At 46.5% G+C, this 50,701-nt stretch carries 47 protein-coding genes and 2 pseudogenes; 4 read left to right on the plus strand and 45 right to left on the minus strand.

The genetic code is table 11. The annotated features are described in order from the left end of the window. A partial coding sequence (locus tag ACZLMD_RS06655; RefSeq protein WP_489495392.1) for a hypothetical protein occupies positions 1–181 on the plus strand: 181 nt, incomplete at its 5' end. A gap of 108 nt (positions 182–289) precedes the next feature. On the opposite strand, the gene ACZLMD_RS06660 is transcribed toward ACZLMD_RS06655, so the two are convergent. The 26 genes from ACZLMD_RS06660 to ACZLMD_RS06785 form a co-directional block, all read right to left on the minus strand. Then, entirely contained in the window at positions 290–1,825 is a 1,536-nt protein-coding gene (locus ACZLMD_RS06660) for a leucine-rich repeat domain-containing protein (protein WP_022305898.1), read from the minus strand. A gap of 182 nt (positions 1,826–2,007) precedes the next feature. Then, entirely contained in the window at positions 2,008–3,018 is a 1,011-nt protein-coding gene (locus ACZLMD_RS06665) for a GGGtGRT protein (RefSeq protein ID WP_022305899.1), read from the minus strand. A gap of 21 nt (positions 3,019–3,039) precedes the next feature. Next, entirely contained in the window at positions 3,040–3,747 is a 708-nt protein-coding gene (locus ACZLMD_RS06670) for an iron-sulfur cluster assembly scaffold protein (protein WP_022305900.1), read from the minus strand. A gap of 185 nt (positions 3,748–3,932) precedes the next feature. Further along, the gene (locus ACZLMD_RS06675) at positions 3,933–4,604 is read right to left on the minus strand and encodes an acyltransferase (protein ID WP_022305901.1); all 672 of its coding nucleotides are present in this window, start codon (positions 4,602–4,604) and stop codon (positions 3,933–3,935) included. Positions 4,605–4,623: 19 nt separating this feature from the next. Further along, positions 4,624–6,702, minus strand: a complete 2,079-nt coding sequence (locus ACZLMD_RS06680; RefSeq protein ID WP_484107578.1) for a DNA topoisomerase — start codon at positions 6,700–6,702, stop codon at positions 4,624–4,626. 6 nt (positions 6,703–6,708) lie between these two features. Continuing rightward, positions 6,709–6,882, minus strand: a complete 174-nt coding sequence (locus ACZLMD_RS06685; protein ID WP_022305904.1) for a hypothetical protein — start codon at positions 6,880–6,882, stop codon at positions 6,709–6,711. Positions 6,883–6,980: 98 nt separating this feature from the next. Continuing rightward, positions 6,981–7,616 (minus strand): lactate utilization protein, encoded by a 636-nt coding sequence (locus ACZLMD_RS06690; RefSeq protein WP_482522230.1) that lies wholly within the window; start codon positions 7,614–7,616, stop codon positions 6,981–6,983. A 108-nt stretch (positions 7,617–7,724) separates the two neighbouring features. Beyond that, positions 7,725–8,966: a serine hydroxymethyltransferase gene (gene glyA / locus ACZLMD_RS06695; RefSeq protein WP_022305906.1), complete on the minus strand. Its 1,242-nt coding sequence runs from the start codon at positions 8,964–8,966 to the stop codon at positions 7,725–7,727. A gap of 62 nt (positions 8,967–9,028) precedes the next feature. Further along, a complete protein-coding gene (gene purD / locus ACZLMD_RS06700) occupies positions 9,029–10,303 on the minus strand; it encodes a phosphoribosylamine--glycine ligase (RefSeq protein WP_022305907.1) in 1,275 nt (424 codons plus the stop codon). A gap of 5 nt (positions 10,304–10,308) precedes the next feature. Further along, on the minus strand, positions 10,309–10,944 hold the full coding sequence (gene purN / locus ACZLMD_RS06705; RefSeq protein WP_022305908.1) for a phosphoribosylglycinamide formyltransferase: 636 nt from the start codon (positions 10,942–10,944) through the stop codon (positions 10,309–10,311). A 34-nt stretch (positions 10,945–10,978) separates the two neighbouring features. Next, entirely contained in the window at positions 10,979–12,007 is a 1,029-nt protein-coding gene (gene purM, locus ACZLMD_RS06710) for a phosphoribosylformylglycinamidine cyclo-ligase (RefSeq protein WP_022305909.1), read from the minus strand. Positions 12,008–12,095: 88 nt separating this feature from the next. Beyond that, positions 12,096–14,522, minus strand: coding sequence for a DNA internalization-related competence protein ComEC/Rec2 (locus ACZLMD_RS06715; RefSeq protein WP_489495398.1), 2,427 nt, complete (start codon positions 14,520–14,522; stop codon positions 12,096–12,098). Positions 14,523–14,530: 8 nt separating this feature from the next. Continuing rightward, complete coding sequence (locus tag ACZLMD_RS06720) at positions 14,531–15,511, minus strand: GerMN domain-containing protein (RefSeq protein ID WP_482522521.1); 981 nt, start codon at positions 15,509–15,511, stop codon at positions 14,531–14,533. A 33-nt stretch (positions 15,512–15,544) separates the two neighbouring features. Next, complete coding sequence (locus ACZLMD_RS06725; protein WP_486818824.1) at positions 15,545–16,978, minus strand: sensor histidine kinase; 1,434 nt, start codon at positions 16,976–16,978, stop codon at positions 15,545–15,547. A gap of 58 nt (positions 16,979–17,036) precedes the next feature. Continuing rightward, positions 17,037–17,726 carry a response regulator transcription factor gene (locus ACZLMD_RS06730; RefSeq protein WP_482522789.1) on the minus strand — a complete coding sequence of 230 codons (690 nt, stop codon included), beginning with the start codon at positions 17,724–17,726 and terminating at the stop codon, positions 17,037–17,039. A gap of 26 nt (positions 17,727–17,752) precedes the next feature. Next, the gene (locus tag ACZLMD_RS06735; RefSeq protein WP_482522790.1) at positions 17,753–18,364 is read right to left on the minus strand and encodes a helix-hairpin-helix domain-containing protein; all 612 of its coding nucleotides are present in this window, start codon (positions 18,362–18,364) and stop codon (positions 17,753–17,755) included. Positions 18,365–18,475: 111 nt separating this feature from the next. After that, entirely contained in the window at positions 18,476–18,910 is a 435-nt protein-coding gene (locus ACZLMD_RS06740; RefSeq protein ID WP_118560318.1) for a DMT family transporter, read from the minus strand. Between the two features lie 144 nt (positions 18,911–19,054). Further along, entirely contained in the window at positions 19,055–20,236 is a 1,182-nt protein-coding gene (locus ACZLMD_RS06745; protein ID WP_482522685.1) for an aspartate aminotransferase family protein, read from the minus strand. Between the two features lie 67 nt (positions 20,237–20,303). After that, entirely contained in the window at positions 20,304–21,221 is a 918-nt protein-coding gene (gene argB, locus ACZLMD_RS06750) for an acetylglutamate kinase (protein WP_022305918.1), read from the minus strand. 27 nt (positions 21,222–21,248) lie between these two features. Next, a complete protein-coding gene (gene argC / locus ACZLMD_RS06755) occupies positions 21,249–22,289 on the minus strand; it encodes an N-acetyl-gamma-glutamyl-phosphate reductase (RefSeq protein WP_489495393.1) in 1,041 nt (346 codons plus the stop codon). A gap of 284 nt (positions 22,290–22,573) precedes the next feature. Continuing rightward, on the minus strand, positions 22,574–23,158 hold the full coding sequence (locus tag ACZLMD_RS06760) for a Maf family protein (protein WP_022305920.1): 585 nt from the start codon (positions 23,156–23,158) through the stop codon (positions 22,574–22,576). A gap of 32 nt (positions 23,159–23,190) precedes the next feature. Further along, positions 23,191–23,904, minus strand: a complete 714-nt coding sequence (locus ACZLMD_RS06765) for a histidine phosphatase family protein (RefSeq protein WP_118560314.1) — start codon at positions 23,902–23,904, stop codon at positions 23,191–23,193. After that, positions 23,901–24,851: a DUF1266 domain-containing protein gene (locus ACZLMD_RS06770; RefSeq protein ID WP_489495394.1), complete on the minus strand. Its 951-nt coding sequence runs from the start codon at positions 24,849–24,851 to the stop codon at positions 23,901–23,903. Before ACZLMD_RS06770 ends, ACZLMD_RS06765 begins: the two co-directional genes overlap by 4 nt. A 69-nt stretch (positions 24,852–24,920) precedes the next feature. Next, positions 24,921–25,838: an SseB family protein gene (locus ACZLMD_RS06775; protein WP_022305923.1), complete on the minus strand. Its 918-nt coding sequence runs from the start codon at positions 25,836–25,838 to the stop codon at positions 24,921–24,923. 19 nt (positions 25,839–25,857) lie between these two features. Continuing rightward, on the minus strand, positions 25,858–28,491 hold the full coding sequence (locus ACZLMD_RS06780) for an LTA synthase family protein (RefSeq protein ID WP_484109175.1): 2,634 nt from the start codon (positions 28,489–28,491) through the stop codon (positions 25,858–25,860). A gap of 89 nt (positions 28,492–28,580) precedes the next feature. Beyond that, a complete protein-coding gene (locus ACZLMD_RS06785; protein ID WP_022305925.1) occupies positions 28,581–29,483 on the minus strand; it encodes a YhfC family intramembrane metalloprotease in 903 nt (300 codons plus the stop codon). A gap of 150 nt (positions 29,484–29,633) precedes the next feature. Here ACZLMD_RS06785 and ACZLMD_RS06790 point away from each other — a divergent pair, with 150 nt between their 5' ends. Next, positions 29,634–31,334 carry an ABC-ATPase domain-containing protein gene (locus ACZLMD_RS06790; protein ID WP_489495395.1) on the plus strand — a complete coding sequence of 567 codons (1,701 nt, stop codon included), beginning with the start codon at positions 29,634–29,636 and terminating at the stop codon, positions 31,332–31,334. On the opposite strand, the gene ACZLMD_RS06795 is transcribed toward ACZLMD_RS06790, so the two are convergent. From ACZLMD_RS06795 to ACZLMD_RS06830, 8 genes and pseudogenes are all read right to left on the minus strand, one after another. Continuing rightward, complete coding sequence (locus tag ACZLMD_RS06795) at positions 31,327–31,950, minus strand: HD domain-containing protein (protein ID WP_118560308.1); 624 nt, start codon at positions 31,948–31,950, stop codon at positions 31,327–31,329. The two genes, ACZLMD_RS06790 and ACZLMD_RS06795, sit on opposite strands and share 8 nt — an antisense overlap. Before the next feature lie 113 nt (positions 31,951–32,063). Continuing rightward, a complete protein-coding gene (gene cysK / locus ACZLMD_RS06800; RefSeq protein WP_022305928.1) occupies positions 32,064–32,969 on the minus strand; it encodes a cysteine synthase A in 906 nt (301 codons plus the stop codon). Between the two features lie 61 nt (positions 32,970–33,030). After that, positions 33,031–33,903, minus strand: coding sequence for a methylenetetrahydrofolate reductase [NAD(P)H] (metF, locus tag ACZLMD_RS06805; RefSeq protein WP_484107582.1), 873 nt, complete (start codon positions 33,901–33,903; stop codon positions 33,031–33,033). A 214-nt stretch (positions 33,904–34,117) separates the two neighbouring features. Then, the gene (locus ACZLMD_RS06810; RefSeq protein WP_484107583.1) at positions 34,118–35,065 is read right to left on the minus strand and encodes a DegV family protein; all 948 of its coding nucleotides are present in this window, start codon (positions 35,063–35,065) and stop codon (positions 34,118–34,120) included. A gap of 167 nt (positions 35,066–35,232) precedes the next feature. Beyond that, positions 35,233–35,889 carry an HD domain-containing protein gene (locus tag ACZLMD_RS06815; protein ID WP_484107584.1) on the minus strand — a complete coding sequence of 219 codons (657 nt, stop codon included), beginning with the start codon at positions 35,887–35,889 and terminating at the stop codon, positions 35,233–35,235. Positions 35,890–35,917: 28 nt separating this feature from the next. Next, entirely contained in the window at positions 35,918–37,297 is a 1,380-nt protein-coding gene (locus ACZLMD_RS06820; RefSeq protein ID WP_484107585.1) for a PhoH family protein, read from the minus strand. A 94-nt stretch (positions 37,298–37,391) separates the two neighbouring features. Beyond that, a complete protein-coding gene (locus ACZLMD_RS06825; protein WP_484107586.1) occupies positions 37,392–39,992 on the minus strand; it encodes a cation-translocating P-type ATPase in 2,601 nt (866 codons plus the stop codon). A gap of 226 nt (positions 39,993–40,218) precedes the next feature. Then, positions 40,219–40,498: pseudogene (locus tag ACZLMD_RS06830) on the minus strand (MATE family efflux transporter); the annotation flags it as partial. Between the two features lie 281 nt (positions 40,499–40,779). Here ACZLMD_RS06830 and ACZLMD_RS06835 point away from each other — a divergent pair. Continuing rightward, complete coding sequence (locus tag ACZLMD_RS06835) at positions 40,780–42,027, plus strand: AGE family epimerase/isomerase (RefSeq protein WP_489495396.1); 1,248 nt, start codon at positions 40,780–40,782, stop codon at positions 42,025–42,027. Between the two features lie 133 nt (positions 42,028–42,160). Here ACZLMD_RS06835 and ACZLMD_RS06840 read toward each other — a convergent pair whose 3' ends face one another. From ACZLMD_RS06840 to ACZLMD_RS06875, 8 genes are all read right to left on the minus strand, one after another. Beyond that, positions 42,161–42,427 (minus strand): hypothetical protein, encoded by a 267-nt coding sequence (locus ACZLMD_RS06840; RefSeq protein ID WP_484107588.1) that lies wholly within the window; start codon positions 42,425–42,427, stop codon positions 42,161–42,163. 14 nt (positions 42,428–42,441) lie between these two features. Then, positions 42,442–43,431 (minus strand): aldo/keto reductase, encoded by a 990-nt coding sequence (locus ACZLMD_RS06845; RefSeq protein WP_484107589.1) that lies wholly within the window; start codon positions 43,429–43,431, stop codon positions 42,442–42,444. 31 nt (positions 43,432–43,462) lie between these two features. Then, the gene (locus ACZLMD_RS06850) at positions 43,463–44,167 is read right to left on the minus strand and encodes a 5'-methylthioadenosine/adenosylhomocysteine nucleosidase (protein ID WP_482522804.1); all 705 of its coding nucleotides are present in this window, start codon (positions 44,165–44,167) and stop codon (positions 43,463–43,465) included. 27 nt (positions 44,168–44,194) lie between these two features. After that, positions 44,195–44,674: an S-ribosylhomocysteine lyase gene (locus tag ACZLMD_RS06855; protein WP_484107591.1), complete on the minus strand. Its 480-nt coding sequence runs from the start codon at positions 44,672–44,674 to the stop codon at positions 44,195–44,197. A 19-nt stretch (positions 44,675–44,693) separates the two neighbouring features. Next, the gene (locus ACZLMD_RS06860) at positions 44,694–44,996 is read right to left on the minus strand and encodes a Dabb family protein (protein ID WP_022306809.1); all 303 of its coding nucleotides are present in this window, start codon (positions 44,994–44,996) and stop codon (positions 44,694–44,696) included. Between the two features lie 137 nt (positions 44,997–45,133). Continuing rightward, entirely contained in the window at positions 45,134–45,688 is a 555-nt protein-coding gene (locus ACZLMD_RS06865; protein WP_022306808.1) for a GNAT family N-acetyltransferase, read from the minus strand. 106 nt (positions 45,689–45,794) lie between these two features. Then, positions 45,795–47,177 (minus strand): aldo/keto reductase, encoded by a 1,383-nt coding sequence (locus ACZLMD_RS06870; RefSeq protein ID WP_484107592.1) that lies wholly within the window; start codon positions 47,175–47,177, stop codon positions 45,795–45,797. Between the two features lie 148 nt (positions 47,178–47,325). Next, on the minus strand, positions 47,326–47,829 hold the full coding sequence (locus ACZLMD_RS06875; protein WP_022306806.1) for a DUF2798 domain-containing protein: 504 nt from the start codon (positions 47,827–47,829) through the stop codon (positions 47,326–47,328). 233 nt (positions 47,830–48,062) lie between these two features. Here ACZLMD_RS06875 and ACZLMD_RS06880 point away from each other — a divergent pair, with 233 nt between their 5' ends. Beyond that, positions 48,063–49,430, plus strand: coding sequence for an MATE family efflux transporter (locus ACZLMD_RS06880; protein ID WP_489495397.1), 1,368 nt, complete (start codon positions 48,063–48,065; stop codon positions 49,428–49,430). 11 nt (positions 49,431–49,441) lie between these two features. On the opposite strand, the gene ACZLMD_RS06885 is transcribed toward ACZLMD_RS06880, so the two are convergent. The 3 genes and pseudogenes from ACZLMD_RS06885 to ACZLMD_RS06895 all read right to left on the minus strand — a co-directional run. Beyond that, positions 49,442–49,666 carry a Lar family restriction alleviation protein gene (locus ACZLMD_RS06885; RefSeq protein WP_022306804.1) on the minus strand — a complete coding sequence of 75 codons (225 nt, stop codon included), beginning with the start codon at positions 49,664–49,666 and terminating at the stop codon, positions 49,442–49,444. Positions 49,667–49,784: 118 nt separating this feature from the next. Further along, positions 49,785–50,315, minus strand: a complete 531-nt coding sequence (locus tag ACZLMD_RS06890) for a hypothetical protein (RefSeq protein ID WP_482522679.1) — start codon at positions 50,313–50,315, stop codon at positions 49,785–49,787. A gap of 25 nt (positions 50,316–50,340) precedes the next feature. Further along, a pseudogene (locus ACZLMD_RS06895) lies at positions 50,341–50,701 on the minus strand (Abi family protein); the annotation flags it as partial.

A 50,701-nucleotide genomic window follows, 5' to 3' on the forward strand; every position in this document is an offset into this window, starting at 1 on the left:
GTCCGAAATAGCTGAGCTCACCTACGGAGCTCAGTCGTACGGATGCGTATTTATCAAAGCATTGCAAAGCAAAGACTTTTCAGAAATCCTACTGATCTGCGTCAATTTTAATACCACCAGCTCACGGTTATTCAAAAAATCAAGGCAAAAAACCAAATTAGGCTTCGGACATAAGAAATAGTATGGGCGCAGTGATATATTTTATGTGCGAAGTTTGAGTATGTAAGAAAAGAAGGAGGCTGAACAATTCATGTCCGGTCTCCTTTTTGATGATTTCGTTTTAAAATTTCTATTTCTTTCTGAATACTTCAAACATCCGATCATGCTTTTTTGCAAATTTTGCAGCTTCGGAATGCTTTGGTGCATGGATCACCACATGTCGACAAAAGAGAAATGCCGATCTGCCAATTTTCGTTTGTTTTCCGGGAATGGTAGCATTTTTAAGTTTTTTACAGCCATTAAATGCTCCTTCTCCAATGTGTTTTAGCTTCTTCGGGAAAAACACATTCTCAATATGTTCATTGGCTCGAAATGCTGATTCCTGAATGTGGCGGACAGATTTTGGAACTACAAATGTTTGATCTGTCTTATATTCCGGGTAATTCAGGAGTGTTTTCTTGTGCCTGTCATATAAAACGCCGTCTTTGGAAGAAAATTTCTTGTTATGGGGTGAAACCTGTATGGCAGAGACTCCGGCAATCTGTGATTTTCTAAAGTTGGTAAATTGGGAACCAAGATACAGCGTAAGGGATTTGCATCCGCTAAAGGTATCCCAGTCAATTGCTTTTAACGAATTTGGCAAATGAAGCTCTTTAAGCTTCTTACAGTGTAAAAAGCTCCCGCTATACCAGAGATCATCCGGATACATGCCCATTTCTCCGTAGGGGCTGTCGATTTTGTAAAGCTTTGAGTGATTGCTCAAATGTACATATTCCAGATTACGGCAGTAACAGAAAGCTCCACCTTTGATCCGGCGGACAGAGTCGGGAATCGTCACTTCTTTTAATGGTGTATTGTAGGTAAATGCAAAGGTCCCGATACATTTTGTGTCAGGAGCTATTTCTGCCGTTTTGGTATGTTGATATTGAAAATAGAGACACTTCTGTTTCTTCTGGTACAGACCTCCGTATTTTGTTTCCAAATATTTATTTTCAGAGGAAAGCTCAATGCTTTGTAAGTTTTTACATCCGGCAAAGCTGCCATTTCCGATGGTACGCAGATTTTTTCCGATATGGATCGATCTTAACTGTCTGCAGTAAAAAAAGCATTCTTTTCCCACGGATACTACTTTGTCCGGAATGGTGAGTTCCTGCAGCGACTGGCAATTATAAAATGCATAGTCGTTAATTTTTTTGATGGTATTTGGCAGGGTGATTTTTTTGACATTGCGAAAAGCTGCAAATGCGCCTTTATTGATGACGGTAATTCCCGGTTTTACTACAATTTCTTTTACTTTTCGCTCATTAAAATTTAACTGGATACCATTATGTTCGTCGAATTTTCGTTCATTATCGATCCAGTCTTCTGTTTGTTCAGCATACATTTCCTCGGTTCCTTTAATAGTCAGAACGTGTGTTTTGCGATTATAGATCCATTTTGCATTCTTTGGTTTTGGTGAGGCAGATGGAGTTTTCTGTACCCTAGGAGTTGGAGAAATCGAAGGAGATAATTCATTGGCTGCCGGCGCTGTGCTGGAAGCTGTCTCTTGCAGTGAAGTGTCCGGAGATGTTATTGCCTGCTTTGTAGATGAATTTTGGGCGGATTTACAGCCGGAAATTAACAGCATGACTATCGAAAAAACAAGAAAAGATTTTAAAAACCGCATTATGATCCACTCCTTCCATTCATAATGGATTGTTTCATTTATTATATATCAGGGAGCAGGAAACTTCAAGAATGATCACGGAGATTTTGTTTTGTTGATTAAAAAAAGGAGTGCCCTTCCAATGAAGAGCACTCCCTGTATATAAAAGATTCATTCTAAATATGTCCGACTTCTGCGGTTTCTTAGAACTTGCCAGCGTCAGCAGCTTCCTGTACAGCTACTGCTACAGCAACTGTCATACCAACCATAGGGTTGTTACCTGCACCGATCAGACCCATCATCTCAACGTGAGCCGGTACAGAAGAAGAACCTGCGAACTGTGCATCACTATGCATACGGCCAAGTGTATCAGTCATACCATAGGAAGCAGGACCTGCTGCCATGTTATCCGGGTGAAGGGTACGTCCTGTACCACCACCGGAAGCAACTGAGAAGTACTTCTTACCCTGCTCCAGGCACTCCTTCTTGTAAGTACCTGCAACCGGATGCTGGAAACGTGTAGGGTTTGTAGAGTTACCTGTGATAGATACGTCTACGCCCTCTTTGTGCATGATAGCAACACCCTCTGGTACAGAGTTTGCACCGTAGCAGTTAACCTTTGCACGAAGTCCCTCAGAATAAGACTTACGGAATACTTCCTTAACCTCGTTTGTATATGGATCATACTCTGTCTCAACGAATGTGAATCCATTGATACGGGAGATGATCTGAGCAGCATCCTTACCAAGACCGTTTAAGATGACACGAAGTGGCTCTTTACGAACCTTGTTAGCCTTCTCTGCGATACCGATAGCACCCTCAGCGGCTGCGAATGACTCATGACCTGCAAGGAATGCGAAGCACTTGGTATCTTCCTCAAGGAGCATTTTACCAAGGTTACCATGTCCTAAACCTACCTTACGTGTATCTGCAACAGAACCAGGGATACAGAAAGACTGAAGTCCCTCTCCGATTGCTGCTGCTGCTTCTGATGCCTTACGGCAGTTTTTCTTGATTGCGATTGCTGCACCTACGATGTATGCCCAGCAAGCGTTCTCGAAACAAATTGGCTGGATTCCCTTTACCTGATTGTAAACATCAAGTCCAGCATCCTTTGTAATTTTCTCTGCTTCTTCAATGGAAGAAATGCCATAGCTGTTCAACACTTTGTTGATCTGGTCGATTCTTCTCTCATATGATTCAAATAATGCCATGATTCGTTTGCCTCCTTTTCTTTATTTTGCGATCTCTTCATCAGTTCTCGGATCAATGAGCTTCACTGCGTCAGCAACACGTCCGTACTGTCCGGATGCCTTGTCCCATGCAGTATTAGGATCATCACCCTTCTTGATGAAATCTGTCATCTTACCAAGGTTTACAAACTTATAACCAATGATCATATCCTCATCATCCAATGCGATTGCAGTAACATAACCCTCTGCCATCTCTAAGTAACGAGGTCCCTTCTTCAGAGTACCATACATAGTACCAACCTGAGAACGAAGACCCTTTCCAAGATCCTCAAGACCGGCACCGATAGCAAGTCCATCCTCAGAGAATGCACTCTGGGAACGACCATAAACGATCTGAAGGAATAACTCTCTCATTGCTGTATTGATCGCATCACAAACCAAGTCAGTATTGAGTGCCTCCATAACAGTCAGACCCGGGAGAATCTCAGCAGCCATAGCTGCGGAATGTGTCATACCTGAACATCCAACAGTCTCAACGAGAGCCTCCTGAATGATACCTTCCTTTACATTAAGGCTCAGCTTGCAGCAGCCCTGCTGAGGTGCGCACCAGCCAATACCATGTGTAAAACCGGAAATATCCTTAACTTCCTTTGCCTGAACCCATTTTGCTTCCTCAGGGATTGGTGCAGCTCCATGATGCACACCCTGGGCAACAGGGCACATGTTTTCTACTTCCTGTGAATAAACCATGATTTTGCTCCTTTCAATATGCTTTTTATCTGCGGCATCACCGCAGTCCTAATTACATTTTCGCACAAAATTCCTATTTAGTCTACACTTTTTGACAAAAAAACTCACCAAAAATTTTAATAGGTGAGTTTTCATTAATGTGAAAAGGCATCTCCGGGTGGAAATGACTGCTGTAATCGGTGTGATTAAATGGACTTTTCGACAATCTCGCCCTGACGCTTGTAGATACTTCCTTTCGGAATATATCCTCTGACCATGGATAACGGATAAACATTGGTGTTGCTTCCGATGATGGTGCCCGGGTTTAATACGCTGTTGCAGCCGACCTCAACAAAGTTGCCAAGGATCGCCCCCATCTTTTTGAGTCCGGTCGCAATCACGTCATCGTTGTAGCGGATCGTTACCTTTGTCTTGTCGGACTTGACATTGGAGGTGATCGAGCCAGCTCCCATGTGTGATTTGTAGCCGAGAATGGAGTCGCCAACATAGTTATAATGCGGCACCTGTACATTATTGAACAGGATCACGTTCTTTAATTCGGTGGAGTTGCCGACAACGCAGTTCTCTCCTACAATGGCGTTACCGCGGATAAAGGCGCACTGACGGATCTCGGCATTCTTTCCGATGATACATGGTCCGTTGATGGATGCGGTCGGTGCCACGGTAGCGGATTTCGCGATCCAGATATTCTCCTCTTTCTGCTCGTATTCCTCCGGAGACAGCGTAGCTCCAAGTGTCAGAATGAACGCTCCGATGTGAGGAAGTACCTCCCATGGAAACTCGCGGTCCGTAAAAATATCACTTGCGATCGTCTCATCAAAGTTAAAAAGATTCTTGTTTTTTAATGCATCGTACATGATAATCCTCCCTATTGATTTACTTCTTGTAATAAACAGCGGCTTCGTCGAACTTTTTGCGCAGATAGCTCTGGTTATTCAGTCCCTTGACGCCGTTGACCCATTTGGCAATGTAATTTTCGAGCTTCTGCATATATTCCTCTTCCGTGATGGTTCCCTCTGCCATGTAGGTAAGACCCTTCTCCCAACTTGCGGTAAGCTCAGGGTTAAGCAGGGAACGGATGGAGGAATCAACGACATCGTAGACCATTTCTCCGAGAAATTCCGGCGTGATGATCTGTGTCTTTTTGTTGAGCTTTAAGTATTTCTTGGTGACAAGCTTGCTTAAGATCTCTGCACGGGTGGCACTGGTGCCGATACCGCTTCCTTTGATCTGGGAGCGAAGCTCCTCATCCTCGATCAGCTGACCGGCATTTTCCATGGCAAGGATCAGCGAACCGGAGTTGTAACGTTTCGGCGGAGAGGTCTCCCCCTCCTTGATCTCGAGTCGGTTCAGATCGATCACGGTTCCTTTGCGGATCTGCTTCATCAGCGCGATCAGTGCCTCATCGAAGGTATCCTTTTCTTCCTCGGCGGATGCGTTGTCCGCATTTGCTGCGTCTGCGTCTCGGTTTGCCTGCTTCTTTTTGGAAAAGGAGGCGTCTGCGATCTCCAGATAACCCTGCTGCAGCATGATACGGATGCCGGAGAAGAAGCGTTCGTTTCCGCAAACGGCAGTCAGACTGATCTTCTGATATTCTGCCGGTGGATAGAAAATACAGAGGAAACGCCGCACGATCACCTCATAAACGCGCTGCGTTGTCAGGCTTGTGCTTTTCAGGGCACCAAAGCCCTGTCCGGTCGGAATGATCGCATAATGGTCGGTGATCTTTTTGTCATCACAGTATCTGGTGGAGGCAATCTTCTGGTAGCTTGTGCCGGATAAGATCTTCTCTGCAATCTCACGCACGATCGGATAATTGCGCAGTCCGCCGATATTTTTGTGGATCTCCTTGGAGACGGCAGTCGAGAGCACACGGGCGTCTGTTCTTGGATATGTAACCAGCTTTTTCTCGTAAAGCTCCTGAACGATCTTTAAGGTTTCGTCCGGGCTGATCTTGAAAAGCTTGGAGCAGACGTTCTGCAGCTCTGCCAAGTTAAATAATAACGGCGGGTTCTTTTTTTCTTTCTTGCGCTCGATCTTTTCGACAACAGCGGTGCCGGCTTCGGCAGGCGGCTCCGGAAGAAAGCAGCCATCTCCGTCTTCCTTCGGATAGCCTAAGTTCTGACAAAGGATGGCGGCATCAGTCCGTTCCTTGAAGCCGTTTTCTTTGTAAAGCTTCGGAGACTGGTAGTAATCGGAGCCATCAACGCTTCGCCACTCGCCGTCAAATTCCTTTCCCTCGTAGGAGCAGTGACCGATTACACGGTAAAACGGTGTCTTGACAAAGCTTCTGATCTCCCGCTCCCGCCGCACGACCATACCGAGAACGCAGGTCATGACACGACCGACCGCGATGGCGGCGTACTTGGCGCCTTTCCGGTAATTCATAATGGTCTGGCTGTATTTCAGTGAAAGCACGCGGGAGAAATTGATTCCCATCAGATAGTCTTCCTTGGCGCGCAGATAAGCGGAGGCTGCGAGATTATCATATTCTGACAACGGCTTTGCCTCGCGGATCCCGCGGCGGATCTCCTCCTCTGTCTGGGAATCGATCCAGACACGGCGCTTATCCTTGGTGTCCGGCACCTCTGCCATCTGATCGACAAGGCGGTAGATATATTCTCCTTCGCGTCCGGAGTCAGTACAGACATAAATTCGTTCCACATCGGGACGGTTTAGCAGACCCTTGACGATATTAAACTGCTTTCGGACATCCGGGATCAGCTCGTAGAGAAACTCATCCGGCATAAAAGGAATGGTGTTTAGTGACCACTTCTTCAGTGCCGGATCATAGACCTCCGGATAACTCATCGTCACAAGATGTCCCACACACCATGTGACTACATAATCATTGGATTCCAGATAACCGTTGCCTGCGTTGCCGTTGACGCCGAGCGTTTTGGCAAATTCTCTCGCAACACTTGGTTTTTCTGCGATAAATAACTCTTTTCCCATAAGTAACTATTCAGCGTGAATGCTGCTGTTTCCCTTCTGAACCTCTGCCCATGCATTGCAGCCGAAAATGATCCCGACGATCGCGATTCCGGTCAGGCAGACATATTTTACAATCTTGGTGACATTAACTTCAACGTGGACGGATGATCCACTTGTCTGTTCTGTTTTATTCTTGCACATAATATCCACTCCTTTTTAAAACTGCAGGCTCCGGGCAATCAGCATAAAACGCATCATTTTCCTTTGTTATGCGTATACCCGGTTGCAGCGCCTGTTAATTAAAATCCTAATTCCTCACCGACCAGGATAACTTTGATCCGGTCCGGAATGCGTGAAAATCTGGTGACAACCGTCTGGGCGCAGATGCAGTCGCTGCTCAGACAGTCTGCACAGCGTCCGTACTGGGCGCATGGTGTCTTCAGACCAAGACGCAGAGAGTTTGGCGGGGCTGCCATGTTATGGACTCTGGCAATGCCGCTTCGCACATCGGGAACGATCTTATTCATGCCTGCGATCACGATAACCTGCTGTGGTCCGTGGCAGAGACAGGCAACACGGTTGCCGACGCCGTCAATATTAACAAGCTCTCCATCCAATGTGATGGCATTGGAACTCATAAAATAGACATCGGAGGTCACGATCTTGCCATACATCTCCCTTTTCTCTTCGGGAGTGACTGCGCTGGCACGGTCATACAGGGTGTAGTCGGATTCCATCAGATCGTCGATCAGACCGATTTCAAGCAGCGTTTCGGAGCCGCCCCAGGAAATGGTGCAGCCGGGTGTCAGAAAACGTTTTGCCTTGGCATTAGCCTCCTCGCGGTCTGTACAATAGTATCCCTCGATTCCTCTTGTGTTAAACTTGCCGATGATATTTTCTGCGATATTTTCATAGTATTCCTGTTTGTATATCATAAAGATCTCCCTTTCTATCTGCATCCGGTGACATACGCTGTACCGGATTAGAAAAGCATAGGCACCTTTTGATAAAGGTGCCCCGCTCATGTATTGCTATGGAAGAAATTACTCGTATAATGGGTATTTGTCGGTCAGTCCCTTTACGATTGCTGTTGCTTTCTCCTTATTGCCCTCCGGATCATTTACCATCAGTGCAATTGCCTCTGCAACCTGATCCATATCGTCAGTATTGAAGCCTCTTGTTGTTACGGCTGCTGTACCAAGACGGATACCGCTTGTAACAAATGGAGACTGTGGATCGTTCGGAATGGTGTTCTTGTTGCAGGTGATATGAGCTTCATCAAGCCACTTCTCTACTTCTTTACCGGTCAGCCCCTTATCGGCAAGATCAACTAACATCAGATGGTTGTCTGTACCGCCGGATACGATCTTAAGTCCACGGCTCTGAAGACCTTTTGCCAGTGCCTGTGCATTGTCAATGATGTTCTTGCCGTACTCTTTAAAGCTTGGATCAAGTGCTTCCTTGAAGCAGACAGCCTTTGCGGCGATCACATGCATCAGAGGTCCGCCCTGGATTCCCGGGAAAAGAGCCTTGTTAAGCTTATGCTCCTCTGCAAATTCCTTGCTGGAAAGGATCATACCACCTCTAGGTCCGCGCAGTGTCTTATGTGTTGTGGTTGTTGTAACATGTGCATATGGAATCGGGCTCTCATGATAGCCTGCAGCGACAAGTCCCGCAATATGAGCCATATCAACCATCAGAAAAGCACCAACTTCATCGGCGATCTCGCGGAAACGCTTGAAGTCGATCTTTCTGGCATATGCACTTGCACCAGCTACGATCAGCTTTGGCTGACATTCCTTTGCGATGCGCTCTACCTCATCATAGTCGATGAAGCCTTCGTCGTTGACACCATAAGGAACACAGTGGAAGTATTTACCGGAAAGGTTAACAGGGCTTCCGTGTGTCAGATGTCCGCCGTGATCCAGGTTCATTCCCATGAAAGTATCACCCGGATTCATGAGTGCAAAAAATACAGTCATATTTGCCTGAGCACCGGAATGTGGCTGTACATTTGCGTAAGTGCAGCCGAACAGCTTCATGGCTCTGTCTCTGGCAAGATCCTCTACTACATCAACGTGCTGGCATCCGCCGTAATAACGCTTGCCCGGATAACCCTCTGCATACTTATTGGTGAGAGTGCTTCCCATAGCAGACATTACTGCCTTGCTGACAAGGTTCTCAGATGCGATCAGCTCGATGTTCTCGCGCTGTCTGTTGGTCTCAGCAGTGATCGCTGCTGCAATTTCAGGATCAAAGTTTTCTACGTCAGAAAATGGATACATGTTTTCTCCTCCTTATGATTTGAGTATGTAAATAATATGAGTACTGTTTCATTCAGAAAGAATTATTCTGCATCGTCAATCGCCTTACCGATGTCGTGACGCATATATTTGTTTTCGAAAGAAATCCATTCGGTTGCTTCATAGGCGTTCTTTCTGGCTTCCTTTAAGTCTTTGCCTTTGGCGGTCACACCGAGAACACGTCCGCCGTTCGTAACGATTCCCTCGTCTGTAAGCTTGGTGCCTGCATGGAATACATAGTAACCGTCCTTGTCGTCAAACTTCTCCAAACCGGAGATCAGCTTGCCCTTCTCGTAGTGCTCCGGATATCCGTCAGATGCAAGCACAACACAGACTGCCGCATTATCCTCGAACTGCAGATCGATCTGATCCAGCTTGCCGTCGATGCAGGCGTCGATCACATCAATGATATCGTTCTTCATACGCGGAAGAACAACCTGTGCCTCCGGATCGCCGAAACGTGCGTTGTACTCGAGTACCTTTGGACCGTCTGCGGTCATCATGAGCCCGACGAAAAGAATACCGACGAAATCTCTGCCCTCTGCTTTCATGGCATCCATGGTTGGCTGATATATCTTCTCTTCACAGAACTTCTGAATCTCCTCTGTATAGAACGGGCTTGGGGAGAAAGTTCCCATTCCACCAGTATTTAAGCCCTGATCGCCGTCCTTTGCTCTCTTGTGATCCTGCGCACTTGTCATTGGCTTGATATGTGTGCCATCGCAGAAACAGAGAACGGAAGCCTCGCGACCAACCATAAAGTCCTCGATGACAACGGTATCACCGGCATCACCGAACTGCTTGTCTAACATCAGTGTAGCAATTCCTGCCTCGGCCTCTTCAAGATTCTGACAGATCAAAACACCCTTTCCGAGTGCAAGACCGTCAGCCTTTAATACGATCGGGAAATTACATCCGCCAAGATACAGAAGCGCCTCTTCCGGGGAGTGGAATGTCTCGTAGTGACAGGTTGGGATGTTGTATTTCTTCATCAGATCTTTGGAAAAGCTCTTGGAGCCTTCGATGATCGCTGCATTCTTGCGTGGTCCGAAGACACGAAGTCCTCTCTCCTCAAATACATCAACAATACCGCCAACCAGAGGATCGTCCATACCGATAATGGTCAGGTCGATCTCATTTTCCTGAGCGAAATCTGCAAGCTTGTCAAATTCCATCGCTGTGATATTAACACACTCTGCAATCTGGGCGATTCCACCGTTGCCCGGAGCACAGTAGATCTTGTCTACTCTCTTACTCTGGGACACACTCCATGCAATGGCATGCTCGCGTCCGCCGCTGCCTACGATTAATACTTTCATAATGTCTATGCCTCCTGTTCCTTGATGTGTGCAATGCCGTCTTCTACAGTTACTTTTCCGGCACCGATCAGATCAATTGCCTTTGGAAGAATCTTCCACTCTGCCTGTTCCATAACACGGCGCTGGAGGATCTCAGGGGTATCTCCCTCATGAACCTCAACAGCCTTCTGCAAAATGATCGGACCATGGTCTGCCTTTTCATCCACGAAATGAACGGTTGCTCCGGTTACCTTGTTGCCCATGGAAAGGACGCTCTCATGAACTTTAAGACCGTAATATCCCATACCGCAGTGTGCCGGGATCAGGGATGGATGAATGTTAATGATACGGTTATGATATGTCTCGATCATTTTGGCAGGTACGATCACCAGATAACCGGCAAGTACCACCAGATCGATATGATATTCGTCTAATGTATGTAACATTGCGTCTGCAAAGTCGTCCCTGGAATCAAAGGACTTTGGATTGATGCATTTTGCCGGAATGCCTGCGGCTGCAGCGCGCTCCAGAGCATATGCGTTTTCTTTGTTGCTGATGACAACAGCAATCTCTGTATTATGAATGGTGCCGTCTGAAACAGCATCGATGATCGCCTGAAGGTTTGTTCCTCCACCGGATACACATACTGCAATCTTCTGCATAAGTCTCCTCCATATTGTGCTGTCTGCGGGAATTTTATACCAGATCGATTCCCTTTTCGCCCTCTGCAATCTCACCAACGATAAATGCCTTCTGACCGGACTTGTTAACAAGCTCAACTGTTTTATCAGCGTCTGCTGCGTCTACAGCGAGAAGCATACCGATACCCATGTTGTAGGTGTTGTACATCATCTCTTTGGCGATGTTACCATCTTTGGAAAGCATATCAAAGATCGGAGGGATCGGATAGCTGTCTGCCTTTACCCTGGCACGAACGCCCTCATGAAGCATTCTAGGGATATTCTCATAGAATCCGCCGCCTGTGATGTGGCTGCAGCCCTTGATCGTTACACCGCCCTCTTTGACGCTCTTTAATGCCTTAACATAGATAATGGTTGGTGTGAGGATCGTCTCACCCAGTGTCTTGCCGCCGAGACATTCATAAGAACGGTTCAGATTGTCTTTCTTGATATCGAAAACCTTACGAACCAGAGAATAACCGTTGCTGTGAATTCCGGAGGAAGCGATTCCTACCAGTACGTCTCCCTTTGCGATAGTCTTTCCTGTGATCATCTTGTCTCTGTCTACGATACCAACGGCAAAACCGGCAAGATCATACTCGTCAACCGGATAAAAGCCCGGCATCTCTGCTGTCTCACCACCGATCAGCGCAGCGTCAGATTGACGACACCCTTCTGCAACACCGCTCACGATTTGTGCAATCTTCTCGGGCTCGTTCTTGCCGCATGCGATATAATCTAAGAAAAATAATGGCTCTCCACCGGCACATGCAATGTCGTTTACACACATTGCCACGCAGTCGATGCCAATCGTGTCGTGCTTGTCCAACTCAAAGGCAATTTTTAACTTGGTTCCTACTCCGTCTGTACCGGAAACCAGAGTCGGATGCTCCATCCCCTTAAAACTGTCCAGGGAAAATGCCCCCGAAAATCCACCAATATCTGTCAGCACCTCACTTCTCATTGTGCTGGCAACATGCTTTTTCATAAGCTCTACTGCCTTATAGCCCGCCTCAATGTCAACGCCTGCATTCTTGTAGTCCATGATAAGCCTCCTCTGTTTGTATTTATATCTTCACTTAATCAAAGATATTATTATTGTAGCACAAAGAAAATTGTTTGTCATTTATTTTTTAAGGAAACAATATACGCGCAAGCTTTGATGGCGTTTTATCGAGATATCCGCGAATTGTCACCCGGCGCTTGACAGTGACAGTCAGTGCACCCGACTGATCGGTACGAAAAATCCCGGCATGGCAATTTTTCAGACGCTGCAAAAGCTCCTTGTGGGGATGTCCGTACCGGTTATGTCTGCCACAGGAGATCAGGGCGTATTCCGGACGGATCAGGGACAACAGTTCTTCATCGGAGGAGTTTTTGGAGCCGTGATGCGCAATCTTTAGTAACGTATAATGCTCCGGGATGTTGTAGGCTTTTCGGAGGGAGGCAGACGCAAGGATACGGCGTACCTCCTCTTCTCCTTCTCCGGCCAGGTCTCCGGTCAAAAGACAGGAAAAGTCATTATAGCGAAGACTCAGAACAATGGATTCGTCATTGGCGGAGGAAAAGCCGGAGCCGGAGGGGGGATTCAGGCAGAGCAGGGAAAGTGCTCCGTATGTAAGATTTGCACCGGAGGAAAGATAAGCAACAGTAATATTTTTGGTCTGCGCCGTCTGTATCAGAAGCTGATATCCCTCCTGTGCTTTGTCTGCTACATCCGGCAGAAGAAGTGTGCCGATCCGGTAGCTGTCCCCGCTCATCTGCATAAGCTCGGCAAGACCGTTGATATGATCCTCGTCCGCATGTGTGGCGATCATATAATTGATATAGCGGATTCCGCGGGTCTTGAGAAACGGAAGGATCCGGTACTTCCCTACCTGGTTTTCGCTGGTACTTCCGCCGTCCACAAGAATGTTCTGCCCGGATGGCGTATGAAGATAGATCCCGTCTCCCTGCCCGACGTCAAGAACCACAAGCTCAAGAGAGCCTGACGGAACCGGCAGCAGGACAAGAATAAGAACGAATGGAATAACCTGTCCGGCGAGGCGGCGGTATCTTCGCACGGAGGTCGCAAGGGCAGCGCTGTGCTGATACTCGAGCTCATCAATCTGCTTTGACCGCCGCCGCATCCACAGCAAAAGACCGCATAACAGAATATAATACAAAATAATCTGCCAGACGGCAGGACGACCGAGAATCAGGACGTGACCGGGCAGTCTCTTAAAAAGCTGGCAGAGCTTTTCGTATAGTGAGAGCAGCCAGTAAACTGTCGATAAAAGAAATGTCCCAAATATCGGACAGATGCATCCGGTAAGACCTCCGAGAAAGGAAAGAATTACCAGTAAGGCGGCAAGTGGAATCACAAGCAGATTGATGAGGATTCCATACAGGGGAACCTCTGAAAAAAAGTAAAGAATCACCGGTAGTGTCGTAAGCTGGATGGCGCTGCTGATCAGAAGCATCCCGGCGGCGGACGACGCTCTCTGTCTGATAAAAAGTATTCCTGCACCGATCCGGGGATGGTTGGCGCAAAGCTCGCGGTCGGAAAAATGTCTTTGACGTCTTTTGCGGTGCTTTTGCCAGGAATCGCCGGACCAGATCTGTACCAAAAACGGGACAATGAAATAGATCCCTGCCATGGCTCCGAAGGATAAAAGAAAACTGCAGGAAAACAGAGCAAAGGGCTTTTGGAGCAAAATGATCACGGCGGCAATCGCCAGAGAATTTTTGCCATCGTAAGTCCGCTCGAACAGATCTGCCGCAAGAAGCAGGATCATCATGATCACGGCACGGCTTGTGGAAATGCTGAAGTCGGTCATCTGTCCGTATGCAAGAACCAGTCCGATACCGGCAGGAATAAAGATGCGTTCGGAAATGCCGGTATGTTTGAAAAAACGGATCAGTGCCATGCACAGAATCGAGACATGAAGACCGCTGATCGCGAGCAGATGACCGATCCCGCTCTCCTGATAGAGCTGTCGGATGTCAATATCAAGTAACGACTTGTCGCCGAGGATCATTGCTGAAACAATGCCGCTTTCCTTGGCGGGCAGCGAAGTCGTGTAAACCTCTCCCATCCGGTTTCTGAGCCGGTACAAAAGGTCTTTGACCGGATTAGTCCGGGAAGAGGTGATCTGCAGCGTTGTGGCACGAAGCTCATAGTAAACACCCTTTTCTTTGTAATATTCACGGCGGTCAAACATGCCGGGATTTGTCGCTGTCATAATCTCCTGCAGTGAACCGGTCAGTGAAGCGGTATTGCCCGGATGAAGTACCGTTTTATCGTTTAACACGACATAGAGTTTTGACTGGTAATAGATTGTATTCTGACCGTCCAGCCGGATCCGGCAGTCCTTCAGATAACAGCATGTCCGGTCCTGTCTGCCCTGCTCCGGACAGATCTGGTCGATACATCCGGTGACGTGTGCCCGGGCTTTTTCTTCAAATATGCCCTGAAAACAATAATACCGGGCATCATCCCTCTCGGAAGCAATGGCCCGGTATAAAAGAAATAATAATATCGTTCCGGATAAAATCCAGATAAATGGTCGTTTGATAATCTCCCCTCCTAGTTCTGGATCACAATGTCCAGATTACGTTCAAAGGCGGAACCGAAATCAATCGTATCGTTGTATAAGAGTACCTGTTCACCGTTGATGCTGAACTGCACCTTGTTGATGTTGGATAACCCAACAAGGGTGTCCACCACCGAGTAGATCGTGGCTTCGGCTGAAATATTCGTACGTTTATTCAGAAATTCCTCGGAAAAGTCGACATAGCAGGTGTTTTCCTTGACGGAAATCTTATTGAGCTGTGTCTTCTCAGGAATTGTTGCCTTGATCTGATCCGAATCAACGCCGTCAATGGAATATGGTCCTCGGATGAGCTGCTCCACAGCAAGCTGCTCTAACGGAATCGTGGCATCATAGGTGATATCTACAGGAACCTTGACAAGATGGTCGCCCGCCTTGTTGCCAAAATACATATTCAGTGTTGCTTTTTGTTTGTAGGTGGTCTCGCCACCGGTGTTATCAATGAAGCTGTCTGCGGTCATATAACCCACGGCTTCAAGATTGGAGTCGGTGAGTGGCTGACCGGATACATAGAACTGAACGCTGCTCACACCACGGATCTGACATAGGGTCTTAACGATGGCGGCACGCCGCAGTATCTCGGAAACACCCTTTAGCTTGCCATAGCCGGAGCTTAGATACAACGTGAGCTGACCGGAATCTTCGAACATGAACTCGTCCACCTTGACATCGTCCGGCAGAGCCTTTCGCAGACCGATATCTTTAGGTTCAGACTGCAGCCGTTTCAGAAATTCGCTGACGAGATCATCCCGCTTGCGCGATGTCGGTGTGTACTTTTCATATCCCACCTTTGTCTCGTTGGCATCCGGACAGAACACATAGTAGCCGGTATATTCTTCCTCCTTGTGGAAAGAACAACCGCCACAGAAAAGGAGTACTAAAAGAAGGACTGCGGCAGTCGTGCCGAGTCGAAGTATGGATTTATATTTTGCCGGCATACACATGTTGCATGACATATCTTCTACTCCTTTGTGGGTGGTTATTGATTATTATGGAACATAGGTCAGAGGAATACGAACAGTAAACGTAGTTCCTTCCTTCTCTTTGCTGTAAAGTTTGATCGAACCACGGTGCAAAAGTACGGCACTTCTGGTCAGGGAAAGACCAAGACCGGTACCTCCGGTGTCTCTGGAGCGTGCCTTGTCAACACGGTAGAAACGTTCAAAGACATTATCCTGAACATCCTCAGGAATACCGACTCCGGAATCCTGAACCGTCACATAGAAAAATTTGTGATCGGCATTTAATGTTACACGCACCCAGCCATCGTCGTAGTTGTACTTGATGGCGTTTTCAATCAGGTTATTGAGGGCGATGGACATTTTCGTCTCATCGATATCTGCCATTACAGGTCGATAGCTTTCGTAGATCAATTCGATATTGCGCTTGGCAGCAATCGGACGAAGACGTTTTAAAAGCTGCTCTAACAGATCGTTGATGCTGGTGTTGACGACCTCCATCTGCGAGGTATTCTTGTCCATCTTGACCATGGAAAGAAGGTCGTTGATAATCTTGGTCATACGCTCGATCTCGTTGGTGATGTCTCCCAGAAACTCACGGTAAATTTCCTCCGGCATGCCTTCCTGGGAAAGCAGGGAATCAGCAAGTACCTTCATAGATGCGATCGGGGTTTTTAACTCATGGGAAACGTTTGATACAAACTCCTGTCTCGCCGTGTCCTGATTCTGGATAACATCAATCATCTGGTTAAAGGAGTCGGAAATACTGCTGATCTCCGAGAAACCATGCATATGCAGCTTGACGTTCATATCGCCCTGAGAGATCTCGTTGATCGATGACGTGATCTGCTTGAGCGGACGTGCCAGAAGGGTGGAATAAAGAACGGCACCGAGAACGATAAGGATCGTTAAGATCAACAACACGATGTAGACCTTACGCTTGACGGTATCTGCCATCATGTGAAGGCTCTTCATGGAAAAGCTCATGATCACAACGCCATCGGTCGACTGCTTGCCGGAGTTGACGATCGGCATTGTAAGCTGGACATACTCTCCGAGTTCGTTTATGTACTTGCCGTCGGAGCCGCCGAAGCATTTGACAACCTCGGTCGAAATAACGGTTTTGCCGTCCTCAAGACCATATGTGTCGTGAATGATCCGAAGATTCTGATCGACCAGAATAATGCGTCCCTGATAGATCTCTGCAATCTGTGCAACCTCCTCCCTGACCTCCTCGCTGTCGTGATCGACCAGGTAACCGGAGGAAACGACCAGATTGGAGATCATGGTTCCGTAAGACTGCAGTTCATCGACACGCTGGGACACCAGTCTGGATTCATATGCATTTGTTATAATAATAGAAAAAAGATATAAGGGAACCAGTCCCATCATCAAAAATACAATCAGTACCTGTACCCGCATACTACGCAGAAAATACAGAACTCTGCCCAGAAATTGTTTCAAAGCGCACCCTTCCCTGCCACTTAAGGCCTATAGTTTATTCTTGCGAACGTCGCCCAGGCTACTTCTGAAAATAATAGCCGACGCCCCATTTCGTATGTATATACTTCGGGTCGCTTGGTTTGCTTTCGATTTTTTCACGCAGACGGCGGATATGCACGTCAACAGTTCTGACATCGCCCGGATAATCATAACCCCAGACTGTATTGAGAAGCTCCTCACGGCTGTATACCTTATTCGGATGAACCATGAGCAGCTCAAGAAGATCAAACTCCTTTGCGGTAAGATTTACTTCCTTCTCATCAATATAGGCTCTGCGGCTGTCACAGTCTACCTTTAAAACATCATATGTAAGCAGCTTCGGGTTCTCGTCATGGGAATGCCCTGCACTACTCCGGCGGATGATCGCCTTGATGCGGGCTTTGACCTCGAGAATGTTAAAGGGTTTTGTGATGTAATCGTCTGCGCCATATTCAAGACCAAGGATTTTATCCATATCATCGCCCTTGGCGGTCAGCATAATGATCGGCACATCAGAAAACTCCCGTACCTGCTGACATACCTCAAAACCAGTCAGTACCGGCAGCATGACATCTAACAGAACGACATCATATTCATTCTTGTGGATCAAATCCAGTGCCTCCTGTCCATCATAGGCACAATCCACTTCCATTCCGTCCTGTTCCAGACTGAAACGGATTCCCTTTACAATAAGCTTCTCATCGTCAACAACCAGAACCTTTCTCGCCATAACGCTTCCCCTAAACCTTTCATTTATTATATTGTGATCTGATCTTTGATCCGGTTATAAATCCCCTCTTTGATCCCGGATATCTTCATAATGTCCTCGATGGAAGAAAAGCTTCCATTCTCGGTACGGTAATCGATGATCAGCTGTGCTTTCGCCTCGCCGATCCCGGCAAGCGTCATCAATTCCGCAAGATCCGCCTGATTAATATTGACAAGACCGGATACTTTGTCATCGGTGCCGGTGCGTCCCTTTGTGGAAGATTTCTTTCCTTTGCGGGGAATTGTGATCTGTTCCCCGTCTGTCAGAAGACGCGCCTGATTAACTGCGAAAGCATCGGCCTTACGGCTCAGACCTCCGGCAGCATCTACGGCATCACAAACACGGGCATCCCCGTGTAAACGATAAACTCCCGGGTGCTTCACGGCACCGCAGATATAGACTGTACACTCCCCAATGCCAGTCTCCTTCTTCTCAGAAGCGGATGTCTCTGAGGCAGAAGGCGGTGACTCACTTACCCAGCCGGATGCCCATTCCTGTGCCTTTCCGGAGGCGTCTGTGCCGGTCCTCAGATAAAGAAAACCGGATGCCGCCAGAATACAGGCACAAATGATGATTGTAATAATTGTATGTCGTTTCATAATACCTCCTACGAATGAAATCGCAGCAGATATATGTCATGATAAAATGCGAATCTATTTATATTCTAACGAATCCTGCCAAAAAAACAATAGCTCCACCCTAAAAATTTCTTAATTTTTCTTAAAAATTATAATACCGGCGAGAAACAGTGCGGTTCCTAAAAGCTTCAGCCAGTCAAAACCTGCCTTTTCAACCCCGAACATACCAAACAGCTCGATCAGATAGGCGGCAATCAGCTGTGCGGCGACAATCAGCATAACAGCTCTTGCCGGTCCGAGCTGATTCATGCCGATGATCACGGTGTAGGTGATAAATGCACCGATCACGCCGCCAAGCAGCATATAACGCGGATGTACACGCATAAGTCCGGCAATCTGTCCCTCTCTTCCGGTGACAAGCCAGGCGGCAATGCAGACGATCAGTGCGGTGAGCTGCACAAAGGCGGCAGAGATCCAGACACTTGTCTGCTTGGTAACCTCGGTATTAAAGACACCCTGCACACTCATCAGTATTCCGGATATCAGTGAAATGATCATTCCCCACATGGAAAAACCTCCCTTCGTTTTGGTTAGTTTTCCCGTATCCATTACTTTTATACAGCAATAAGGCGGACAGACCTACTATATTGCTGTACAAAAAAATAGTGAGCCATTCGGCTCACTATTGATATATGCTTTTCTGGTAGTGTTTTAGATACCTTTCTCCGTAAAAATTTCATCTAAAATACGACACATTTCGTTGATATGCTCCTTCCCGGCAACAAGAGGAGGAACGATACGGATAATATTGGTTCCGGCTGAGATCAGGATCAGTCCCTTTGATAAAGCTGCACCTACAATCTCTCCTGCCGGTACGTCAAGCTCAATTCCCTGCATGAAGCCAATTCCGCGGACATCCTTAATGCAGGAATGCTTTGCGGCAAGAGCATTTAGCTTATCGATCAGATATGGGGCAAGCTCATTGACATGTTCTACAATATGATCCTTCTTGTAAATCTCGAATACCTTGCAGACTGCTGCGGTTGCAAGGGGATTGCCGCCGTAGGTGGTGCCGTGGTCGCCCGGAACAAGTGCCTGTGCGATCTCTTCCTTTGCTGCGAATGCGCCGACCGGTACACCGCAGCCGAGTGCCTTTGCACTGGTTATGATATCCGGCAGGATACCGTAATGCTGGAATGCAAACATCTTTCCGGTTCTTCCCATACCGCACTGGATCTCGTCGAGGATCAGAAGAATGCCTTTCTCATCGCAGAGTGCACGAACGCCCTTCATAAAATCCTCAGAAGCCGGATGGATACCTCCCTCTCCCTGTAAGGATTCCATAATAATGGCACAGGTGTCCGATGTGATCAAAGCCTTCACGCTGTCCAGATTGTTGTATTCTGCGAAAGAAACGCCGCCGATCAACGGTTCAAACGGTTCTCTGTAATGCTTTGTTCCTGTGACGGAAAGAGCTCCCATAGTACGACCGTGGAAGGAATGCTCCATCGCAATGATCTCGCCGCCGTTGTCCGGATTCTTGGTGCGTGCGTATTTTCTGGCAAGCTTTAACGCACCCTCGATCGCTTCTGCTCCACTGTTGGTGAAGAAGACACGATCCATTCCGGATGCCTCACAGAGATAATTGGCCGCCTTTACGGCAGGTTCATTAAAGTAGAGATTGGAGATGTGGATCAGCTTATCGACCTGATCCTTCAGTCCCTGCTTGTACTCCTCGTTACTGTAGCCGAGTGCAGATACGGCAATGCCGGCACCCATGTCCAGATATTTCTTTCCTTCGTCATCGATCAGATACATTCCTTCACCCCTGACGAAGGTAGTGCTTCTGTTGTAGGTATGTATAAAATGCTGGTCAGCTTTCCGAATATCCATAATCATCCTCCGTTCCTGCCATGCCGAGTGGATGGCATATCTATATTATACTGGTGCTGATGTATTGCTATGCACGTTCGTTGTCATATAATCCGCCCTCAGTATCAATGATTGCGGTTCCTATACCCTTCTTGGTAAAGAACTCAAGAAGCAGGCAGTGTTCAATACGTCCGTCCAGAATATGGACTCTGCCGACACCGGCGTTGACTGCATTGACACAGTTGGTTACCTTTGGAAGCATACCACCGCTGATCGTACCGTCTGCAATCAGATTGCGTGCATCGTCAAGGCTCATAACTGAGATCAGTGTGGATGGATCCTTTGGATCCTTGCAGACACCTTCAACATCTGTGAGGAATGCAAGCTTCTCAGCGCCAAGTGCTCCGGCAATGGCACATGCCGCATCGTCAGCGTTGATATTGTAGGTCTCACCATCCTCGCCAAGACCGATCGGTGCGATGATCGGGATAAAATCGTTGGCAAGCAGTGTATCGATCACGAGTGTATCGACCTTCTTGACATCACCGACATATCCGATGTCCTTTCCGTTTGGTTTTTTCTGGTCTACCTGAAGAAGACCACCGTCCTTGCCGGAGATACCGACTGCCTTTACACCAAGACGTTCGATCATCTGAACCAGATACTTGTTCAGACGGTTTAATACCATCTCAGCGATCTCCATGGTTTCCTTGTCTGTTTTACGGAAACCATCGACAAATTCCGTTTCCTTGCCGACCTTACCAATCCATTTGCTGATCTCCTTACCGCCGCCGTGAACGATGATCGGCTGCATACCGACAAGCTTTAACAGGGCAACGTCCTGAATCACGCTCTCCTCGAGCTTTTTGTCCAGCATCGCGCTTCCGCCGTATTTGACAACGACGATCTTATTATTAAAGTCACGGATATACGGAAGAGCCTCGATCAGAGTCTCTGCTTTTCCTAAGATTTCATTCATATATGCACTTTTCTCTTCTACACTCATTTTCTCTCTCCTTATCTTGCGTCTGCTTTACGGGAATACCGGAGGCATGGTAAGACCGGTGTTTTCCGGAAGTCCGAATAAAAGATTCATATTCTGTACTGCCTGTCCTGCGGCGCCCTTTACCAGATTATCAATGGCGCCCATCATAATGATTCGCTTGGTTCTCGGATCAATCTTGAAGTTGACATCAACGAAGTTGCTTCCCTCAACCCAGCGTGTCTCCGGACACACATCCTTATCAAGAACACGGACAAAATACTTATCTTTATAATATTTATCGTAAATGCTTCTGACCTCATCGTATGTAACATCCTTTGTCAGGGAAGCATATGCGGTTACAAGAATACCTCGGTTCATCGGAACAAGATGTGGGGTAAAGTTGATAACAACGTCCTGACCGGAGGCATAGCTTAACTGATCCTCAATCTCCGGTGTGTGGCGGTGTGTAGCAACACCGTACGCCTTGATACTTTCGTTGACCTCACAGTACAGATTGGCAACCTTGGCTCCACGACCGGCGCCGGAGGTGCCGGATTTCGCATCGATGATAACTGTATTCATGTCGATCAGTCCCTCTTTGGCAAGGGGATAGACAGACAGAACGGAGCAGGTTGGAAAACAGCCCGGATTGGCGATCAGACGCGCCTTTTTGATATCCTCACGGTTGATCTCACACAGTCCGTAAACAGCTTCTTTGATAAAGTCCGGACTCTCATGGTGGATTCCGTACCACTTCTCGTATTTGTCAACATCCTTGATACGGAAATCCGCACTTAGATCGACAATCTTAACCTTGGATAATATTTCTTCGTTGACAAGGGAGCCGCAAAGTCCCTGCGGGGTTGCCGTGAAGATAACATCAACCTGGTCGGCAAGCTCCTGCATATTCTCTCCCTTACAGACGTCCTCTACGAGCCGGAACATATTTCCAAATACTTCACTGTATCGCTTATCGATATAGGAGCGTGAGCCATACCAGACAATTTTAGCCTCCGGATGGCGAAGTAAAATACGCACGATCTCCTGTCCTGCATATCCTGTTGAACCGATAATTCCTACTTTGATCATAGTCAAACCTCCTATATCATGTCTTCTTATTGATATATAAATCTCTCATTATAAAACCATAACGTTGTTTATTATACGCCTCCATCCACGATTATGCAACAAAAATCACAGGCGTAAAGACGACGTTCCGAAAATGCCTCCTGAAATATACAGCGGGAAAATATAGCAAAACACAGAAAAAGGCAGAGTGCAAACTGCATCACTGCCTGTCGTTCATGAAATGATTTTAAGACAGATAAGCTCTGTCTGCAACAGATCACTGCCTCACGAAATAAAGTCGTCATTTAGTAAAGATTGACGCCCATATGCTCCAGACGGGATAATACGGTGGAGATCGGAAGTCCGACAACGTTGAAGAAATCGCCGGCAATATCACGGATATATGCGGCTCCGCGTCCCTGAATGCCGTAGCCGCCTGCCTTATCCATCGGCTCACCGGTCTGGATATAGGATGTGATCAGCTCCGGAGTCATCGGGATCATATCAACGATCGTTCTGACATGAAATGTATCGATCAGTCCCTTGCCGCCTGAGACCGAGATCAGAGTCACCCCGGTAAAAACCTCATGACGGTTGCCCTGAAGCATCTGGAGCATCTTATGAGCTTCTGCCTCATTAGAGGGCTTTCCTAATACCTTGCTGTCCTTTACCACAACGGTATCCGCACCGATCACAACAAAATCGTTTTCAAAGTGTGCGGCAACATCCTCTGCCTTAGCCTTGGAAAGTGCTTCGACAAGAGCTGACGGGCTGTCTGCCGTAATCAGATCCTCATCGATGCTGCTTGGGATCACCTCACAGGAAATGCCGACCTGTTCTAATATATCCTTCCGTCTCGGGGAAGCAGATGCCAAAATAATTCTTGCCATATGTACCTCATATCCTTTCCGGTCGATGCCGATTATTTAAAATGATTTCGTAACAGGGACGGATCCTGTTCCAGATGCGCATAATCATTAAAACGATCCAGATAAAATCCGTTTTGATCTTCGTCATAGTGAAGCTGTGTGATACTGCAGTTTTCGAGAGAGGTTCCAAACATCAGTCTCTTTGCAAAATCACCACCAAACAGAGCGGTCAGAAGAATGCGGATCACACCGCCGTGTGTCACAACAGCAATGTTCTGATATTCGGATTCGATCCATTCCCGGATGATCGGCATAACTCTTGCAAGAACGCTCTCGCCTGTTTCACCCTGCGGATACCAGATCTCCTCGGTCGGTACAAAGAAATCTCCGATAAATTCATTCACCTCATCCAGCGCATTGCTCTTTTGGACGCGTCCTTCGGCAAAACGGTCGAGCTGCTCCTGATAATAATCCGCATAAAAACGCTTCACAACTGCATCCGGCTGACCGGTAAGCTCACCGAAATCAACCTCTGCCAGCCCCGGACGAATCTGCAGATTGTCAAGAAGCTTTTCCTGTCCGCTAAAGGCGATCTTTGCGGTCTGCTCGGCACGGATCAGGTCGCTGCAGTAAACAATATCAACGGGATAAAGCTTCATGCGCTGTCCAAGCAGGGCAGCCTGTCGTTCTCCCTCCGGTGCAAGATCTACATTTACGTTACAGTCAGAACTGCTTTGTCTGCCATGACGTATCAGATAAATATTCATTGTGTTACTTCCTCACTATCCTTCCCTTGTTGTTTCTTTTTCTTGATGACAGCCTTTGTCCGGGCTGTCTTTTTAGGTTTTATTTCATCCATCAGGGAATCGTAGGTAATGGTTCCGAGTGGAATGATCTCTGTGTGAAATAAATTGTCATCGAACAGAGGATCGGATTCCTTCTGATCTGCCACAAGCTTCTCATAGACATTCTTACGGCTGGTGTAGTCCGTCTCCTCTACGGAACGGATCGGAACAGAGCTTGCATATGCGTAACCGTCGAGCCAGTTTATCACAACGTCATCCCAGTTGTCAAACTTCTTCTGCAGCCGCAGTGCAGCCGGTTCCAACACAGCCTGCGCCTCATCGAGATTGATATAATCAGCGATATAGCCCCACTGTGCCAGATGTGAAATGCGGCACAGATCCCAGGCAAGAAGTCCCTTGTTGCCCCAGGTATCCCAGATATACTGAAGGTTATCGTAATGTGTCTTAAGATCACCGCTGACCTGCTTTAATGCCTTTTTGCGCTGGGCTTTGGACATTTTGTTCAGATCATGTGCTTCTCTTTTATAATCTGTGCGGTTTCCGGTATTGTAAAGTACGTCTATCTGCTTTAATAACTGTTTGCGGTTGGAAATATTCCAGCTGGAACGTAAGATACTTTTGGCTGCTTTTGCGTTGGCATCCGTGGTATCATAGCCGCCGAAATAATAAGGACTGCCATCATTGATTGAGATCAGGACAGCACCCATGGCTCGTCCCCAGGCACCGAGGTTTGAAGCTTCATTTTCATTGTGTCCCTTTAATACCTGTTCCTTTGCTGTGCTCTGTGCAGCTTCCTCTGAGCCGGCAGTGTCCGCCTGCTTTGAAGTACACCCGGTTATTCCGGTTACGGTCAGACTCACAGCAAGTCCAAAAGCCAGAAAACGATGTCCCGCAATCTTATTATTCATTGTATTAACCATGCCTTTCCATAATCTGCACCTATTATATATCGAATCGAAATGCGTTTCAACTATGTATTATTCTGCGCTGTAATCGATCATAAACTGAAGCTCACTGCCCTCTTCCGGTGCCTCACCACAGTCGCGGTTGGTGCCATCCGGCAATGCCTCAAACAGATGCATCTCACCCGGTTCGTCTCCTTTTACAACAGCAAAATATTGCAGATCCTCCGTCTGAGGATTAAAACGCAGCAAAATGACCGGACAGATTCCGGCGTACATGTGGGAGGAAGGCATCGTGATACGGATCACAGAAAGATTCTCTCTTGCATTGATCGAAAGAAGATCAAAATCATCCTCTGTATACGGACAACCGATTTCCTTGGGATATGCCTGCTCATACAACTTTAAAAGCTCTGTGGCACAGTCCTTACGGAGACGTTCGACCATATCCGTCTTACCGGCAAAAAGAGCCTTCGGAAGAAGTTCTGCTTCCACACGCTGACGAGCCATGGCATGAAGCTGTGTCTCTGTGAGCGGTGCAGACTGACCGCCGTTACCGTTTGCCTTGCGGTTAACCTTTGTATTCAGAGGAATATTCTGGTCGAAAGCGTTTAAGATCACGCCGGAAATGCCGCCGTCTGCGGCAACCAGATCAAGACAGCTTGTAAATGGCATCGTTAAAAGCAGAGGAAACTGCTGGTCTCCCTTCTCTGCCTGCTTCTGTGTTGTAAATACAGGAAGATAACGTCTGCCCTCCGCATTCTGTAATACGGCAGGACGCGGAGAAAATCCCTCAGGGATCCCCTGCTCCATACCGGAGCCGGAAATAAGCTGACGGATCAGAGCCGGATCTGTTCCAGGAGGAATGGCTGCAGGCACGTAGAGTGTACCCTGCTCCAACTCCTTAACCAGAAGATTTAAATTATCTTTGTTATTGTCGTTTCGTAAGCGATCGGCGAGCTGCTCGATCTTTCTGCTGTTCTGATTGTCCACGCCTTTTGTCCTTTCTAATCTAATGCTTCATTTGAAACAATTCACTCATTTTATCTTTATTCATATCGCTGTAATAGCCATACTGTAATATCTCGTAATCCTCCAGAAGCTTCTTGACCGTATCGGTTTCATCACTGTCGTAATTATGCCATTTGCCCTCGGTATCCATATAACCATTGACGTTCATGGCCGGAATATCGGCAGAAAGCTTCTCAAGATACTGGTTATAGCGCGGCAGATCGATGCCTGCCTGTTTTAACAGCATATTTTCGAGATAGTTATTACTGATTACAGCATTCTGCTCTTCTTCAATATCGTAGTTTGCCCAGATAATAAACGGAACGGCATAACGCTTCTGGATATCCTCCAGGTCCCATTCGCTCTGAGGTTTGCCAAGCAGCTCTTCATAAAAGGCGGTCTCGATTGACGGAAAATGATCGCCGAACATACAGATGATCGTTGGCTCGGTCTGCTTGGAAAAATAATTGAGCAGATACTGGAATGCCTGATCGGAAACATGTGTTGCAGAGAGGTATTCTTTTGCCTCGGTATAATAAGAGCCCTCCACATATACAGGTGTTTTCCAGTTCGTATTCGTCAGATAACCGCCGTGATTCTGAATCGTCATATCGAACAGATAAAGCGGCTTATCACCCTTGTTCTCGTAAAGCTCAATGACTTTCTTGTAGCTTTCCTTATCGCTGATATAACGGACATACTCCGGCTTCTTAAAGTCATCGATCGTGATAAAATCATCAAACTTCATACTCTTATAGGTGGCAATACGGTTCCAGTTTGCACCACTGCTCGGGTGGACTGCTTTGCAGCTGTAGCCCTGCTCCTTCAGATAAGATGGCAGTGAGAAGGTGGAGTTATGCATAAACTGCTGATAAACGTTACAGCCACTCGGGAAGAATGCCATGGTGTTGCCGGTCATGGCTTCAAATTCGGAATTACTGGTGCCGGCACCAAAGACGGATACATAATCTCTTCCCTTAATCGTGTTCTTTGTGAGGCTGTGGATATAAGACAGAGGATCTCTGTTATAGCGCACATCTCCCACCAGAGAAAAATCTGCCAGACTCTCATTCATGATCAGGATAATGTTTGGCTTTTTGCCGTTCAGCGAAGTGTTTTTTGTGAAGGAGGCGTTGGTGGCCATCTTCTGTGTGGTTCCTTTGCCGTCAGTCAGAGGTACCGATGTGGTGGCTGTGGTATCTGATCCTGTGGTTGTCCGGGTAGAGTCGGCTTCCTTCAGAATATCGGAAACCTTGTCCTCGGAGTAACCGGATGGTGTCGATACGCGCAGATAATGCAAATTGATGAAATAATTCATATAAAATCCATTGGCCTTGCAGGAAGAAATCTTGTTCCATACATTATCCTGAATACCGCATGCCGGTAAAATGTTTGTATTGTATAATACAGCAATGATCGCGATGCCCGGTACAACCGTAGCGGAAAAGCGGATCAGTTTCTTTGGAATCGGGCGTTTTATTCCCTTCCTGCGTGTCCGGAAGATTAAGATACACCATATTGCAAATGCAGGAAGCACTACAAACTGTGCCGGTGTAAGCGAGAAGGTGTAGGTGGAAGCTACCTCTGTCGCTGTCGCTACACCAAGGATATCTGCCGGAAGAAACGGTGTTCCGCGGACATTCATAATGAACAGATTGGCAAGTCCGATCGGGAACAGCAAAAGATCCATCACCAGCATGGCAATGCCGACGTTACCGATCAATGCTGTAAACAACAATTCAACCGCGCCTAAAAGCAGCCATGTAAACAGCCATACATTCGGCAGAATCGTTAAGAACGTGCCGTTCATCATTTCCAGCATGGATGCCAGGAATAACGGATTAAAAATAATGATCAGTATTCGCGCTGTCAGTAAAACCTTCGGCTCACTCAGAACCCATTTGACAAAATTACGCGGTGACTTTCTCGTGGTACGCTTATGCTTTTTGCTGTGTTTAAGCTCCTTCTGACGCATCTTGTAGTATCGTGTGGAATACTCTGTCATACGCTCGAAGACAATCACAAACAGCACAAGGATCTCAAGTACAAAGACCACCATCGGGAAAAGCTGACGGTAGCTGTAGGAATATGAGATATTCATGGACTTGGCATGCGTCTGCATCTTCAACGTCGACATATAGGTATTCGGATCTGTCCGGTTGGTCGTATTGACGGTTGGAATCAGTGCATATGGTGTATTCTCGCTGCTGCAGGTCATACGGATACAGCATGTAACTCCTTTTGGAATGACAACGGCATGATCCATATTAACAACAAATTCTGCGTTCGGCGTGATATCCTTCACGTCAACATCCTCGCTGAATACAACGTCATTGTTGCCGTCCATCACCTGAATGTGAAGCGTATCTCCGACCTTGTTCTTTTTGAAGGAACCAAAGCTGATGGAGAATGAATTTAAAACGACTCTGCGGTCGAAACAGAACTTTTGGCGGATCACCTCTGTGTCCGGCAGAATACCGATCACGGCACTGTTACTGTTGCCTGCCTCTGTGGTTACCTGCTGCAGGGATACAAGCGATCCCACTAAAAAATACTGCAATGTAAAGATTGCGATCATTAATATGGCAAAAAAAGCCATTCGTTTTCGTGTCAATTTAAAATATTTCCGAAACATAGTTAAAATTATCCTTCTTCCGTATTTATAATTTCTCAATTATGAAAATATAGTCCATCTTTTATGATACTGTTTTCTTGTTATTATTGTCAATGATCATCCTTGTGATCCTGTGCTCCTGCAGATTTATAATTTCCATTGGCAATTTCACTGAATGCCTTTTGGTTTTTCTTTTTCTGAACATCTGCAGGCGTGCCGCCGGTCTTTAAGCCCTGATATATCTTCACGCCGAGTGCAAGGACAAGCGCTGCATAGACAAACAGAATGATCTCTGTCGGTAACAGCTTAAGAACACCCTTCTGATACAATGCAGCCGGTACATCCGTCAGAAAATGAAGTGCCACGGCAACCCAGTACATGTATTTCTTGCCGGCAACATAGACTGCCTGGAAAACAAGGATCGATAATGCGATCTGCACCATCATCGCAGAGATACGCTCGAGATCTGCCATATAGCAGGTCATCTTTGTTACCCCCTTGATATTGGTGATCAGCTGGTTTAACGCATCCACAGACTGTGAGCTGTCCTTGTAGGCAGAAAGCATCTTGTCCATGGAACCACTGTTAATAAGCTGTCCGTACGCATAATACTGAATATAAGTAACACCAAGCACAAGAACGCACTCAATACCGCCATGGCCGATACCATATGTGACAGCCGTCTCCTTATTCGGATGCTTTGTCAGTACAAAGCGGAATGCAAGATAACGTCCGGTCTCCTCAAAAAGTGCGGCAACGGTTGCCGCATAGATCACATATAAAACAACATTGCCGTTGATTGCTTTTGATACCGGGTTACTTGATAAAAGAAAAAGGGAATGCGGGATCATTTCCAGCATTCTGGAAAATGCAATAAATACCATAATACCAACCCAGAACGGAACGAGACTGCGCTTGGTATACATCTTCCATGCAACAATAAGTACGACAGGGATCGTAATTGCTAAAACTCCTGTCTGAAGCATGGCATTTAATATGTTTTGTTCAATCATTCTATTGTTCTCCTTAATACAAATTGATATGATTAAGTATGATATGCTTTAATCATTTATTTAGAGTAACACAAGGGGCTTTTTATTGCAAATCATATTGGGATCGTTTATGATTTTTTCAGTAATATTTAAGAAATGGAGTGACAGATTATGAAAAGCAGTGCAGAACTTAAGAAAGATATTTTGGCGATCGATCATCGTGGATATCCCGGTTATAAGGGACTTCGCGGCAGATATCAGTTTAAAGATCATGTATTGTCCATCGATCATGTGCAGGGAGATCCATTTGCGTCTCCATCTCATTTGTCGGTGCTTGTTGATGGACATAAGGCAGGTTTTCCGAAGGATTATTATCAGGATGATATTTCCAGGATTACGCTGCAGGATCATCTGACAAGATGCTTTGGAAAGGCACTGGCACCGTTTAGCTTTAAGGCAAAGGGCTCCGGTAAAAGCGGTCTTTTATCGGTATCGCACTGCGGACAGCAGGTGCTTGAGCGCACCGCCTGTGAGGTGTCGGCAGACGGCTCGGTGACGGTTCGGTTTGAGGCAGGCTTTCCGGCGAACGGGCGAAGTGTCAATGCAGGGGAGCTTGTTAAAATGTTGTTTCAGTTTGTGCCGGAGGCAGCGCAAATCGCATTGTTTTATAACAGACTTAACAAAAATGCATTGAAGGCAGCGATCGAGCTTGCCCGTGACCAGCAGTTTATCAGGGAGCATTTGAGTGAACAGGGACTGGCAGCATTTCTTGCAGACGGCTCGGTGCTTCCGAGAGAAAGCGGAATCTCTGACCGCCCGATGAAGGGTGCTGTGCCGTTTCAAAGTCCGGCAGCCTGTAAGGTAACCGTTACTCTCCCATATCACGGTCCGGTCACCGGTATGGGGATCAAGAAAGGCATTACGCTTTTTGTCGGCGGTGGTTATCATGGCAAATCGACGATTTTGCAGGCACTGGAGATGGGTGTTTATAACCATATCTCCGGAGACGGCAGAGAATATGTGATCACGGATCCGAGTGCATGGAAGCTTCGTGCAGAGGACGGACGAAGTATTTCCCATACGGACATCTCTCCGTTTATCAATCATCTGCCAAATAAAAAGGACACAGTTCATTTCTCCACGGAGGATGCCAGTGGAAGCACTTCGCAGGCGGCAAATCTGATGGAGGCTGTGGAAAGCGGCTCTAAGCTGCTTTTAATTGATGAGGATACCTCTGCCACGAATTTTATGATCCGCGATGAGCTGATGCAGAAGGTGATCTGCCGCGAGGAGGAACCGATCACGCCGTTTATCGAGCGGAGCCGCAGTATGTATGACGATCTTGGTGTCTCTTCCATTATCGTTGCCGGAAGCTCCGGCTCATTTTTTGGGATTGCAGATACGATCATTCAGATGAAGGAATATGTTCCGTATGATATTACAGAGCGTGCCAGAGAAGCGGCTGCCTCTTATCCGGCACTCAAACAGCAGGAGCACTTCCCTGTCTCAGACAATATGCGTGCACCGAAGGCAAATCAGGCATTAAAAAAAGATCCCCGTCTCAAAATGAAAACGATGGGGACCAATGAAATGCTGCTTGCAAAGGACGCAATCGAACTGCGCTATCTGGAACAGCTGATCGATCCGGAGCAGACAAATGCACTTGCTTATGCCCTGAAATATCTGGAATTGAACCGTATGAACGGATCAAGAACGGTTCCGCAGCTTCTGGATGATATCGAAGCGCTGACTGCCTCCAAAGGCTTAAGTGCTTTGTATGATAAAGAATATGTCCGTTCCGGTCTTGCCATGCCGCGTCGTCAGGAAATCGCAGCATGTCTGAACCGATATCGGAAATTATATTTTAATTAGTATTCTGTCCGTTTAATGGAACATCCTCCACGATGCGTCCCTTGTCAAGATTCGGCTGCAGAAAGTTTTCTTTGGCATATTCCCAGAGTGCCTTTGAACCCTTATCGGTATTGCGGTTGCGCCCAAGGATCTGGCTTAGCCGGATCCCGCGGTCAGCCCAGCTTTTGCCGTCTGTCGCATTATTTAACATCATCGGCTGCAGATTGTCCATGGTTCTTGCAAAGCGGGATTCCGGCGTGTTCTGGGCTTCAAATTCTTCCCAGATCTCGCGGAATTTCTTTCCCTGATCCGGTGGAAGTATCTGAAAGATCCGGTCGGCTGCGGCAAGCTCGCGCGCCTTTTGCGTTTTCTTGCCCTCCTCATCGTAAGCGTAGGTATCTCCTGCGTCGATCTCGACAAGATCGTGGATCAGAAGCATCGTGACAGTGCGCAGAACATCGATCTCTTCGTTAGCGTATTCACTCAAAAGAATTGTCATGATTGCCATATGCCACGCATGTTCTGCGTCGTTTTCCCTGCGGACGGCTCCGGTCAGATACGTCTGTCTGCCGATAAATTTCTCCTTGTCGATCTCCAGACAAAATGCCATCTGCTGCTCTAATCGTTCGTTATCCATAATGTTCCTCCGTTTCTGTGATTATCTATCTTTTGTCACAAATAGAATTGCTTTTTTCATGTTTGTAAGAAAGCTGACAGATACATAATGCTATCTGCCAGCTTTTCATTTTCTTATCCAAGAAGTCCTGTACTAAAATAACGTTCCATGCGGTCGGCAAGAACCGTAGCAATCACCTTGTCTTTGCCATATTTTTCAGCCATTCTCTCACATGCCCAGATATTGGCTCCGGAAGATGTGCCGCATAAAAGTCCCTGTACACGGGCAAGCTGTCTCGTCCGTGCAATCGCATCCTCATCGGATACCTCCACCACATCATCGATCAGCGAGGTATCAAGAACAGCCGGAATAAATCCGTCGCCGATGCCCTGGATCTGATGGATGCCCGGTTTGTCACCGTGCAAGGCGGAAACGTTTTTGGGCTCTACCGCAATGACCTTAACCTCCGGATTATGATCCTTCAGGTAACGACCGATGCCTTGAAGCGTTCCGGCACTTCCGAGTCCTGCCACAAAAATGTCGACCTTGCCGTTTAACTCTTCATAGATCTCAGGTGCCGTCGTCTGATAATGAATGTCCGGGTTTGCCGGATTTTCAAACTGCTGTGGCATAAAGCCTCTATCACCAAGCTCCTGTAAAAGCTCCTGTGCTCTGGCAACAGACCCGCCAATGCTCTCCTTTGCCGGGGTGAGCACAAGCTTAGCGCCGAGACTCTGTATGATCTTTTTGCGCTCCTCACTCATATTCTCCGGCATGACAATGATGACTTCATAGCCCTTCCGCACACCGACTAAGGAAAGACCAATCCCGGTGTTGCCGGAGGTTGGTTCCACGATCGTCATTCCCGGCTTTAAAAAACCGTCCTTTTCTGCCTGCTCGACCATGTTTTTGGCAACACGGTCCTTGATGCTGCCGCCGGGATTTAAAAATTCTGCCTTGGCATAAATATTACAGCCGGTGGACTCCTTTAAGCTGATCATCGGTGTGTTACCGATGCAGTCAATAATGTTATAAATCATACTATTCCTCTTTTCCGGGCAATGTCCATTTTATTTATAAATATGCATTGTATGCTGAAAATCAACCAATGATCTCGGACAGATTACGCTGAATGCCGGCTGCGACCTCCGGATCATTCATTGTATAAACATGAATATGCTTTACGCCATTGGCGATCAGATCAATGATCTGGTCCGTTGCGTAAGCGATACCGGCCTGTTTCATCTTCGCCGGTTCATCCCCGAACCAGTCTACAATCGATTTAAAACGTGCCGGCACACAGCTGCCGGAAAGCTGGATGCTTCGTGCAACCTGATTCTTCTTGGTGATCGGCATGATACCTGCAATGATCGGTACCATGACCCCCGCTTCGCGAAGACGATACAGATAATTATAAAAAATGGAGTTGTCAAAAAACATCTGTGTCGTCAGAAATTCACAACCGGCATCTACCTTTTCCTTAATATGGAGAATATCCTTTGCCTTGGAGTTTGCTTCCGGATGCCCCTCCGGATAACATGCGCCGCCGATGCACATTTCCGGTGCGATACGTTTGATCTCACGAACCAACTCAGCAGCGTAATGAAACTGTCCCGGCAATGGAAACTCTGTCTCCTTTGGAATGTCACCGCGCAGAGCCAGAATATTTTCAATGCCTGCTTCCCTCATCAGCGTGATCTGCTTTTCGACCGTTTCTTTTGTCGAAGAAAGACAGGTCAGATGCGCCAGAGAATTAACACCGTAGGCATCCTTGATATCCTTGGCGATCTGGATCGTATACTTGCTGGTACCGCCACCGGCTGCACCATATGTAACGCTCATAAAATGCGGCTTAAGTGCAGCGATATCGCGCACTGCTTCATTAACCTTCTCGGCTGCTGTCGTTGTCTTCGGCGGAAATACCTCCATGGATAATGTTACTTTATCGGATTTTAATACCTCTGTAATCTTCATTTTATTCCTCATTTCTGCACACATTTTCTGTATATATATGTTTGTGTCCGGTGTGTGCGAAGGACACGGATAAGGCACTCCTAAGAATACCATAAACCGAAAAAAATCTCAAACCAAAATAAGATTTTACGTTACGAGCATTTTCCTATATCATAAAACAATCCCAGGCCGGCGATATATCTCAGACCTGGGATATCAACATTAACAAATCAAACTATGCAGTGTATTGTTTCAGGCTTTCCTCCTCGGAAAGAGCTGCCTCAGCACATGCGTCGTACTTTTTCATGACACCGACGCCGATTGCATATGGACCGGTATGAACACAGATTGTTGCACCGATCTGGACAAGATGTGACGGCTCAGTAACGCCAAACGACTGAAGCTCTTCATCGAGGAGCTTCTTAAACTGCTTTCCCTCTTCCTCATCATAGCCAAAGCCCAAGGAATAAATATAATTCTTCGGATCATCGTTGTTCTCCTCAAAATACTGCTTTAATAATTCGAGAATCTTTGCCATGGACTTCTTACGGCTGCGTGCCACACCGGAGGAATCAATCGATCCGTCCTTTAATGTGATCATTGGCTTTAAACGCAGCATGGAACCGGCCATACCGGCAAGTTTGCCGATCCTGCCGCCGTGCTGCAGATATGTTAAGTCTCCCACGGTAAAGAAAATGCGCCCGCGGTCCATCATCTCTCCGGTCAGTACGGCTACGGTCTTCTCATAGGAGTAACCTGCATCCCGCATCTTTGCTGCCTCGATTGCATAAATTCCCTGTGTAACCGTTGCTTCCAGAGAATTGATCACGGTAATTTTCGCCTCCGGGTAATCTTCAAGCACGATCTCCTTTGCATTGGCCGCGGCATTGTAGGAACCGCTTAAGGTACTGGTGATCGTCATGCAGATAACGGCTCTGCCTTCTTTGACATGTGGCAGAAACGCATCGACAAAATTCTGAACGGACGGCAGAGACGTTTTCGGATATACATCCGGCTCTGTCACCATGCGCTCATAGACATCGCGGATACCGATCTCATCAATCTCCTTCTGATAGTTCTCGCCGTCGAAGGATACATAAAACGGGACCACCTGAATATTATATTTCTCTCTTAACTCCATTGTCAGATCACAGGATCCGTCGCTGATAATCTGGAATTGCATAATCATTCCTCACTCTTTCCAAAAGGTTTTTGTTTCTTTACGACACAGTTTACATGTTCTATTCCACATAGTATCAATAACTACATTCTAACATATACAAAACCCCTGTCAATAGTATTTACAAATTAATCATGGAAAATTCCAGAAATATTAAGAATTGGATATGCTTATAAAATCTTGCTCCCGTTGGCGGTCAGGCGGAAGCGTGCACCGAGAATATCAGCAGCTTTCCGACACATCTGCATCCGTCCGAGGAAAATGTCAAAATATTCGTACATGGTACAGATGTTTTCATCAATCTGCAGGTTCAGGGAAATCTGTTTCTTGGGAAGACTGATCTTGAAATGAGACTCTGTCACGGCAAAATTAACACGGTCGTGCATATCGTAGTTGGCACGCTCCTTGTCGCGGACGCGGTTTCTGCGGACGTCAGTTTTATCGGCGAGAATCAGTGCTGCGGATAATGCATCGAAAGCACTGCCGGTTGATTCATCGTGGCTTGCGATCGCGGACATGATCTGAATGCGGTCTTCCAGGGAAATATCCGTTTTCTTCATCCACTCATTGGCAAGCAGTGCTCCATATTCCGCATGGTGGCTCCGGTTGACGCAATTGCCGATATCGTGCATAAAGCCGGCGATCTTTGCCAGCTCGATCGTATGCTCCGGATATTCAAATTTCTTCAGGATCATTCCTGCCCGTTCAGCGACCAGAATACAATGCTTTTCGGAATGATCGGTATAACCCATGACACCTAACTTTTCATTGCCGCGGGCGATATATTCTCTTAATTCTCTGTCTTTTTTGATTTCTTTATATTTCATTGGATTTATCACCGTTCTCTCTGATTTGTTATAACCGCGTGATCGCGTCCATGGCAAGCACGGAGCGTTCGCACTCTTCTGCCGATAAGGTAAGCTGACAGCAGTAAGGACTGCCCTTCATGTACTTTGCTGCGTAGCTGAGTCCGTTTGTTTTCTCATCCAGAAACGGCTTATCGATCTGCATCGGATCGCCCAGCAGGATGATCTTTGTCCCCTTGCCGGCGCGGGTGATGATGCCCTTTACCTGATTGGGTGTCATATTCTGTGCCTCATCGATAATCAGATAAGTACCGACGATCGAACGACCACGGATAAAATTCAGTGCTTCGGTCTGGATGATCCCACGTTCAAAGATTTCCTGGATCTTATCCCGAAGTGCTTCTTCGTCCTCGTAGCGGTTCTCCTCATCGGAATCCAGGATCTGCTCCAGATTATCAATGATCGGACGCATCAGCGGCGCAATCTTTTCTTTCTCTCCGCCCGGAAGGAAGCCGATGTCATCATCAAATTGTGCATTCGGACGGCACACAATGATGCGCCGGTATTCTCCCGACGGATTGTTGTACACCTTTTCCATGCCGACGGCAAGCGAATAGAAGGTTTTGGCGGTTCCGGCCATGCCCTTGATGATCACAAGAGGGATTTCCTTTGCCGGAAGCATCAGTGCCTCCTGCATAAAATACTGTCCCAGATTCTGTGGCTTTACCCCATAGGGCTTTGTCTTCTTATAGCGTAAAGGTACGACCTTCTGACCGGTCACCCTGCCAAGTAATGTCTTGCCGGAGGACTGATCTGGAGTAAGGATCAGAAATTCGTTTTCGGCCGCTTTGACCGGACTTGTTTTTCCATTTTCATCTGATATATAAAGAACGTCTAACGGGGCTCCGTGCTTTTTGAAGAGCTTTACCTGATCTTCTGGAATGTATGCCTGTGACCTGCCAGGATACCTATTGTCATCCTCTGAGATCTGTTCCGTGGTAAAGTCCTCTGCGCGCAGTCCAAGGATCTGTGCCTTCAGACGAAGCACAATATCCTTTGTCACAAGAACGATCTGCTGACCGCGCTTTCGCTGCTGAAAAAGCCCTAGGCAGACCTTTAGGATACGGTTATCAGCTTTGTCCTCCGGGAGATCCGGAGGAAGTTCTATGTCCTTAAAGTTTTTTTCAACGCGGAGGGTACCGCCCTGCTCCAGCTTTACACCCTTTAAGAGATCTCCTTTGTTACGGTAGCTTTCCAGAACACGGACAGCACTTCTTGCATTGGAGCCATTCTCACCTTCGTTTTTCTTCAGACCATCCAACTCCTCTACCACAACAAGCGGCAGGATCAGATTATTATCCTCAAAGCAGTGAAGGGCGTCCGGATTTTGTATCAGCACGTTGGTGTCGATTACATATGTTTTTTTCAAGTATCATTTCCCTCTTTCGTTTGATTTATTTTCATATATCTTAAACGCTCCGTGTAAAATCTGCTATCGTGATACGGTAAAGGGAATGTAAAACTTAGTGCATATTCTCCCGAAGCAGCCGTACAAGCTGAATCAGGATGGTTGGAAGTGCGGAAAGCAAAAGGATCAGGCCGTATGCCGTTATGTTCAGCTTTGCCACCGAGAAGATACCGTGCATGCCAGGAACAAGCAGGACAATTCCAAGCAGGAAAACGCCTGCGGCAAATGCCCAGAGACTGTAGTGGTTTCTTCGAAAACCGATCCGCACGATCGAATGATGGCTGCGGCAATTAAAGCCATGGAACAGACGCGCCAGAGACAATGTAGAAAATGCCATAGTCATTGCGGTCATATGATCGGTACGGTATCCGTAATGGTAAGCGATCATAGTTGCGATTGCGATCAGAATACCCTGTCCCAAAATCTGGACACAGAAGGTCCGCGTTAAAATTCCTTCCTTCTGGTCACGCGGCTTTCTTTTTAATAGATCCTTCTCCGGTGGTTCCATGCCGATCGCCAGAGCCGGAAGCGAATCGGTCAATAGATTGATAAACAGAAGATGTACCGGCTCGAACGGAATCGAAAGCCCTGCCAGAGAGGTGTAGAGCACGGCAAGGATTCCGGCCATATTGCCGGACAGAAGAAATCCGATCGCATTTTTGATATTGCGGTAAACATTGCGTCCGTTTGCAACGGCTTTAATGATCGTGGCAAAATTATCGTCCCCGAGAATCATCGAAGCGGCATCCTTGGCAACCTCGGTGCCGGTGATTCCCATGGCAACGCCGATATCTGCTTTTTTAAGTGCCGGAGCATCGTTGACACCATCTCCGGTCATGGAAACAATCTTTCCCTTTTGCTGCCATGCATCAACGATCCGGATCTTATTTTCCGGGGAAACGCGCGCATAAACAGAGATCTGTTCGATCTTATCCGCAAGCTCTTTATCATCCATATGGTCTAATTCCATTCCGGTAACGGCAAGATCTCCCTCTTTAAAAATACCGATCTGTCTGGCAATGGCTGTGGCAGTAATACGGTGATCGCCTGTGATCATGACAGTGCGGATACCTGCGGAATCAGCGTCCTTTACCGCTTTAACGGACTCCTCTCTCGGAGGATCGATCATTGCGGCAAGACCGAGAAAGATCAGATCACGCTCTGTTTCCTGTGTCAGTGCGGTATCATCGGGAAGTTCGCGGCAGGCAAATGCCAGAACACGAAGTCCCTGCATTGAAAAGGACTGATTAATCTCAAAAAGCTTCTCAGCCTCTGTATGATCAAAGGGAACCACGCCGTGTGAAGTGGCAACCTTTACGATGCGGTCCGTCATGGTATCTAAAGCACCTTTTACAAAGACAAGGTTTTGATCCTCTACAAGATAGCGGCTGCTCATCCGTTTACGATCGGAATCAAACGGGATTTCCTCCAGTCTTGTATATTGACGGCGCAGCTCCGGATAGTCGTGGCGAACCTGATCGGACATTTCAAGAAGTGCATATTCGGTCGGGTCACCAATCCCCTGTCCGTCAATAATATCGGAATCATTATTTAAAACAGCATTGAGAAGAAGCAGCTTGTGAACCGGATTTTCTTTGGAAAGCTCCGATGGAGCATATACATTCTGATCTGCGAAAAGCTGGCGCACCGTCATCTTATTCTGTGTCAGTGTGCCGGTTTTATCTGAACAGATCACAGATACACAGCCAAGGCTTTCTACGGCTTTTAAATCCTTGATGATCGCATTTTCCCTTGCCATTTTCTGTGTTCCCATCGCCTGAACGATCGTGACGATCGAGCCGAGTGCTTCAGGGATCGCCGCAACAGCAAGCGCAACAGCAAATAACAGTGAATCTAACAGCCCGCTTCCACGGTACAGGCTCAGTCCGAAAACAAAGACACAGATCACCATGATCGCCATGGCAAGCTTTCCGCTGAAGCGGTCTAAACTGACCTGCAGAGGTGTTTTGCGTTCGCCGGTGTCATTCATGAGACGGGCAATCTTTCCCATCTCGGTGTCCATACCGGTTTCGGTGACAATGACCTCTGCTCTTCCGTAGGTGACAAGACTGCCGGAATAGACCATATTAATCCGGTCCCCGAGAGCAGCCTCACCGGTTAAAACAGTTTCTTCCTTATCAATATTGGTGGATTCTCCGGTTAAAGAGCTCTCATTGACCTGCAGGGAATAATTGTTCAGGATACGTCCGTCTGCGACCACAAGATCGCCGGCTTCCAGTAAAAGAATATCACCCGGAACAATATTCTGGGCGTCAAGCTCTGTTTTAATGCCGTCCCGGAGCACTTTGGCAGACGGGGACGAAAGCTTTTTCAGACTGTTTAAGGATTTGCGGGCTTTGCTGTACTGTACGGTTCCCAGCACTGCGTTCAGGATCAGAACGACGATAATAACCGCCGTGCTTTCCGGATTACCGGATATCGCCGATACGACCGCTGCAATGATCAGAATAATGACAAGCAGATCGGCAAACTGTTCGCCAAAAACGCGGAGCAGACTTTTTTGTTTCGCACAGTCTAACGTATTTAGACCGTGTTCCCGCAGCCTGTTATCCGCTTCACTTCCGGCGAGTCCCTCCATGTTCGTCTCCACTTCGGAAAGAACCTGCGACGTTGTCTGTTGATACCAGTTTTTCATACCTTTTTACCTCTCCCTTTCTGATAAAATTTTGTAAAATAAAATGAGACTTTTCATGCAGAATAAGATCCATTAAATGATCTGACTCTGCATGAAAAGTCTCATAACCGAACAAATATTAAGCGGTATGCATCACCAGGCGCGTGCGCCGAGATTGTTGACGATGCATTTAAATTACTCCCCTTACATGCGTGTTTATTAAATTAAAATCAGTATAACGGGCGTATCAGGATATGTCAAGACGTTTTTGTTCAACAGACATGTACAAAATCCCGACAATATCTGCAAGAATCCATCCGATCGGAATCGAGATCCAGATTCCGGTCACGCCGATAAAGCTTGAGAACAGGTATGCCAAAGCAACACGAAGCAAGGCGGATACGGTCTTTGTTGCCGGCACCGTAATTCTGTGCCACAAAGGTGGAGAATGCATTGCCAAAATCCTGCACCGGCAGGTACGCAAACGTGTCGATCTTAACGGCAGCTGCAAAGGCTGCCAGGATCAGCACAAAGGCATGAAAGACTGCCGCTTTCAGAGCTTCCTTCACCTGTCATCATATAGTAAATGTCCCCTGCAACCGCGCATTCCTCCTGCACTCTTCTAAATATAAATAAAACAGAGATGCCGGTTATACAAAGTAAATGAAATTACTCCGCACTCTTCCCAGAACAAGGAACAATTCTATTATAATACACTTTATCCAAAAATCAATGATTGAGATTTCATGGTAAGAAACGTATAATAAGAAGCAGCAAAATACAAGGCATACAGAAAGGCAGGAGTACTATGAATATGGAGAGGAAATATCAAATTGACACTGCGCAGAATAGCGACTTTTTAAAAAAGGCACGAAATGAGCTTCTGTCCTTTGGGCACAAGTTTCCTTCTTCGAAGGGAAGTTCTTATTATCTCGGCGATGACGGAACCCCATGGAAAACACGAAACCGTGAAACATGGATCACAAGCCGCATGGCGCATGTATATTGTCTCGGAAGTTTTCTTTCACATCCGGGCAGTAAAGATCTTGCATCCGCTGCGATCAAAGGACTTTGCGGGGAACTGCACGATGACAAAAACGGTGGCTGGTATGCGGGACTTACTGCAGATGGCTCCATTCTTCCAAACAAGCAGTGCTATGCACATGCGTTTGTTATTCTTGCTGCATCCTCCGGTGTGCTTGCAGGAATCGATCAGGCAGATGCACTTCTTCAGGATGCATTGGCTATTTATGATAAATACTTCTGGAATGAAACAGAGGGACTTTCCTGTGATACATGGAATACAGAATTTACAAAGCTTGATGATTACCGTGGATTAAATGCCAATATGCATACGGTGGAAGCATTTCTTTCGGCTGCGGACGTCACCGGCGATGAGAAATACCGTATGCGTGCCGGACGCATCATTGATCATGTGATCGGCTGGGCTGATGAGAATGACTGGCGTATTCCGGAGCATTTTACGTCTTCCTGGGAGGCAGATTTAGAATGCAACAAGGACCATCTGGACGATCCATTTAAGCCGTACGGTGCGACACCGGGACATGGTATCGAGTGGGCAAGACTGATCTCGCAGTGGGCACTGTCCACTTTTTCGGACAGCACTACAGAGGCTGCCAGCTATCTGACTGCCGCAAAGAAGTTATACCGCCGTGCCGTAACAGATGCCTGGAATGTTGACGGTGCGCCGGGACTTGTCTATACCACAGACTGGAATGGAAAGCCTGTGGTGCATGACCGGATGCACTGGACTCTTGCTGAAGCGATCAACACCTCTTCTGTCCTCTGGCATGTAACCGGCGAAGCAGAATATGCCGAGGATTACAGCATGTTTCTTCAGTATCTCGATGAGATTGTCTGGGATCATAAGACAGGCTCATGGTTTCACCAGCTTGATCGTGATAACAAGCTGCTTGACACGGTATGGCCGGGGAAATCCGATCTTTACCATGCGGTGCAGGCAACACTGATCCCTTTATACCACCCGAAGCTTTCGATCGCTCCGGCTGTAAAGAAGCATAAGCTGATCGGATAAAGATAAGTAACAGATCTTTGAACACTACATTACGAGCATTTTCCTATACCGGAACAAAAACTCGCTTAGACCGTAAGGCTTAAGCGAGTTTAAAAATTATATTCATAATGCGGTAAGCAAATAACTTATATTATCAGGAATTCGATTCCCAGTATGGCTTCTGATCCTTATGTGAAAATCCCTTGAGTGTCTGCTTGTAGCCCACCAGTTTATCGGCATACTCCTTCTGTGATTTCGGCTTTAAACTTCCCTGTGCCGTCAGGTCGCACATCTTCTGTTCAAACCGGGCAAGTGCCTCCTGGGCGGCGTCCTTATAATTGTTCGCAAGATTGGAATCAATCTCCTGCATCAGCACTTCGAGTTCTTTATTCTTCCCAAGATGAGTCAAAAAATCAAACATTCTCATTCCTCCTGTTACAGCAGGGCACGGATCTGCACCTGTTCCTCATCAGTAAAATCAAGATGCTTCAGACATGCTGTGTTTGTCCTGATCTGCGCCGGACTGCTTGCACCGGCAAGCACTGTTGTGACTGCTTTATTGGATAGACACCATGACAATGCCATTTCAGACAACGTCTGCTCTCTGCTTTTTGCAATCTGATTGAGTGCATTTAAGCGGGTAAGCATCGCATCGTCAAGCTGGTTACCAAGCCATGTATTGCCCTTACCGATCCTGGAATCAGCCGGAATCCCGTTTAAATACCGGTCTGTTAAAAAGCCCTGGGATAATGGGGAGAATACCGCAAGTCCAATCCCGCTTTCGTAAGCATATTCATCCAGCCCATCCTCTTCGATCCAACGGTTCAGCATTGAATAAGACGGCTGATTGATAATAAACGGTGTTTTAAGTTCTGTTAAGAGTTCCTGCATCCGCTTTGTCTGCTCTTTATTGTAATTGGAGACGCCGACATACAGTGCCTTACCCTGACGCACGATCTGGTCAAGGGCACAGGCAGTCTCCTCCATGGGCGTATCCGGATCATACACATGATGATAAAAGATATCGACATAATCTAATTTCATCCGTTTCAGGCTTTGATCCAGCGAAGCAATCAGATATTTGCGGGAACCGTTACGGTCGCCGTAAGGTCCATCCCACATCTCATAGCCTGCTTTTGTGGAGATGCACATTTCATCACGAAACGGACGCATCCCACGGTCAAGGATCCTGCCGAAATTCTCCTCGGCACTGCCGTTGTATGGATTGCCATAATTATTGGCGAGATCGAAATGTGTGATACCAAGATCAAATGCCGTATGTACCATCTCTTCCATATTCGCAAAATCAGACCAGTACCCAAAATTCTGCCAGAAGCCCAGTGAGATCTTCGGCAGTTTCAAACCACTTTTACCACAGCGGCTATAGATCATATTGTCGTAACGCTTGTCATTTGGTGTATACATATGTGTGCCCCCATTTATTCATTATTGTCTTTTACTTTGCCTGATAGCTTTTGACGAATGCAGATACCAGCTTTGCACAGTGCTTTGCCGCCTGCTTTTCAAAAGTCGGATAGTCCATCTGTGCGGAATGATCTGCCTTGTCGGAAATTGCGCGAATGATCACAAACGGCAGTTTGTTCAGATAAGCTGCCTGTGCGATGGCAGCACCCTCCATCTCTGCACAGTCGCCGTGGAAATCCCGGATCAGATGCTCTCTGACAGACTGCTCTGCGATAAACTGATCACCGCTTACCACAAGTCCTTCCATCACGTTGATATCCGGATTAACATTTTTACAGCAGGCGATGGCATCATTCTTCATTTGCGTATCTGCCGGGAAGGAAAGCGTATCAACCCCCGGAATCTGTCCCGGTGCATATCCAAGAGGCTCAACGTTCATATCATGCTGCAGGGCTGCATTTGAGATAAGAATATCTCCAATGTCAAGTCCGGCATTTAAGCCACCGGCTACACCGGTGTTGATCACATGGCTTACCTGATAAACATCATTTAAGATCTGCACGCACATGGCGGCATTGACCTTTCCGACACCGCACCGGACAACAACGACCGGCACTTTATCAAGCAGTCCGTCATAAAATTCCATACCGGCCACGTTCTTGCACACAACCTGTGTCAGCTCCTGCTTTAATGTGGCAACCTCAAGCTCCATTGCTCCAATAATTCCTATTTTCAATGCTCTACCTCTTTTCTTTATGTCTCATTACTGTGGATATACCAGTCTGCTCTCGTCAATGTGATACAGGACTTCGTCCAGATACTTCTTTGCCAGATAATTTGCCATGCCAAGATTCATATCCAGATAATTGCCGCAGTCCTTTGGACTTGCGCCCGGTACTTCATCGTGAAAATCACGGATAAATTCAAACATCTCGATCATTAACGGCACGATATCCCCGGATTCGTAGTTGCCAGCCAGCAAGAGATAAAAGCCGGTGCGGCAGCCCATCGGTCCGAAATAGATCGTCTTGCTGCCGTAATTCGTATGATTCCTCAAAAATGTTGCTGCAAGATGTTCGATCGTATGCATCTCTGCCGTGTTCATGACCGGCTCCTCATTCGGGGAAGTCATACGCAGATCGAAGGTTGTGATCGTCTGATCGCCGACCGGATCCTTTCTGGAAACATAAACCCCGGGCTGCAGCTTAATGTGGTCAATGGTAAAACTTGTGATTTTTTCCATGATAATATTGATTCCTCCGTTATATTGTTGTGATCAGGTCTCCGCAGAGCCTGTCTGTTACGATATCCTTGCATCTTTCCCTGTGTGCGGCGTGAAGCGGATGATCCCGGAATGCATTTAGTGCATCTGTATCTTCTAGTTCCGCATAAAATACCAGATCGTATCCACCGGCAAGATTTGTTCCAATCTCTGCCTTTAAAAGTCCGTCAATGTGTCCGTTCATGGTTGCAACAGAATCCTGCAGAAACTGTAATGCTTCTGCTTCTCTGTGCTGCTTCTTGACGGTATCGGTATAGTTCCAGAACAGAATATGTCTTATCATAATATAAAACCTGCCTTTCCGTGTCAATCCTTTTGCATGAGATCTGTAATAACAAACCAATAATCCCATCAAAAGAACATACAAATTGATTATACACCATCTGATGAGAATAGGTAACTAAAACTGATCGAAATATATCATCGGACAGTATTGGTTTCCGCCATTCGTTCATAGGTATATTCGAATGCTTGCTGACCGGTTCTCGGATAGATCCGCTTCCCCGGCTCTCCGGTTCTTTTCATTCCAAGCTTAATCATCACTTTTTCAGACGGGATGTTTTTGCAGTCACAGTGCGCGGTAAGCTTTGTGGCATGCAGCTTTTCAAAGCCGTATTCGGTAAGCATCTGCGCTGCCCCTGTGGCAATCCCCTGATTGCGCCGGTCAGGACGTAAAAGCCATCCGATCTCAAAAACGTCCGGTTCTTCTAATGTCTCCAGATCAATGAGACCAACGATCTGATCCGACCGGATGATGACAAATATACGGTCCTTCGGAACCGGATAATGCCATTGTCTTGCTGCCCAGTCAACAAAGGTTCTGGCTTCTTCATAATCTCTCTTCGGAAAATCCAGCATCATCGTGATCCCCGGATCGGTCACGATCGATTCGATGGCACTGATATCTGATTGTTCCACCGGGCGAAGCATAAGCTCACCCCGGTATATGTTCTGATCGTGATATATGTTCTTCATACATCTCCTTATATCTGTGATAAATGATCTTATAGATAAGCGATTTATTCCCCTGCTTTTACTGCGGTGATCAAAGAGCAAACTGCTCTCTTACCGTATCGAGTGATCAGAAATCAAAGGTCAGCGGATCAAAGCTTGTTCGTTTCCCCTGATTCATCTGATCCAGAGTTTTCATATCTTCTGCAGTCAATTTAAAATCAAAGACAGCGATATTTTCACGCAGTCTGTCCGGATTCTTGGACTTTGGAATCGGAATAATACCCTGTTCGATATTCCAGCGAAGCAGGATCTGTGCCGGCGTTTTCTGATAGCGTCCTGCCATTTCTGCCAGTGTATCGTTAAATTTGCCACGCTGCAACGGAGCCCATGCCATAATCCGGATATCATGCGTCTTACAGTAATCGGTAAGCTCTGTGTCGTGCATCAGCGGACTGTTCTCAATCTGATTGATCATTGGAGAAATCTGGCAGTGTGCCAGAAGAAATTCGAGCTGGCTGATTTCAAAATTGCAGACACCAATGCTGTGCACGAGTCCCTGTTGATAAGCCTCCTCCATGGCATGCCAGGTGCTTAACATTCTCTCTTTATTCTGCCCTGGCCAATGGATCAGAAAGGAATCCAGATATGTTGTCTGCAGCTTATCCAGTGTCTCATGAAGACTTTTCATGGTCTCCTGATACCATTGATTGCCGTTATCCACCTTGCTTACCAGAAAAACTTCTGAACGTGGAATTCCATTGGCAATCAATGCATCTCCCAGAGCCTTTTCATTACCATACATCTGTGCAGTATCGAAAAGCCGGTAACCGGCATCGTATGCAGCCTTGATAGCGTTATTCATCTCGTCTCCGGCGTTCATTTTATAGACACCGAGACCAATCACCGGCATCTTAATCCCATTACTTAATGATATCATTGTGACATCTCCCTTCGTTTTCTCTTCTACATTGATATGACTGGCAACGATCTCATGCGCACGTTTGCAGTCGACACGGCTAAACTCAAAGCGGTATGGAACGTTATCTTTGGGTGTGGATACCATCAGCACCTGCGAAAGCTCTCCGTTTGCCGGCTGCTGCCATGCAAAGTCGAACTTCTCCCAGCGAAGAACGGCGACACTCGTCATCACGCCTTCCGCGGTCAGATAACTGTACCGGTCATGAAATATCATGGTGACATACGACACAATGTCAAGAATAAAGACCACATAGACACCGATATAAATTCCGAGGGTCCATACGTCATCAAGTAACATGATAAACCGGAATACCCGTGCGATCAGGTACCAGAAAAACATCAGAAAGACTACATGAAAAATGTACTGCTTCAAATTATATAAAAGCGTCTTTGCGATGATTGCGTCCGGGTCTTTCCTGGCTTTATTCATGGCTCTAAGTCCCGGTATAATCCCCTTGATCCATACCTTCAGATGTGCAACCATCTCATAGACTACGCCGACCGTAAGCAACAAATTCCAAAATAACGACATAAAAACCGCCTTTCTCCCATAGTGTAGACCATACATGCTTATTCTCTGTTATTGTAACACGTTTGACGCATTTTTTCATCATTGGACATGAACATTATCTATACAACATAAAATAACGGATAAACAATTTTGTTTATCCGTCATCGTTTTAACACGCCGCGTCCGGTTCTTCTATGATCTTTGTTTTCTTCTCTTCTTCTGTCTCATTCCGAAAGATCGTCCGGAAGATCAGACGAACAAATGGTCCGCAATAAAACATCTGATAACAGATTGCCATCGGAAAATTCATTGCCCATGTCTGAATCCATGTTCCGAAGGTCTTCGTCTCCTTAAACAGGATTGTCGCAACAAGACTCATGATCGGACACATGATACAGCAGATGCAGATAGAAATTGCATATGTGATAAACTGTGGTCGGTCATCCGGCTTCATAACGGTAAATGCCAGCCCTCTTGCAATTCGTCCAACAACGAAAAATTCTAAGATAAATGCGACAGGCACCATGACCGGCAGCTCATGAACTGCGGCAAGAAATGTCGCTCCTGTAACCTTGCCCATATTAAGAGCTACATTGTAGACAACCATTCCGTACACCATAACAGTGGCCATGATTGCAGTGAACACAACATCCTGAAACTTGTTTTTTGGCATAAAAAATCCTCCTTGATGATAACTTTTCGATGTGTTGTTCGTTATCATCCCGGAGGATTGTGCGTTTCCAATTTCGACCATATTTTATTAACTTGTGGATTATAACATGATCTTTTCGAAATTGCAATAGCAAAATTTATTCTCGTTGGTATATGTCGGCGGATAATTTACATATAAAGAAACAATTGCTATACTTGATAATACAGAATAAATTGATATAAGGGTGATTTATCATGAAACGAATTGATTTTGAAAAAGGAACCGTTACCGGAAATATACTTGGCGCAGCTCTGCCAATGCTGGTGGCGCAGATTCTTAATTTATTGTATAACATTGTGGATCGAATCTATATTGCAAGAATACCGGAAACAGGAACCAAAGCACTTGGCGCTGTGGGACTTTGTTTCCCTTTGATCACGATCATTACTGCTTTTGCCAATCTGTTTGGCGGCGGAGGTGCCCCCCTTTTCTCAATATACCGTGGTCAGAAGGAGGAGTCCAAAGCCGTCCGGATCATGAACACATCATTTACAATGCTTTGCCTCGGTGCGGTTATTCTGATGTGCTTCGGCCTGTTTCTGGCACGTCCTCTTCTGGTGCTGTTTGGTGCCTCCGCAGATGCACTGTCCTACGCTTATCCATACATGATGATCTATCTGATCGGCACACTTCCCTCCATGATCGCTGTCGGAATGAATCCGTTTATCAATGCGCAGGGATATGCGTTGATCGGTATGTCATCCGTGGCAATCGGTGCTGTCGCCAATTTAGTGCTTGATCCGTTGTTTATTTTTGTGTTTGGCTTGGGTGTGGAGGGGGCCGCAATCGCAACTGTGATCTCACAGTTTTTATCCGCCGCATTTGTCTATCATTTTCTGACACGGAGGGCTGAATTTAAGGTACGCCTTCTGCGAAAAGGGGAGCTTCGCGGCTGTCTTGGTTATGCCAAAAATATTATCAGCCTTGGCACGGCAGGATTTATCATGCAGCTTACCAACAGTCTTGTGTCCATCTGCTGCAATCATGTTTTGTCTATTACGGGTGGTGATATTTACATCTCGGTTATGACAATCGTATCAAGTGTACGTCAGCTTGTGGGAACACCAATCTATGCGATCAATGAGGGGGCTTCGCCGATCTTAAGTTACAATTACGGAGCAAAACGCCCGTCCCGTGTCCGCAAGTCCGGTATTGTCATGGGTACGATGATCCTTGGCTATACGGCAGTTATGTGGGGGCTTATCATTCTTGCTCCGGGTACGCTGATCCGGGTGTTTAGCTCAGACCACGCTCTTGTTCAGGACTCCATCTCTGCACTCAAGCAGTATTTCGCCGCATTTATTTTTATGGATCTGCAGTATATGGGACAGACCGTTTTCAAATCTCTGAACAAAAAGAAGCAGGCGATATTTTTCTCCCTGCTTCGTAAAGTAATTATTGTAGTACCGTTAACATATCTGATGCCGTTTGCCTTTCATATGGGAACTTCCGGCGTCTTTCTGGCAGAGCCGGTGTCCAATATCATTGGCGGAGGCATGTGTTTTATCACTATGCTTTGCATTGTTTTGCCGGAGCTGAAACGAATGGAGCAGACATCGTGATCATTATAGGATCATTCTCCGGGACTGCTTGAAATAACCTTTCCGGTATTCCAGAGCATTACCGTTCTTTTCGCGGCGTCAAGCCTCTCTTCTTCCGAATGAAAATCAATGGTTACAGAGTGGCATCCGCATTCCAGACACATCACATAATAACCACAGCCGCATTCCTCTTCCAACAGTGCGCCGCCATCGCATAACGGACAATCATTGATGTCTAACATTTCTTCAATATTCATAAGCGTTCCTCTTCTATTCTTTAAATTTATCTTGATCCAGCATGTGGATCAAGAAAATCGTTCTCTCAATAATATAGAGCAAAACAGCACTAAAAGTCAACTTGATATCAGAAAATGGCTAACAGCATTTTAAACCGGCTTCTTTGCAGGCATTATAAAAAGCAGCAAGACCGGTTTCCTCAAAATCCAGATGTGCCTCGTATTCCTGCTGTGTCGTTTCAAATTCCAGACTACCTTTGCCCCGGCATTTGATGGTCATACGGTAGCATCCCTTTTCGGTATGCGTCCGGTCGATCACCATGATCTTGCGTACCTCTGTGATATCGTGATATCGCACCACATGCTGCCTGCGATTGACATTGAGTCTGATCGCATCACTATCGAACTGAAGCTTTAGCTGCATCACGCCCTTTGTGCGTTTCTCGCGAAGTGCATAATACACACATACGATCAGTAATGCGATAACAAACGCGCCTTCCGGCATATATTCTTCTACATAACAATTGTAGATTCCAAAGATGTGGTCGATCAGACAGTATGCCAGAAATTCCACTGCATAACACCCCATAAAAAGAAATGCTGCATGTAAGCCCCAGCGTTTTGTAGATAACGCACTGTCATTTATGGTGATTTGGTATGATTGATTCATTGTGGTCTCCTCTTTTGATATAATATTACAATTTATATTTACTGATATGATTCCAATTTTCAGGTAATCCCATTGTCTGAAGAAAAGTCTTTTGACTTATATTTTCTGTATTTTTAATATACTGCTTAATAATTAGATTGAATGATTTTTTAAACTGTGAAAAATCCTCTGTAGAAAGTAACATTCGAAAGGCAATTACAACAGAAAATAAATCATTTTTTCCACATGTATATTGGGTACCTTTCTGTGGCAATTTCATTTTCTTATGTATTTCTGTATTAGGAATATCAAATCTGCTTTTGTACGAAAATAATCTTTCGTTATGAGCACAAACATTTCTATACAAAGTCAGCACTTTCATATATTGAATCAGTTCTTTTTTTTTT

The sequence above is a fragment of the Jutongia sp. genome, from assembly GCF_057878315.1.

Coding starts and splice junctions, on each gene's coding strand:
- ACZLMD_RS06660 (WP_022305898.1), bottom strand. CDS start 1,825: ATGCGGTTTTTAAAATCTTTTCTTGTTTTTTCGATAGTCATGCTGTTA.
- ACZLMD_RS06665 (WP_022305899.1), bottom strand. CDS start 3,018: ATGGCATTATTTGAATCATATGAGAGAAGAATCGACCAGATCAACAAA.
- ACZLMD_RS06670 (WP_022305900.1), bottom strand. CDS start 3,747: ATGGTTTATTCACAGGAAGTAGAAAACATGTGCCCTGTTGCCCAGGGT.
- ACZLMD_RS06675 (WP_022305901.1), bottom strand. CDS start 4,604: ATGTACGATGCATTAAAAAACAAGAATCTTTTTAACTTTGATGAGACG.
- ACZLMD_RS06680 (WP_484107578.1), bottom strand. CDS start 6,702: ATGGGAAAAGAGTTATTTATCGCAGAAAAACCAAGTGTTGCGAGAGAA.
- ACZLMD_RS06685 (WP_022305904.1), bottom strand. CDS start 6,882: ATGTGCAAGAATAAAACAGAACAGACAAGTGGATCATCCGTCCACGTT.
- ACZLMD_RS06690 (WP_482522230.1), bottom strand. CDS start 7,616: ATGATATACAAACAGGAATACTATGAAAATATCGCAGAAAATATCATC.
- glyA (WP_022305906.1), bottom strand. CDS start 8,966: ATGTATCCATTTTCTGACGTAGAAAACTTTGATCCTGAAATTGCAGCA.
- purD (WP_022305907.1), bottom strand. CDS start 10,303: ATGAAAGTATTAATCGTAGGCAGCGGCGGACGCGAGCATGCCATTGCA.
- purN (WP_022305908.1), bottom strand. CDS start 10,944: ATGCAGAAGATTGCAGTATGTGTATCCGGTGGAGGAACAAACCTTCAG.
- purM (WP_022305909.1), bottom strand. CDS start 12,007: ATGGACTACAAGAATGCAGGCGTTGACATTGAGGCGGGCTATAAGGCA.
- ACZLMD_RS06720 (WP_482522521.1), bottom strand. CDS start 15,511: ATGTCATGCAACATGTGTATGCCGGCAAAATATAAATCCATACTTCGA.
- ACZLMD_RS06730 (WP_482522789.1), bottom strand. CDS start 17,726: ATGGCGAGAAAGGTTCTGGTTGTTGACGATGAGAAGCTTATTGTAAAG.
- ACZLMD_RS06735 (WP_482522790.1), bottom strand. CDS start 18,364: ATGAAACGACATACAATTATTACAATCATCATTTGTGCCTGTATTCTG.
- ACZLMD_RS06740 (WP_118560318.1), bottom strand. CDS start 18,910: ATGTGGGGAATGATCATTTCACTGATATCCGGAATACTGATGAGTGTG.
- ACZLMD_RS06745 (WP_482522685.1), bottom strand. CDS start 20,236: ATGGATATTCGGAAAGCTGACCAGCATTTTATACATACCTACAACAGA.
- argB (WP_022305918.1), bottom strand. CDS start 21,221: ATGAGTGTAGAAGAGAAAAGTGCATATATGAATGAAATCTTAGGAAAA.
- argC (WP_489495393.1), bottom strand. CDS start 22,289: ATGATCAAAGTAGGAATTATCGGTTCAACAGGATATGCAGGACAGGAG.
- ACZLMD_RS06760 (WP_022305920.1), bottom strand. CDS start 23,158: ATGGCAAGAATTATTTTGGCATCTGCTTCCCCGAGACGGAAGGATATA.
- ACZLMD_RS06765 (WP_118560314.1), bottom strand. CDS start 23,904: ATGAATATTTATCTGATACGTCATGGCAGACAAAGCAGTTCTGACTGT.
- ACZLMD_RS06770 (WP_489495394.1), bottom strand. CDS start 24,851: ATGAATAATAAGATTGCGGGACATCGTTTTCTGGCTTTTGGACTTGCT.
- ACZLMD_RS06780 (WP_484109175.1), bottom strand. CDS start 28,491: ATGTTTCGGAAATATTTTAAATTGACACGAAAACGAATGGCTTTTTTT.
- ACZLMD_RS06785 (WP_022305925.1), bottom strand. CDS start 29,483: ATGATTGAACAAAACATATTAAATGCCATGCTTCAGACAGGAGTTTTA.
- ACZLMD_RS06790 (WP_489495395.1), top strand. CDS start 29,634: ATGAAAAGCAGTGCAGAACTTAAGAAAGATATTTTGGCGATCGATCAT.
- ACZLMD_RS06795 (WP_118560308.1), bottom strand. CDS start 31,950: ATGGATAACGAACGATTAGAGCAGCAGATGGCATTTTGTCTGGAGATC.
- cysK (WP_022305928.1), bottom strand. CDS start 32,969: ATGATTTATAACATTATTGACTGCATCGGTAACACACCGATGATCAGC.
- metF (WP_484107582.1), bottom strand. CDS start 33,903: ATGAAGATTACAGAGGTATTAAAATCCGATAAAGTAACATTATCCATG.
- ACZLMD_RS06810 (WP_484107583.1), bottom strand. CDS start 35,065: ATGCAATTCCAGATTATCAGCGACGGATCCTGTGATCTGACAATGGAG.
- ACZLMD_RS06815 (WP_484107584.1), bottom strand. CDS start 35,889: ATGAAATATAAAGAAATCAAAAAAGACAGAGAATTAAGAGAATATATC.
- ACZLMD_RS06825 (WP_484107586.1), bottom strand. CDS start 39,992: ATGAAAAACTGGTATCAACAGACAACGTCGCAGGTTCTTTCCGAAGTG.
- ACZLMD_RS06835 (WP_489495396.1), top strand. CDS start 40,780: ATGAATATGGAGAGGAAATATCAAATTGACACTGCGCAGAATAGCGAC.
- ACZLMD_RS06840 (WP_484107588.1), bottom strand. CDS start 42,427: ATGTTTGATTTTTTGACTCATCTTGGGAAGAATAAAGAACTCGAAGTG.
- ACZLMD_RS06845 (WP_484107589.1), bottom strand. CDS start 43,431: ATGTATACACCAAATGACAAGCGTTACGACAATATGATCTATAGCCGC.
- ACZLMD_RS06855 (WP_484107591.1), bottom strand. CDS start 44,674: ATGGAAAAAATCACAAGTTTTACCATTGACCACATTAAGCTGCAGCCC.
- ACZLMD_RS06860 (WP_022306809.1), bottom strand. CDS start 44,996: ATGATAAGACATATTCTGTTCTGGAACTATACCGATACCGTCAAGAAG.
- ACZLMD_RS06865 (WP_022306808.1), bottom strand. CDS start 45,688: ATGAAGAACATATATCACGATCAGAACATATACCGGGGTGAGCTTATG.
- ACZLMD_RS06870 (WP_484107592.1), bottom strand. CDS start 47,177: ATGTCGTTATTTTGGAATTTGTTGCTTACGGTCGGCGTAGTCTATGAG.
- ACZLMD_RS06875 (WP_022306806.1), bottom strand. CDS start 47,829: ATGCCAAAAAACAAGTTTCAGGATGTTGTGTTCACTGCAATCATGGCC.
- ACZLMD_RS06880 (WP_489495397.1), top strand. CDS start 48,063: ATGAAACGAATTGATTTTGAAAAAGGAACCGTTACCGGAAATATACTT.
- ACZLMD_RS06885 (WP_022306804.1), bottom strand. CDS start 49,666: ATGAATATTGAAGAAATGTTAGACATCAATGATTGTCCGTTATGCGAT.
- ACZLMD_RS06890 (WP_482522679.1), bottom strand. CDS start 50,315: ATGAATCAATCATACCAAATCACCATAAATGACAGTGCGTTATCTACA.